General features: G+C 37.2%; 58 protein-coding genes and 1 tRNA gene (1 of these 59 running past the window's edge). 31 read left to right on the top strand and 28 right to left on the bottom strand.

Annotation, left to right across the window (positions count from 1 at the left end; all coding sequences use genetic code 11):
* Together ACMGDK_RS06425 and ACMGDK_RS06420 are read left to right on the top strand one after the other, a co-directional pair.
* Positions 1–1,888 carry the 3' portion of a M13 family metallopeptidase gene (locus ACMGDK_RS06425; RefSeq protein ID WP_436807172.1) on the top strand. The gene continues 170 nt to the left of window position 1, outside the view, so 1,888 of the gene's 2,058 nt are visible here — the last part of the coding sequence; its start codon lies off the left edge, out of view; the stop codon is at positions 1,886–1,888.
* Between the two features lie 314 nt (positions 1,889–2,202).
* Positions 2,203–4,299: a M13 family metallopeptidase gene (locus ACMGDK_RS06420; RefSeq protein ID WP_436807171.1), complete on the top strand. Its 2,097-nt coding sequence runs from the start codon at positions 2,203–2,205 to the stop codon at positions 4,297–4,299.
* Between the two features lie 64 nt (positions 4,300–4,363).
* On the opposite strand, the gene ACMGDK_RS06415 is transcribed toward ACMGDK_RS06420, so the two are convergent.
* Positions 4,364–5,410, bottom strand: coding sequence for a hypothetical protein (locus ACMGDK_RS06415; protein WP_436807170.1), 1,047 nt, complete (start codon positions 5,408–5,410; stop codon positions 4,364–4,366).
* Between the two features lie 356 nt (positions 5,411–5,766).
* On the opposite strand from ACMGDK_RS06415, the gene ACMGDK_RS06410 reads away from it, so the two are divergent.
* The 10 genes from ACMGDK_RS06410 (at position 5,767) to ACMGDK_RS06365 (ending at position 14,226) form a co-directional block, all read left to right on the top strand.
* The gene (locus tag ACMGDK_RS06410; RefSeq protein WP_436807169.1) at positions 5,767–6,213 is read left to right on the top strand and encodes a type VI secretion system contractile sheath small subunit; all 447 of its coding nucleotides are present in this window, start codon (positions 5,767–5,769) and stop codon (positions 6,211–6,213) included.
* 21 nt (positions 6,214–6,234) lie between these two features.
* On the top strand, positions 6,235–7,596 hold the full coding sequence (locus ACMGDK_RS06405) for a DUF5458 family protein (RefSeq protein ID WP_436807168.1): 1,362 nt from the start codon (positions 6,235–6,237) through the stop codon (positions 7,594–7,596).
* Positions 7,556–8,134, top strand: a complete 579-nt coding sequence (locus ACMGDK_RS06400) for a hypothetical protein (protein WP_436807167.1) — start codon at positions 7,556–7,558, stop codon at positions 8,132–8,134. Before ACMGDK_RS06405 ends, ACMGDK_RS06400 begins: the two co-directional genes overlap by 41 nt.
* 194 nt (positions 8,135–8,328) lie before the next feature.
* On the top strand, positions 8,329–9,363 hold the full coding sequence (gene mutY, locus ACMGDK_RS06395; protein ID WP_436807166.1) for an A/G-specific adenine glycosylase: 1,035 nt from the start codon (positions 8,329–8,331) through the stop codon (positions 9,361–9,363).
* A 43-nt stretch (positions 9,364–9,406) separates the two neighbouring features.
* Positions 9,407–9,964: a gliding motility lipoprotein GldD gene (gene gldD / locus ACMGDK_RS06390; RefSeq protein ID WP_436807165.1), complete on the top strand. Its 558-nt coding sequence runs from the start codon at positions 9,407–9,409 to the stop codon at positions 9,962–9,964.
* Between the two features lie 28 nt (positions 9,965–9,992).
* On the top strand, positions 9,993–10,916 hold the full coding sequence (locus tag ACMGDK_RS06385; protein WP_436807164.1) for a PfkB family carbohydrate kinase: 924 nt from the start codon (positions 9,993–9,995) through the stop codon (positions 10,914–10,916).
* Between the two features lie 87 nt (positions 10,917–11,003).
* A complete protein-coding gene (locus ACMGDK_RS06380; RefSeq protein ID WP_436807163.1) occupies positions 11,004–12,368 on the top strand; it encodes a peptidylprolyl isomerase in 1,365 nt (454 codons plus the stop codon).
* 91 nt (positions 12,369–12,459) lie between these two features.
* Positions 12,460–13,449 (top strand): NAD(P)H-dependent flavin oxidoreductase, encoded by a 990-nt coding sequence (locus ACMGDK_RS06375; RefSeq protein ID WP_436807162.1) that lies wholly within the window; start codon positions 12,460–12,462, stop codon positions 13,447–13,449.
* Positions 13,450–13,459: 10 nt separating this feature from the next.
* Complete coding sequence (locus tag ACMGDK_RS06370) at positions 13,460–13,717, top strand: alpha/beta fold hydrolase (protein WP_436807161.1); 258 nt, start codon at positions 13,460–13,462, stop codon at positions 13,715–13,717.
* Positions 13,663–14,226 (top strand): alpha/beta fold hydrolase, encoded by a 564-nt coding sequence (locus ACMGDK_RS06365; RefSeq protein WP_436807160.1) that lies wholly within the window; start codon positions 13,663–13,665, stop codon positions 14,224–14,226. The genes ACMGDK_RS06370 and ACMGDK_RS06365 overlap by 55 nt, the downstream gene beginning before the upstream one ends.
* Positions 14,227–14,827: 601 nt before the next feature.
* On the opposite strand, the gene ACMGDK_RS06360 is transcribed toward ACMGDK_RS06365, so the two are convergent.
* The 3 genes from ACMGDK_RS06360 to ACMGDK_RS06350 all read right to left on the bottom strand — a co-directional run bounded on the left by ACMGDK_RS06360 (position 14,828) and on the right by ACMGDK_RS06350 (position 17,045).
* Complete coding sequence (locus tag ACMGDK_RS06360) at positions 14,828–15,445, bottom strand: HD domain-containing protein (protein WP_436807159.1); 618 nt, start codon at positions 15,443–15,445, stop codon at positions 14,828–14,830.
* Positions 15,446–15,472: 27 nt separating this feature from the next.
* Positions 15,473–15,772 (bottom strand): rhodanese-like domain-containing protein, encoded by a 300-nt coding sequence (locus ACMGDK_RS06355; protein ID WP_436807158.1) that lies wholly within the window; start codon positions 15,770–15,772, stop codon positions 15,473–15,475.
* A gap of 70 nt (positions 15,773–15,842) precedes the next feature.
* Positions 15,843–17,045, bottom strand: coding sequence for a porin family protein (locus ACMGDK_RS06350; protein WP_436807157.1), 1,203 nt, complete (start codon positions 17,043–17,045; stop codon positions 15,843–15,845).
* A gap of 100 nt (positions 17,046–17,145) precedes the next feature.
* Between ACMGDK_RS06350 and queG the strand changes: the two genes are divergently transcribed.
* The 4 genes from queG to ACMGDK_RS06330 all read left to right on the top strand — a co-directional run bounded on the left by queG (position 17,146) and on the right by ACMGDK_RS06330 (position 20,279).
* Positions 17,146–18,099 (top strand): tRNA epoxyqueuosine(34) reductase QueG, encoded by a 954-nt coding sequence (gene queG / locus ACMGDK_RS06345; protein ID WP_436807156.1) that lies wholly within the window; start codon positions 17,146–17,148, stop codon positions 18,097–18,099.
* Positions 18,100–18,457: 358 nt separating this feature from the next.
* The gene (locus tag ACMGDK_RS06340; RefSeq protein ID WP_436807258.1) at positions 18,458–19,135 is read left to right on the top strand and encodes a TIGR02117 family protein; all 678 of its coding nucleotides are present in this window, start codon (positions 18,458–18,460) and stop codon (positions 19,133–19,135) included.
* A gap of 6 nt (positions 19,136–19,141) precedes the next feature.
* Positions 19,142–19,789, top strand: a complete 648-nt coding sequence (locus ACMGDK_RS06335) for a murein L,D-transpeptidase catalytic domain-containing protein (RefSeq protein WP_436807155.1) — start codon at positions 19,142–19,144, stop codon at positions 19,787–19,789.
* A gap of 13 nt (positions 19,790–19,802) precedes the next feature.
* On the top strand, positions 19,803–20,279 hold the full coding sequence (locus ACMGDK_RS06330; protein ID WP_436807154.1) for an SRPBCC family protein: 477 nt from the start codon (positions 19,803–19,805) through the stop codon (positions 20,277–20,279).
* Between the two features lie 66 nt (positions 20,280–20,345).
* Here the strand turns inward: ACMGDK_RS06330 and ACMGDK_RS06325 are convergent, their stop codons facing one another.
* Positions 20,346–20,774, bottom strand: a complete 429-nt coding sequence (locus ACMGDK_RS06325) for a cold-shock protein (protein ID WP_436807153.1) — start codon at positions 20,772–20,774, stop codon at positions 20,346–20,348.
* 669 nt (positions 20,775–21,443) lie between these two features.
* Between ACMGDK_RS06325 and ACMGDK_RS06320 the strand changes: the two genes are divergently transcribed.
* From ACMGDK_RS06320 to ACMGDK_RS06310, 3 genes are all read left to right on the top strand, one after another.
* Positions 21,444–21,827: a DoxX family protein gene (locus ACMGDK_RS06320; protein WP_436807152.1), complete on the top strand. Its 384-nt coding sequence runs from the start codon at positions 21,444–21,446 to the stop codon at positions 21,825–21,827.
* Positions 21,828–21,908: 81 nt separating this feature from the next.
* A complete protein-coding gene (locus tag ACMGDK_RS06315) occupies positions 21,909–22,979 on the top strand; it encodes a sensor histidine kinase (RefSeq protein ID WP_436807151.1) in 1,071 nt (356 codons plus the stop codon).
* Positions 22,960–23,661, top strand: a complete 702-nt coding sequence (locus ACMGDK_RS06310; RefSeq protein ID WP_436807150.1) for a LytR/AlgR family response regulator transcription factor — start codon at positions 22,960–22,962, stop codon at positions 23,659–23,661. Before ACMGDK_RS06315 ends, ACMGDK_RS06310 begins: the two co-directional genes overlap by 20 nt.
* Before the next feature lie 284 nt (positions 23,662–23,945).
* Here the strand turns inward: ACMGDK_RS06310 and lgt are convergent, their stop codons facing one another.
* The 3 genes from lgt to ACMGDK_RS06295 all read right to left on the bottom strand — a co-directional run bounded on the left by lgt (position 23,946) and on the right by ACMGDK_RS06295 (position 26,407).
* Positions 23,946–24,782: a prolipoprotein diacylglyceryl transferase gene (gene lgt, locus ACMGDK_RS06305; RefSeq protein ID WP_436807149.1), complete on the bottom strand. Its 837-nt coding sequence runs from the start codon at positions 24,780–24,782 to the stop codon at positions 23,946–23,948.
* 215 nt (positions 24,783–24,997) lie between these two features.
* A complete protein-coding gene (locus ACMGDK_RS06300) occupies positions 24,998–25,192 on the bottom strand; it encodes a cold-shock protein (protein ID WP_034741125.1) in 195 nt (64 codons plus the stop codon).
* A gap of 90 nt (positions 25,193–25,282) precedes the next feature.
* Positions 25,283–26,407: a DEAD/DEAH box helicase gene (locus tag ACMGDK_RS06295; protein ID WP_436807257.1), complete on the bottom strand. Its 1,125-nt coding sequence runs from the start codon at positions 26,405–26,407 to the stop codon at positions 25,283–25,285.
* Positions 26,408–26,927: 520 nt separating this feature from the next.
* On the opposite strand from ACMGDK_RS06295, the gene ACMGDK_RS06290 reads away from it, so the two are divergent.
* Together ACMGDK_RS06290 and ACMGDK_RS06285 are read left to right on the top strand one after the other, a co-directional pair.
* Entirely contained in the window at positions 26,928–27,875 is a 948-nt protein-coding gene (locus ACMGDK_RS06290) for a beta-1,6-N-acetylglucosaminyltransferase (RefSeq protein WP_436807148.1), read from the top strand.
* Positions 27,876–28,309: 434 nt separating this feature from the next.
* Complete coding sequence (locus tag ACMGDK_RS06285) at positions 28,310–29,566, top strand: hypothetical protein (protein ID WP_436807147.1); 1,257 nt, start codon at positions 28,310–28,312, stop codon at positions 29,564–29,566.
* Between the two features lie 71 nt (positions 29,567–29,637).
* On the opposite strand, the gene ACMGDK_RS06280 is transcribed toward ACMGDK_RS06285, so the two are convergent.
* Together ACMGDK_RS06280 and ACMGDK_RS06275 are read right to left on the bottom strand one after the other, a co-directional pair.
* A tRNA-Leu gene (locus ACMGDK_RS06280) sits at positions 29,638–29,717 on the bottom strand.
* Between the two features lie 68 nt (positions 29,718–29,785).
* The gene (locus ACMGDK_RS06275) at positions 29,786–30,553 is read right to left on the bottom strand and encodes an MBL fold metallo-hydrolase (RefSeq protein ID WP_436807146.1); all 768 of its coding nucleotides are present in this window, start codon (positions 30,551–30,553) and stop codon (positions 29,786–29,788) included.
* 54 nt (positions 30,554–30,607) lie between these two features.
* Between ACMGDK_RS06275 and ACMGDK_RS06270 the strand changes: the two genes are divergently transcribed.
* Together ACMGDK_RS06270 and ACMGDK_RS06265 are read left to right on the top strand one after the other, a co-directional pair.
* Positions 30,608–32,035: a TonB-dependent receptor gene (locus tag ACMGDK_RS06270; RefSeq protein WP_111956088.1), complete on the top strand. Its 1,428-nt coding sequence runs from the start codon at positions 30,608–30,610 to the stop codon at positions 32,033–32,035.
* Between the two features lie 12 nt (positions 32,036–32,047).
* Positions 32,048–32,497 (top strand): GAF domain-containing protein, encoded by a 450-nt coding sequence (locus ACMGDK_RS06265; protein ID WP_436807145.1) that lies wholly within the window; start codon positions 32,048–32,050, stop codon positions 32,495–32,497.
* 338 nt (positions 32,498–32,835) lie between these two features.
* On the opposite strand, the gene ACMGDK_RS06260 is transcribed toward ACMGDK_RS06265, so the two are convergent.
* From ACMGDK_RS06260 to ACMGDK_RS06230, 7 genes are all read right to left on the bottom strand, one after another.
* Positions 32,836–33,573 (bottom strand): ABC transporter substrate-binding protein, encoded by a 738-nt coding sequence (locus ACMGDK_RS06260; RefSeq protein WP_436807144.1) that lies wholly within the window; start codon positions 33,571–33,573, stop codon positions 32,836–32,838.
* A 22-nt stretch (positions 33,574–33,595) separates the two neighbouring features.
* Positions 33,596–34,918 (bottom strand): magnesium transporter, encoded by a 1,323-nt coding sequence (gene mgtE, locus ACMGDK_RS06255; RefSeq protein WP_307210379.1) that lies wholly within the window; start codon positions 34,916–34,918, stop codon positions 33,596–33,598.
* A gap of 172 nt (positions 34,919–35,090) precedes the next feature.
* Positions 35,091–35,255 carry a bacteriocin-like protein gene (locus tag ACMGDK_RS06250; protein ID WP_436807143.1) on the bottom strand — a complete coding sequence of 55 codons (165 nt, stop codon included), beginning with the start codon at positions 35,253–35,255 and terminating at the stop codon, positions 35,091–35,093.
* A 28-nt stretch (positions 35,256–35,283) separates the two neighbouring features.
* Positions 35,284–35,427 (bottom strand): bacteriocin-like protein, encoded by a 144-nt coding sequence (locus ACMGDK_RS06245; RefSeq protein ID WP_157963373.1) that lies wholly within the window; start codon positions 35,425–35,427, stop codon positions 35,284–35,286.
* Between the two features lie 36 nt (positions 35,428–35,463).
* Positions 35,464–35,607, bottom strand: a complete 144-nt coding sequence (locus ACMGDK_RS06240; protein ID WP_436807142.1) for a bacteriocin-like protein — start codon at positions 35,605–35,607, stop codon at positions 35,464–35,466.
* A gap of 37 nt (positions 35,608–35,644) precedes the next feature.
* On the bottom strand, positions 35,645–35,797 hold the full coding sequence (locus ACMGDK_RS06235) for a bacteriocin-like protein (protein WP_436807141.1): 153 nt from the start codon (positions 35,795–35,797) through the stop codon (positions 35,645–35,647).
* Between the two features lie 432 nt (positions 35,798–36,229).
* Positions 36,230–36,781, bottom strand: coding sequence for a pyruvate decarboxylase (locus ACMGDK_RS06230; protein WP_436807140.1), 552 nt, complete (start codon positions 36,779–36,781; stop codon positions 36,230–36,232).
* Between the two features lie 174 nt (positions 36,782–36,955).
* Between ACMGDK_RS06230 and rpsO the strand changes: the two genes are divergently transcribed.
* Entirely contained in the window at positions 36,956–37,225 is a 270-nt protein-coding gene (rpsO, locus tag ACMGDK_RS06225; protein ID WP_034704056.1) for a 30S ribosomal protein S15, read from the top strand.
* A 54-nt stretch (positions 37,226–37,279) separates the two neighbouring features.
* Here rpsO and ACMGDK_RS06220 read toward each other — a convergent pair whose 3' ends face one another.
* Together ACMGDK_RS06220 and ACMGDK_RS06215 are read right to left on the bottom strand one after the other, a co-directional pair.
* Entirely contained in the window at positions 37,280–37,639 is a 360-nt protein-coding gene (locus tag ACMGDK_RS06220) for a DUF4260 domain-containing protein (RefSeq protein WP_436807139.1), read from the bottom strand.
* 138 nt (positions 37,640–37,777) lie between these two features.
* Positions 37,778–39,199 carry a sugar MFS transporter gene (locus ACMGDK_RS06215; protein WP_436807138.1) on the bottom strand — a complete coding sequence of 474 codons (1,422 nt, stop codon included), beginning with the start codon at positions 39,197–39,199 and terminating at the stop codon, positions 37,778–37,780.
* Between the two features lie 450 nt (positions 39,200–39,649).
* Between ACMGDK_RS06215 and ACMGDK_RS06210 the strand changes: the two genes are divergently transcribed.
* On the top strand, positions 39,650–41,929 hold the full coding sequence (locus ACMGDK_RS06210) for a polyribonucleotide nucleotidyltransferase (RefSeq protein WP_436807137.1): 2,280 nt from the start codon (positions 39,650–39,652) through the stop codon (positions 41,927–41,929).
* Between the two features lie 101 nt (positions 41,930–42,030).
* Here ACMGDK_RS06210 and ACMGDK_RS06205 read toward each other — a convergent pair whose 3' ends face one another.
* A complete protein-coding gene (locus ACMGDK_RS06205) occupies positions 42,031–44,445 on the bottom strand; it encodes a TonB-dependent receptor domain-containing protein (RefSeq protein ID WP_436807136.1) in 2,415 nt (804 codons plus the stop codon).
* Between the two features lie 5 nt (positions 44,446–44,450).
* Positions 44,451–44,891 (bottom strand): MarR family winged helix-turn-helix transcriptional regulator, encoded by a 441-nt coding sequence (locus ACMGDK_RS06200; protein ID WP_436807135.1) that lies wholly within the window; start codon positions 44,889–44,891, stop codon positions 44,451–44,453.
* Positions 44,892–45,191: 300 nt separating this feature from the next.
* Between ACMGDK_RS06200 and ACMGDK_RS06195 the strand changes: the two genes are divergently transcribed.
* Positions 45,192–45,536, top strand: a complete 345-nt coding sequence (locus ACMGDK_RS06195; RefSeq protein WP_436807134.1) for a TfoX/Sxy family protein — start codon at positions 45,192–45,194, stop codon at positions 45,534–45,536.
* Positions 45,537–45,604: 68 nt separating this feature from the next.
* Here ACMGDK_RS06195 and ACMGDK_RS06190 read toward each other — a convergent pair whose 3' ends face one another.
* From ACMGDK_RS06190 to ACMGDK_RS06170, 5 genes are all read right to left on the bottom strand, one after another.
* Positions 45,605–46,663 carry a nucleotidyltransferase domain-containing protein gene (locus tag ACMGDK_RS06190; protein ID WP_436807133.1) on the bottom strand — a complete coding sequence of 353 codons (1,059 nt, stop codon included), beginning with the start codon at positions 46,661–46,663 and terminating at the stop codon, positions 45,605–45,607.
* Between the two features lie 69 nt (positions 46,664–46,732).
* Positions 46,733–47,482, bottom strand: coding sequence for a nucleotidyltransferase domain-containing protein (locus tag ACMGDK_RS06185; protein WP_436807132.1), 750 nt, complete (start codon positions 47,480–47,482; stop codon positions 46,733–46,735).
* 160 nt (positions 47,483–47,642) lie between these two features.
* On the bottom strand, positions 47,643–47,777 hold the full coding sequence (locus ACMGDK_RS06180) for a hypothetical protein (protein ID WP_436807131.1): 135 nt from the start codon (positions 47,775–47,777) through the stop codon (positions 47,643–47,645).
* A gap of 239 nt (positions 47,778–48,016) precedes the next feature.
* The gene (locus tag ACMGDK_RS06175) at positions 48,017–49,036 is read right to left on the bottom strand and encodes a helix-turn-helix transcriptional regulator (RefSeq protein ID WP_436807130.1); all 1,020 of its coding nucleotides are present in this window, start codon (positions 49,034–49,036) and stop codon (positions 48,017–48,019) included.
* Between the two features lie 310 nt (positions 49,037–49,346).
* The gene (locus ACMGDK_RS06170) at positions 49,347–49,679 is read right to left on the bottom strand and encodes a HopJ type III effector protein (protein ID WP_436807129.1); all 333 of its coding nucleotides are present in this window, start codon (positions 49,677–49,679) and stop codon (positions 49,347–49,349) included.
* A 143-nt stretch (positions 49,680–49,822) separates the two neighbouring features.
* Between ACMGDK_RS06170 and ACMGDK_RS06165 the strand changes: the two genes are divergently transcribed.
* Positions 49,823–51,205, top strand: coding sequence for an RtcB family protein (locus ACMGDK_RS06165; protein WP_436807128.1), 1,383 nt, complete (start codon positions 49,823–49,825; stop codon positions 51,203–51,205).
* A 107-nt stretch (positions 51,206–51,312) separates the two neighbouring features.
* On the opposite strand, the gene ACMGDK_RS06160 is transcribed toward ACMGDK_RS06165, so the two are convergent.
* On the bottom strand, positions 51,313–52,497 hold the full coding sequence (locus ACMGDK_RS06160; RefSeq protein ID WP_436807127.1) for a DUF1501 domain-containing protein: 1,185 nt from the start codon (positions 52,495–52,497) through the stop codon (positions 51,313–51,315).
* A gap of 147 nt (positions 52,498–52,644) precedes the next feature.
* Entirely contained in the window at positions 52,645–54,024 is a 1,380-nt protein-coding gene (locus tag ACMGDK_RS06155) for a DUF1800 domain-containing protein (RefSeq protein ID WP_436807126.1), read from the bottom strand.
* A gap of 238 nt (positions 54,025–54,262) precedes the next feature.
* On the opposite strand from ACMGDK_RS06155, the gene ACMGDK_RS06150 reads away from it, so the two are divergent.
* The 4 genes from ACMGDK_RS06150 (at position 54,263) to ACMGDK_RS06135 (ending at position 57,408) form a co-directional block, all read left to right on the top strand.
* Positions 54,263–54,826, top strand: a complete 564-nt coding sequence (locus tag ACMGDK_RS06150; protein WP_436807125.1) for a hypothetical protein — start codon at positions 54,263–54,265, stop codon at positions 54,824–54,826.
* Positions 54,827–54,941: 115 nt separating this feature from the next.
* A complete protein-coding gene (locus tag ACMGDK_RS06145) occupies positions 54,942–55,991 on the top strand; it encodes a glucokinase (protein WP_436807124.1) in 1,050 nt (349 codons plus the stop codon).
* A 142-nt stretch (positions 55,992–56,133) separates the two neighbouring features.
* Positions 56,134–56,700 (top strand): YceI family protein, encoded by a 567-nt coding sequence (locus ACMGDK_RS06140; protein ID WP_436807123.1) that lies wholly within the window; start codon positions 56,134–56,136, stop codon positions 56,698–56,700.
* A 78-nt stretch (positions 56,701–56,778) separates the two neighbouring features.
* Complete coding sequence (locus tag ACMGDK_RS06135) at positions 56,779–57,408, top strand: YceI family protein (protein WP_436807122.1); 630 nt, start codon at positions 56,779–56,781, stop codon at positions 57,406–57,408.
* Positions 57,409–57,412 lie beyond the last annotated feature (4 nt).

Here is a 57,412-nt window from a genome sequence, read left to right as displayed (position 1 = left end):
AAGCGGAACTTGGATGAAAACAGCCAAAATTCCGTCTGATAAGCCGACGTGGGGAAGTTTCAACAAACTGGCTGAAGATACGGATAATAACTCGATGACTATTCTGAACTCTCTTCTGAAAGATAAATTTGCAGATGGAAGCGAAGGTAAGAAAATCCAGGATCTGTATGCTACTTACATGAATATGGAGAAGAGGAATGCAGATGGAATCAAACCTATTCAGGCTAACCTGAATAAAATTGACGCAATCAAAAATCTTACTGACCTTCAGAACTATTTGATTTCTGTAACAAAAGACGGAGAAAATACTTTGTACGGATGGGGCGTTGATGCAGATCTTAAAGATTCTAAAATGAATGCCGTGTACTTAGGAAATGCTTCTCTGGGATTAGGAAGAGATTATTATCAGAAAGTAAACGAAAAAAATACTGAAGCTCTTGCTGAATATCAGAAATATGTAGCTTCCATGCTTCAAGAATTAGGCTACAAAAATGCTGATGTAGCGGCAAAAGGAATCGTTGATTACGAAAAAAGTATTGCAAAAACTTATCTTACCAACGAACAGAGCCGTGACAATACCCTGCAGTACAACCCAAAAACAATGGCTGAGCTTTCAACATTGGTAAAAGGAGTTGATATTCCTGCTTACCTTAAAAACGTTGGGGTAAGTACAGATAAAGTAATTATCGGAGAAATCGGATATTACAAAGAATTTGATAAATTGGTGTCTGCTCAGAACCTTCCTGTGATCAAAGATTATTTAAAATTCCACATGATTCACGGAAGCTCAGCTTACTTAAGTGAAAAATTAGGTAATATGAGATTTGACTTCTATGGTAAATACCTGAGAGGCCAGCAGGAACAGAGAGCATTGAACAAGAGGGGCTTCGAGTTGATCAATGGTACGCTTGGTGAAGCCTTCGGAAAATTATACGTTGAAAAATACTTCCCGGCTGAGGCAAAGGCACAGATGGTGGAATTGATCGACTATTTAAAGAAAAGCTTTGCGGTTCATATCAACAATTTAGCGTGGATGTCTTCTACAACGAAGGAAAAAGCAATGAACAAACTGAACAAGTTTACGGTAAAAGTTGCTTATCCTGATAAATGGAAAGACTACTCAAAATTAGATATCGTTTCCGAAGCTAAAGGTGGAAATCTATACAGCAACCTTCAGAATATTACCGAATGGCAGTACAATAAAGATCTAGCAAAAATCGGTAAAGCTGTGGACAAAGCAGAATGGGGTATGACGCCGCAAACGGTCAATGCTTATTACAACCCGGTAAACAACGAGATTGTTTTCCCTGCTGCAATTCTTCAGCCGCCATTCTTCAATCCTAAAGCTGATGCTGCCGTAAATTTCGGAGGTATCGGTGCTGTTATCGGTCACGAAATGAGCCATGGATTTGATGATTCAGGTGCACAGTTTGATGCAGACGGAAACCTTGTAGACTGGTGGACCCCGGAAGATAAAGCGAACTTCGAGAAAGCAACAAAAGCTCTTGCTGCGCAGTATGACAAATACGAGCCGGTAAAAGGAACTTTCGTAAACGGTACTTTCACAAACGGAGAAAATATCGCTGACTTAGGAGGAGTAAATATCGCTTACGATGCCCTTCAGATGTATTTAAAAGATAAAGGAAATCCAGGGAAGATCAGCGGATTCAGCCAGGATCAGAGATTCTTCCTGAGCTGGGCAACCGTTTGGAGAACTTTATCCAGTGAAAAATATATGGTGAACCAGGTAAAAACTGACCCGCACTCTCCGGGATACTTCAGAAGCTTCGGTCCACTCATCAACGTTGATGCTTTCTATAAAGCATTTGATGTGAAAAAAGGAGATAAATTATACAAAACTCCGGAAGACAGAATCAAAATCTGGTAAAAATAACAAACCGCTCATTGTTGAGCGGTTTTTGTTTTTTAGAAGATGCGGAGTAAGATTCCGAAGTACAAGATGCGAGTTGTGAGGTGAGAATTTCCGGGATTGAATTGAAAAATAAATAGTTCTGATTTCACAGATGAATTTCGTTTTATACTCAATTGTATTTAGAGCCTTCCATTCTCAAGCTCCAAGGCTCATATCCCCGAATCACATGCCAACCTGTCAATTCTTCAACATTTATCAATTATCATTAATCACCTATTGTTAAAGTTTGTATATTTGATAAGTTTGTAGACAATCAAAAATTATCTTTAATGAAAAAGCTAAATATTGGAATACTTGCCCTTTCCGGCATTGTATTTTTAAACTCATGCGGTGCGGCTAAAACTGCCGTTACAGAAACCAAAAGTGAAACTACGGTTGCTGTTGCAGAACCTGTGAAAGAAGAAATAAAAGATGAGGGAATCAATTTATCTTATATGGATAAAAGCGTTCGCCCGCAGGATGACTTTTTTAGCTATGTAAATGGGAATTGGGTGAAAACTACCCAGATCCCTTCCGATAAAGCGAGCTGGGGTTCTTTCAATGCATTGAGGGAAAATGTGGATGATGCTTCTCTGGATATTTTGAACAAAATTCTATCCGAAACTTATTCCGAAGGATCCGAAGGGCAGAAGATACAGAATCTGTACGCATCTTTCATGGATGTAAATAAAAGAAATGCTGATGGGCTGGCTCCAATCAAAGGAGATTTAGCAAAAATTGAGGCAATCAAAAATCTTAATGACCTGCAGAAATACCTTCTTGAAGCCACAAAATTGGGCGACAATTCCTTTTATGGCTGGAGAGTAGGCGCAGATATGAAGAATTCTAAAATGAATGCTGTATATCTTGGCGGCCCTGATCTTGGGTTAGGAAGAGATTATTATCAGAAAGTAAATGATGCCAATACTAAAACTTTAACAGAATATCAGGCTTATGTTGGGAAGTTATTCGGAGTTTTAGGAAATAAAAATTCCGCAGAGGCTGCGCAGAATGTGGTGACATTTGAAAAGCAGCTGGCCAACTACCTGTTGACTCTGGAGCAGAACAGAGATGCCAATCTGAGATACAATCCTAAAAATGTAAATGAACTTTCAGGATTGGTTAAAAATGTCAACCTTGCCAAATATCTGAAGGATGCAGGAGTGAATACCGACAAAGTAATTATCGGCGAGCTGAAATATTACCAGAATATGGATCAGTTTGTGACTGAAAAGAATCTCCCTCTGTTAAAAGATTATCTGAAATACCACTTGATTAACGGGAATGCCAGCAATCTTGATGATAACCTTGAGCAGATAAGATTCGATTTTTATTCAAAATATCTTCAGGGCCAGAAAGAACAGCGTCCGATGGACAAAAGAGGGCTTAGTCTTGTGAATGGGGTTCTTGGGGAAGCTTTCGGAAAATTATATGTTGAAAAATATTTTACTCCTGAAGCAAAAGCCCAGATGGAGATGTATATTGATTATATTTTAAAATCATTCAAAACACATATCAATGATATGGACTGGATGTCTCCGGCGACTAAAGTGAAAGCTCAGGAAAAACTCTCTAAATTCACTGTGAAAATTGCTTATCCGGACAAATGGAAAGATTATACCCAGTTAAAGGTGGAATCTCCAAAACAGGGAGCAACACTATACTCCAATCTTCAGAATGTAGCTGCATGGCAATATCAGAGAAGCCTTGATAAAGTAGGAAAACCGGTTGATAAAACAGAATGGGGAATGTCTCCGCAAACTGTGAATGCTTATTACAGCGGATCAAACAATGAGATCGTTTTCCCGGCTGCCATTCTTCAGCCTCCTTTCTATAACCCTAAAGCTGATGCTGCCGTAAATTTTGGAGGCATCGGAGCTGTTATCGGACACGAGATATCTCACGGATTTGATGACAGTGGTTCACGTTTTGACGGAGATGGAAATCTTAACAACTGGTGGACGGATGAAGACCGTAAGAATTTTGATGCGAAAGTAGCACAGCTGGCGGCTCAGTACAGCGCTTACGAACCGGTAAAAGGAAGCTTTGTAAACGGTAAATTTACAAGCGGTGAAAACATTGGCGACCTTGGTGGAGTAGCGGTAGCTTACGATGCCCTCCAGATGTATCTGAAAGACAAAGGAAATCCTGGAAAAATCAGTGGATTTACACAGGACCAGAGATTCTTCATGAGCTGGGCAACCGTATGGAGAACAAAATCTACCGATCAGTATATGATTAACCAGGTGAAGACCGATCCGCATTCTCCGGGAGTGTTCAGAGCATTCGGGCCACTTGTAAATCAGGACGCATTCAACAAAGCATTTGATATAAAACCTGGGGACAAAATGTATAAAGCACCTCAGGACAGAATAAAAATTTGGTAGAATAACCAAAAATTGTTAGAAAAGAAAGGATCCATCCCAATTAAATGTGAGATGGATTCTCTTTTTAATAGGCTTTCTTGTAATTCCGCAGGACAAAATTTATTCCGGTTTCAATAATGTCTCCCATGGTTTTGCAATACTTGAAGTTGACGTCGTAGGTGAGTTTTTGCAAAGCTGTTTTCAGCTCTATAACATTGGCTTCCGGCGCAATATCTTCTTTTTTCATAATAGCAATAAGTTCACTGAACCTGCTTTTGCTGCTGGTCACTCTTTTTACAATTTGTGAACGCACTTCTTTACGATACTGTTCTATAGAATTAGGCTTCAGTTTTTCCAGTACCATATTAACCATTACGCTGTTTTCTTTGAAATACTGGGGAAGATAAACTTTCAAATTCCCTTCATAGCTTTGCTGATCAAAATCGATGGGGCGAATTCTGTAAATAACCTGATCGAAATCGTGAATAGGAATAATAACATAATTATAAGAGCGCATGTCACCCAGCAGCCCGATGAGGCAACGTTCATTGAATTTTACAAATTCTTTGGAAATCTGTGCTTTTTCCATTTCTGTACAGTTGAATAAATGTTTCTGGATAAAAACGTCTCCGGGAATTCCTAGGATATGCTCTTCTATCAAGGTGTTTTTGTAAATCAGAAAGTTAATTCGGTTGGGAGAAAGCAGGTCTTCAATTTCCAGCCCATAGATTCGGGAAGCATCCGCCTGTTTTATATAAAAATTAGTATGATTGTCGTTTAGAATATTCCTCACCCGAATTCGAAAGGGTTTAGAGTTTCCGAAAGTACAAAAGTCAATTGTATCCACTTTAAGATAAGGTAAAGTAGCCTCATCTCCATCGGAATGAAGAAGGGTGTAAATCTTATTTAAATTAGCCTCTATTTCTGTAAATTCATGCTCAGAATACAGTACACCGAGCCACAAAGTATCCTTGCCCTCCTTATCCAGAATATTTACACTGTCGCTGAATCTCAGCAGGTCTTCATATAAAAACTGAATCTTAGTGGTTCTGTTATGTTTTTCCAAATATTGATTTAATGCTTCTGAAACAGGATATATTGGTTTTCTGAATGCGATCTTTACATCTTTCATGACTGTGTTTACTTTGTTTAAATATAAAGAATATTTTTTTCCTCACATTGGAGAAATTCTTATTTTAACACGTTTTTTGATGCTTTTTTATAAATGCAAAGTGCACAAAGATTTTATTTTATCTCTTCATAGCTTATTTTATTTATTTTTCATAGTTTAGTGAATCGTAAAGTCATGATTTTACGTCATATATAAATTATGTTAAATTAAATATTTCAAGAAAAATCTTTACAAAATTTTGTATGTTACAGTTTTTTTTTAAATTTAAACATTGGATTGGTAATTTGTTTGATTCATCGGTAAATTACTCAAAGACAGATCCAAACCAAAATCAGAAATCTCAAAATAATAATAATATGGCAATGTTTAATTATGGTGTTGGCGGCAACGAGGTAAAAGTAGACGCTAATGAAGCTATTCAGGAAATACAGGAAAACAAATCGCTGATAGTGAGCCAGCTTACTACAGAAGAATCTTATACCCCTGAAATCGTAACAGGATTAAAAACCGTGGACGACGTCTTCAGACATTTTCAACCATCCGTAGCTGTACAGCACGAAACGGAAGATGGTGGTGTAGTAGAGGAGGAATTCCGTTTTCAGAATCTTGCAGACTTTACACCCAAAAACCTTACTCAGAAATCAAACTATTTACAGCAGCTTAGTATGGAACAGGAGCAGTACAATAAAATCGTACGCCAGCTGAAGACCAATAAAATTCTGCGTAATATGCTTGAGAATGATCAGACCAGAGCTGCATTCATTGAAGTATTGAAAGATGTGGCACAAGAACTTGAAAAATAATTATTTACACTAAATCAAATCATGGATAGCAAATTACAGGCACAAGAAAGCCAACAGCAGGGTCAGCAGCAACACTCAGGGCAGCCGAAAGGCAACCCGCTTGCAGAGCTTAATAAAATAGGAGGTTTTGGCTTTGTTGAATCCGTTGTAGACGGTATCGCCAATATGAACCCTACAAGAAAAGCCAGGAAAGAAATTTTCCTGACAGACAATAATAAATCAGACGAAAGAAAAGAGCTTCTTCAAAAAATAAACCTTTGGGTAAGTCTTTTAGAAGGAAACGAATCTGCAGACCAAATGGCAGACACCTGCAAAACCAAAGCGCAGGCAGCAGACCAGAATTTAAAGACCAACCTGAAAAATACACTTGACGCAGTACGTTTGTTGGAAACCAACTACAGAACTGTAGCCCAGTTCTATAAAAACACAGAGTTGGATAAAGTGGATAACGTAAGCATCGTCAATGCAAGCCTTGAACAGGTTTCAGATCTGGATAATCCTTTATTCATTGATGCTATTTCCGAAGAATTCAAAAACTATTACGACCGTTTAGATCTTAGAGACAACTATTCTATCCTGGCAATACCCGGATATTTAGGCTCAAATAAAGTCATTGAAAAATGGGCGAAAATCTGTAACGAGAACAAAGTAATGATGGTGACCGACTTCGCCAACCTGGATAAGCCGGATGATGTAGTAGACCTGTTCCACTCTGCAAACCTTACCGGAGGCGAGCTTCACAGAAGTAACGTTATTATGACGTGTAACTGGCTTGTAGGAAGAGGAAGAGCCGAAGAAGTAGGAGAAGAGGACAATGTAGAGCTTCCACCTTCCACTTCATTGGCAGGAAAAATCCACAAAACTTTGATGTCTCAGGTGGCAGCAGGTAAAAAACATGGTAATATCAACGAAGTAGATGCCGTAAAATTCGAATTGAAGAAAAGTGAAATTTCTCAGTTAGAAAAAATGGGTCTTGTTCCAATGGTAAACGAATATGGTAAGATCATGGCATTCTCTGCGAAAACATTGTTTACAGGAGATAACATCGGTCTTCAGACCTATTCAGTAGTACGTGTATTCGACTATGTAACTAAAGTTTTACTTGACTTCCTGAACAGAAGAGCCTTCGAAAACTGGAATGCTAAGAACGAAGACGATTTAAGAAGACAGATCGTGACCTTCCTTGACAATATCAAAGGTCCGGACAAATTGATTGAAAAATTCAAAATTGTTCGTTTCGAGCAGGACAGAGTCAATAAAGACAGAGTATGGCTTGATATCCGTATGACTCCTTATTTCCCTACAAAAAGCTTCGTTATTAAACTGGACGGGCACAAAGGAGATGATGGTAACGAATGGGATGCACAATATACTCAGGAATAACAACAACCCAATTTTAAATAACAAAACCGATGCATTTTACATCGGTTTTTTACTGCCAATTCATATGAAAATTAATGTGATCAAAAAAAGTTTAAGCTTCTTGATGCCTTTGCTCCTGCTGATTGTATTATCAGGATGTGAAAAAAAATACCAGGCTCCCGACCACTACGCGGTAGATCTTTTTAAAGACGAACGGCAGCAGGGAAAAGCCTATATCATGAACGAAGAGGAGTGCTTTGACGGTAGCGAGCTGGTTATCGCAAGCTCAAATGTCAAACTGACTGACAGTTCAAAAGGAAGAGGAAAAACATTCTTTCTTTACAAAGTAAGATCCGGAAAAGTACTGAAAACAATAAGAGATTCAGTGATGGATTATCCGTTCATGTTTCTTTCCGATCAAAAACTGAAGCTTAAGCCAGATTCAATCTACCTTTATCTGAAAAAACTTGAAGGCTACCGGTTTATTGCTGCAGAAAGAAATCTTAAATATCAATGGCTGAAAGCTGCTCCCGTATATTCCGTTAAAAAGGATAAATAATTTTATCTTTGCAGAACGGGAACTGACAGCATTTTAAGCTTTTTAAACGAGGTTGCAAAATATGCTTCGACTCCGCTCAGCATGACAATCTGCAGCTATATGGTATTAGAGGTGTCATGCTGAGCGAAGTCGAAGCATCATAAAATAGTTGCAGTTAAGAATTCCCTCAAATCATTTTAAACAGATAAAGGTTTTTGGAAAAAGATAATAAAAGTTCAGATTTTCTCCATATTGGAAATAAATTACTGAGCTGGTACGGAAAAAATGCAAGAGATCTGCCTTTCAGACAGACAAAAGACCCTTATAAAATCTGGATCTGCGAAATTGTTTTTCAGCAGACAAGAATCAGTCAGGGCCTCAATCATTACAATAATTTCATTAAAAGATTTCCGGATGTAAAGACACTGGCTGACGCGGAAGAAAATGAAGTGCTGCTCTACTGGAAAGGGCTTGGATACTATTCAAGAGCCATTAATATCCATAAGGCCTCACAACAGATCATGAACGATTACCATGGCGTTTTCCCTGCCGATTATGAAGAGATTTTAAAATTAAAAGGAGTCGGAAAATATACTGCTGCGGCAGTATCTAGCATCTGCTTTGGAGGTAAAATGCCGGCTGTTGACGGTAATTTTTACAGAGTTTTAAGCCGTATTTTTGCTGATGACTTCGACATTTCAAATTCAAGAGCCTTTTCCTACTTTTCTCAACTGGCAACATTAGTCATGCCTGAAAATGTAGGCGATTTTAATCAGGCCATGATGGATCTCGGTTCAGAAATCTGTAAGCCTAAAAATCCTCTCTGTGGTGAATGTCCTGTAAATGATGACTGTCTTGCATTTTCCTTACAGAAAACATCAGATTATCCTGTCAAAACAAAAAAGGTGAAAACAGAAGATCTTGCCCTGAAATATTATTTTGTGCACAGAAACGGACAGTTTCTGATCCGGCAGAGAAAAGAGGATTTCATCTGGAAAAAATTATTTGAATTTCCACCGGTAATTTCTGCAGAGCTGGAACCGTTTATCAGAAATGTAAAAACCATCAGTCATAAGCTTACCCATAAGAATCTCACCATTGAAATTTCAAGTGTTGAGGTTCATTCAGAAGCGGTTTGGAACAGTTTTATAGCCGAAAATCAGTACATTATTACAGACTTTGAAGCTTCTCACGATAAATCTTTTCCCAAGCCTTTGGAAAACTACATCCAAAACTCACTGAAAGACTGAAATTTGTCTCCCAAAACTAAAATCTAATTTGTACTTTTGCAAAATGATAAAAAATGTCATTTTTATTTTTGTTTCACTGCTTTTAATTTCATGCGGAAAAGATCATATTCCAAAACCTTACGGGGAACTTCGCCTGGAATATCCGGCACCGAAATATCAGAAGTTTGAGAACAACTGTGCCTATATTTTTGAATACTCAGACTTTGCATCCATTTCTGATGCTAAAAAGCCGTGCTGGTACTATATAAATTATCCAAAAATGAAAGCCAAGGTCTTTGTGACCTATTATCCGATACAGAATGATTTTGCAGACCATATCAAAGAAGCTGAGAAAATGGTTTATGAGCATACCATTAAAGCGAGTTCCATAGATACCAAATCATTCGAATACCCTGATAAAAAAGTGTACGGAAATTTCTATGAGCTTAAGGGGCAGAGTGCTTCCAATCTTCAATTTTACATTACAGACAGCACAAAACATTTCGTGACTGCTTATTTATACTTTAATACAAGGCCGAAACCCGATTCTTTGGCCCCGGCAGTGAACTATATCAAGAATGATATGAAGCACCTGCTGGACACTTTTGAATGGAAAAAATAATTGATTTTTAAAATACATTGAAAAATATATGAAACTTTTAGTTGTAGGAAGCGTTGCATTTGATGCAATCGAAACGCCATTTGGTAAAACTGATAAAATTTTGGGAGGTGCCGCTACTTATATCAGCATCACTTCATCTGTTTTAGGCGTTAAATCTGGTATTGTTTCCGTTGTTGGAGGAGATTTCCCACAGGAGCACCTTGATATGTTCACAGACAGAGAAGTAAATATTGAAGGAATTGAAATCGTAAAAGAAGGGAAAACATTCTTCTGGTCCGGGAAATATCATAATGATCTGAATACCAGAGATACTTTGGCTACAGAAGTAAATGTTTTGGAGAATTTTGATCCGAAAATTCCGGATTCTATGCAAGATGCGGAGATCCTTCTGCTTGGAAACCTGCATCCGGGAGTTCAGCTGTCCGTACTGGAAAAAATGAACAAGCGTCCAAAGCTTGTTATCCTTGATACGATGAACTTCTGGATGGATTCAGCATGGGATATTCTGATGAATATGATTGCTAAAACAGATGTTATTACCATCAATGATGAAGAGGCAAGACAGCTTTCAGGAGAATATTCTTTAGTAAAAGCAGCTAAAAAGATCCACACCATGGGTCCTGACTATGTAATCATTAAAAAAGGAGAGCACGGCGCTTTGCTTTTCCACGACAATAAAGTATTTGCTATTCCTGCACTGCCATTGGAAGAGGTTTTCGATCCAACCGGAGCCGGAGACACTTTTGCAGGAGGTTTTGCAGCTTATCTTGCTAAAAAAGGTAAGTTTGATTTCGAAACAATGAAGTCTGCTTTGATCGTAGGTTCTGCAATGGCTTCCTTCACGGTTGAGAAATTCGGAACAGAAAGAATTCAGGAAGTAAGTGAAGCGGATATGTTCAGCAGATTAAGACAATTCAAAGAATTAACGACATTCGATGTCGAACTGCAATAAATAAGTCTTTTTAAGAAATATTTATAATAAAAAATTTAGACTAATTCGTTAAGTATTCTAAATTTGCAACTTGTTTAAAATAGTAAAATGACAAATAAACTAAAAATCACTTTTCTTCTTGGGATTTTCATGATGATATTCTCTTCAAACATGAATGCTCAGCTAAAACCCGGAGAATTAGTGGATGGTATTGCTGCTGTTATCGGGGATGAAATTGTTTTGGAATCTGATGTGAATGAGCAGATGAACTATGCCAAACAACAGGGAGCCTCTGAGACTGACAAATGTGACTTCCTTGAAAACCTGATCAGCAACAAGCTTCTTGTATACGAAGCTAAAAAAGATACATTAATTGAAAACCGTTCTGCTGCCATTAAAGAGCAGGCCAATGCAAAATACCGTCAATTGCTTTCTCAGTTCCCTGACGAAAAAACTATGCTTGCTGCATATAAGTTCAGAAACGGGTATGAAATGAAAAACGCTATTGAAAAGATAGATGTAGACCAATATTACGGGCAGGCAAAGTATCAGCGTATCACTGAAAAGGCAGACGTAACCCCAAATGAGGTTACAGACTTCTATAACCTGTACAAAATGCAGCTTCCGGAAGTAAAGGATGAAATCTCTTTAGCGCAGATCATGATATATCCTAAACTGACCGATGCACATAAAGAAGACCTTATCAAAAGGTTAAATAAAATCAAGCAGGATATTGCCGCTGGAGAAACTTTTGAAAGCCAGGCAAGAATTTATTCTGAAGATGAAGGATCTGCGGCAAATGGAGGACTTTATAAAAATATATCCAAAGGGCAGATGGTAAAACCGTTTGAAGCGGCTGCACTGAACCTTCAGGAAAATGAGATCTCTGAGCCTATTGAATCTGAATTCGGATACCATATTATACAGCTGATCAGAAAATCAGGGAAAGTATACGATGCAAGACACATCTTGTTGAAGGCGACCCCTACAGACGATGAAATGAAGACAGCAAAGGCAAAACTGGACAGTATCAAAAAACTTGTTCTTGATGGGAAAATAACATTTAAAGATGCTGCTTTTAAATTTTCAGAAGATAAAAAAACGAAATTCAACGCAGGAATTATTTCAGGCGCAGATGGTTCTGATAAAATTGAAAGAGAAAGCATTCCCGGATCTATTACCTATGAACTGGCAGGTCTGAACAAAGGAGATATTACTAGTCCTTTCGAAGATGAAGATAATAAGAGAAAAGTAATAAAGATCATCAAATTGGAAGACGTTATTCCTGCCCATCAGATCACACTGGAAACAGATTATAACAGGATCAAGCAGATGGCGCTCAACAAAAAGCGTAATGAAATGATTGAAAAGTTTGTCAACTCTAAATTACCGACAACCTTTATATCAATTGACGGACGCTATGATAACTGTAAATTCAAAGCCAACTGGAAAAAAGAATCGATCAAAAAATAAAATATAAAACCTTCAGAAATTCTGAAGGTTTTTTTATACCAAAAAGTCAAGATATTTCCTTTAGAACCCACGTTTTTTATTATTTTTACGCATGAGCAATTTTATAGATTTCAATTCAGCAAAAAAACTTCAGGAAATGAAGACGGATCAAAATAGAATTACAGAGCTTTTCAATATACAATATCCTATTATTCAGGCAGGAATGATCTGGCATTCAGGTTGGAGACTGGCTTCGGCAGTTTCCAACTGTGGAGGTTTGGGGATCATAGGAGCGGGAAGCATGTATCCTGATATCCTGAGAGAAAATATTCAGAAATGTAAATTGGCTACAAATAAACCCTTCGGAGTTAATGTGCCTATGCTGTATCCCAACCTTGAAGAGATTATTCAGATTATTCTGGAAGAAGGAGTGAAGATCGTTTTTACATCAGCCGGAAATCCTAAAACCTATACGGAAACCCTTCAAAAAGAAGGAATAAAGGTTGCCCACGTTGTTTCGTCTACTAAATTTGCTGTAAAATGTGAAGAGGCAGGAGTAGATGCTGTAGTGGCCGAAGGTTTTGAAGCAGGAGGTCACAACGGAAGAGACGAGACCACGACGTTCTGTCTAATCCCTAATGTAAAGAAACATATTTCCAAACCATTGATTGCTGCCGGAGGAATTGCGTTGGGTTCTCAGATGAAAGCTGCTATGATCCTGGGCGCAGACGGTGTACAGATTGGCTCCAGATTCGCTGCTACCGTTGAAGCAAGTGCTCACGAAAACTGGAAAAAGAAAATTACAGAACTGAATGAAGGCGATACCCACCTTACTTTGAAAGAACTGGCACCTGTAAGGATGGTGAAAAATAAATTCTTTAGTGAACTGGAAGACATCTACCAGTCAGGAAGAAATAAAGAAGCTTTAATAGCTTCATTGGGACGCGCAAGAGCAAAACGTGGAATGTTCGAAGGAGATATGGAAGATGGTGAGCTGGAGATTGGACAGGTTTCCGCTTTAATTAATGATATATTACCGGTAGAAACCGTTTTCAGTAACTTGTTAAAGGAATTTGAAGCAGCAAAAGTCCCGAGTTTATAGATCCGACTGAATGGAAGAGAGAATAATAGAAGTAAGAGGTCAGAAACTTTATATCACATACAATAATATAGCTGAAGAAAAGCCCGTTATTATTTTTCTTCACGATTCCTTAGGCTGTTCACAGCTTTGGAGAGATATGCCGGAAAAACTGTCTGAAATTACAGGCTGTAATATTCTTATGTACGACAGATTAGGTTATGGAAATCCGGACCTATGCTTACCCATGAAAAGCCGGTTAATTATATGGAACTGGAAGCTGGCTTACTGAATAGCCTGCTGGATGAGCTTGAGCTTAACAATATAATTTTATTCGGACACAGCGACGGAGGAACCATTGCCCTCATTACAGCTTCAAAATATCCCGAAAAAATAAAAGCCGTAATCTGTGAAGCAGGACATATTTTTGTAGATGAGATTACATTAAAAGGCATTTATGATGCCTGGGATGCTTATAAAACGACCAATCTTGCCGAACGCCTTGCCAAATACCACGGAGATAAAGTGGAAGTGCTTTTCAGAGCCTGGACAGAAACCTGGACCCGTGAAGATTACAGAAGCTGGAATATTGAATACCTTTTAAAAGATATTCATTGTCCTTTACTCTTTATTCAAGGAGAGGCAGATGAATATGGTACCCTGGATCAGGTTGAGAAAACAGTCTCACAGGTAAGCGGTGTTGCAGAAAAATATATCATTCCGGGAGTAGGGCATACACCGCATAAAGAGGTTCCGGAGCTGGTTCTTAATAAAGCATCAGATTTTATTAAAAAAATATAGTTGTTTGAAATATAATCAACAGTGTGGGCATCCTAAATTTAGCAGGGGTGCTTTTTTTGTTACTTTTTGATGATTAAATGACCTCTGAAATATAAGTCCAACTTTTACTACCTTTTTATTTAGCCTGATTTGGTTTTATATGTACAAATTGGGAAGATAATCCTTCTATTTGTATGAAATATACACATTATTACAGCCCAATTTTATTTTCAGCTATTCTTTACATTAATTTGGGTAGTTTTTATATTAACGCAGGTGTAAGCTTTGATGAAATAAAAAAAATGAATTATCTATATTCCGGATAAATTTTAAAGCGATTGTTTTAAAATAATTAACCTTTTTTATTTCAGTATATTCTAAGATAATAGGGGCTGAGAATTACACAAAAAACACATATTAAATCACGTTTAAGTGATATTATATTTCTATTTTTGAGACATCAAACAACGATGCAGAAGATTCTAAAAACAAAATTTGATGAAAAAAAATTCTTTCAAGAAATTTCAAAATTCCCCCTTTGTTATTAGTAGTTTAGTTGTGTTTGAATGAATGGTTTCATGTTGGAGATGTGGCTCTGCTGCATCTCTTTTCTCAATTATATTTATAATAATTGAATTTCTGCTGCTATATTTTTTCTTGCCTGCTGCTCATATGTATTCCTGAAATGCTTCGTTTTAAAAATACTTTCCATTTCCAGGAAATGCTTCAAAATCTTTTTCCTTCCAGGCTTATAGAGAAGATCGGGATACAGGGTATATTCCTTTCGGATCTTCCGGGTATAATCAAAATATATTGCTGAGTCTTTTCCCAGAACAGAAAGGTCTGCATCCAGAAGAAAATTTGTATCCTCATCATCTGACTTTTGATGGGATTTTGTAGCCAGGATCTGACTTTCAGTTTTTAAAATTATAGCTTGAGGTAGCCCCATTCTTTGAAGCCGTTCTGCTGCATATGAAGCACTTTTTTCTTCATTGGACTTTGAAGAGGCATCATAGATAACATCGTGGTAAAAAACAGAAAATGAAACAGTATAAAAATCTTCAATATGATTTTTTACACTTTCCAGTTCCATGAACATATTCTCAAGATGAAACAGATCATGATAATGCCTGCCTTTTCCGGAATATTGAGTTTCAATTTCATGCCACAGGTTTTCAATAAGACTTCTGTCTTTCGTAAAATGAAGGCAGAGATCCGTGAAGTTTCCTTTCAGATTCATGATGAATTGATATAAAAAAAGGAACTTTTAAAAAGTTCCCTGATTTGCTTGCAATACTGCTTTAAGATCAGCCCAGCCTCCGCCGTTATAGCCATCCTTCAGGCCCTGGCCATTAAGATATTCCAATGCTTTTCCGCTTCTGTTTCCGCTTCTGCAGAATAAGATCACAGGTTTTTCGATAGACAAAATCTCTTCCTTTCTGTCTTCTACTTCACCAAGAGGAATATTTTTGGCCCCGTCTATATTTCCGTCCATTTCAAGCTCCATTGGCTCACGAACATCAATTAATTCATAATTTCCAGACTGTATAACTTCTATTAAAGACATAACTGTGTAATTTTAGGATTAAAAATAAGAACGAAAATACGCAATTTTTTCGTGAAAAAACTTAAAATTTCTAGAAAAGGGTATAACCTAAAATTATAGATGTTGTGTTATAGTTTGAACTCAGATAACGGTAGCTTTTGAACAGATTTCTTGAAGTTCCTATTCGGAATTCAGCACTGAATTTGTTATTGTACTTAAATCCGGCTCCGAACACAAAATTATTTCCTGATTTTATGTCAAATGCTCTTTGATATTGAATAAAACTTGAACTCATTTTAATATCTACAACATATCCTAAGTTGATAAAAATTTTTGAGTCATTGTTAAGGAAAAAATAATGCCTTATACCAAAAGGTATTTCTATTGATTTGTAATCTATAGTGCTTTTTGTTTTATGGTTGCCTGGATCAACAATTGTTTCTGCTTCACTTTTGTATGATTGATAAGTTGGTTCTACAAAAAGGGCCCACTTATTTTTATTAAAAGGTAAAATAAACTCAGCTTCTAATCCTATTCTAAAAGATATTTTGTTTTCAAAATTTGTTTCATCAGTATCAAAGGTGTCCAAATAGGAGGTACTAAATGAAGTAAAATTAATTCCGGGCCTGATATTCAGATTAAAAACATCTTTTTTCTTTTTTTCCTGCTCATATTTTACAATTTCACCTCCGGAACATTCGTTATAAAGTACAAAAATATCTGTTAAGCTTTTTTCTGTGTATTCTGCTCTTTCAAGCAACTTGCTGTTAATACCGCAGTTCAGATTTTCAGCTATCTGCTTTTTATAATCTTCATTATATGCGATATTATTTTCAGTGATATAATAAGGTTTGTAAATAAGTTGCCGAGGTTCAGAACCGTTTAAAGTATAAAAAATTCTTTTTTTATATTCATTGCAATAGTATAGAAGCCCTGCTTTTCCATCTACAATGTAATTCAGAAATATAGTTTCTTCTTTAAACTCGGGGGCTTTATCGTCAGACATCTCCTTTAGAGCAGTAGAAGACTGATCAATCATTACCGTTTTTCTTATATACCTGCTGTTTCCATCTATGCCAAATTCTTGGATGTTTTTGATGTTTTCTTTTTTTATTTCTTGCTTTTCTTCAAGTTTATATTCAAACTCTACAGGATTATTTTTCCAGTCTAAATTTTTAATAAGGACTTCTGTTCTTTTTCCTTGGTTATCAATTAAGTACCCTTTTTCAAATTTAATCTGGGTATAATAGATACCAGAAAGAAGAAGCCCGGTTAACAGACTGATTTTTTTCATAATTTATGGATTAGTTTTTTAAATAAACAGGCTTAATTTCTATTTATAAAATGATTTTTTTAAAAGTGACAAATTTATAAATTAATCTTAATTTTGCAAGGTGAAAGTTCTAAATTCTGGTGCAGAAAAATATTCCCAACTTATAAAATCTAAAGCTGAACGTTTTGGATTTCAGAGTTGCGGGATCTCAAAGGCGGATTTCTTAGAAGAAGATGCACCGAATCTTGAAAAATGGCTTCAAAATAATTTCCATGGCGAAATGAAGTATATGGAAAATCATTTCGACAAAAGATTGGATCCCAGGCTGCTTGTAGAAGGTTCAAAGTCTGTTATTTCTCTCTCCTACAATTACTTTCCAAAAGAGGAAATCTCTGCGCTGGAAAACTATAAAATTTCAAAATATGCCTACGCAGAAGACTATCACGAGGTTGTAAAAGAAATTCTCCGCGAGATGGTTTCAGAATTGCAGCAGGAGATAGGAGAGTTCGGGTTCCGGGTTTTTGTAGATTCTGCACCTGTTTTGGAAAGAAGCTGGGCCAGGAAGTCTGGAATAGGCTGGGTAGGAAAAAATGCCAATCTCATTACAAAGCAAAATGGTTCCTTCTATTTTTTGGCAGAAATTATCTGCGATCTTGAACTGGTTCCGGACCATGCCACTACAGATCACTGCGGTACCTGTAGGAAGTGTATTGATGCGTGTCCTACCGATGCTATTGTTTCGGAGAAGATCATTGACGGAAGCCGCTGTATCTCTTATGCGACAATAGAGCTCAAGAATGAAATCCCGGATCATTTTAAAGACAGGATGGAAGACTGGATGTTCGGATGTGATATCTGCCAGGATGTATGTCCATGGAACAGGTTTTCTTCACCCAATCTTCAGAGCAGATTTGCCCCGAATGAATCCCTTAAAAATTTCAAAAAAGCAGAATGGAGAGAAATTACCCAGGAAATATTTTCTGAGATCTTCAGAAAATCCCCTGTTAAGAGAACCAAATTTGCTGGTCTGAAGCGGAATATTGAATTTTTAGAACGTTCTTCAGATAAGCTTTAGGATAAATTTTTGGTGACAAATCCTTATCTGGAATATTAAAGTCCCAAAGTTGAGGAGGATAAATGACCATCCCTTAAGCTGTCAGTCTTAAGGAGGTTAAGATTTAATTCAGTAAGAATCTCTGAAAAACTTTTCCTAAAAAGAAAAATTGACTTTCAGGAGACTAATGTCCCACAGAAAATCAACGTTTTTTTTGTACTCTTTTTGGAGCTGTTTTTACCCGTACTTTAAATCTTTTTTGTGATTTTGTATTTTTACGCATATTTGTGAATATTTCGTAACTAAATTTAATCATTTTTTCGATTAAAACAAATACTTTTACAGAAAATTGAAGATTAAATTTTATTAAAACATGAGTATTAAAATTGTACTACTGTATGTTCTGAAAACCTTAGGAATCATTTTGGGTATTGTTGCTCTATATGTTATTCTGGGGCTTTTGCTGCCGCTTATAGAAGTTTCTGCAGATAATGACGGGCAGCCGAAAGATATTCCGATTTATATCTATACCAATGGCGTACATACAGATATCGTAATGCCTGTAAAAAATGATCTTCAGGATTGGGGAGCAAAAGTTCCGTTTTCCAATACAAAATCAAAAAGGACAGATTACAGCTATATAGGAATAGGCTGGGGCGATAAAGGCTTTTATCTGGATACCCCGACATGGGCTGACCTGAAATTTTCCACTGCTTTTAAAGCGGCTTTCTGGCTCAGTGATTCTGCCATGCACTGTTCTTATTACAACAGCATGAAAGAAGGTGAAGACTGCAAAATGATCATGATCAGCAGAGATCAATATAAGAATCTGGTAAAATTTATAGAAGATAAATTCGACAAGGATCAGAACGGAAACTTTATCCTTATTCCTACCGATGCTGTTTATGATGTCAACGATGCTTTTTATGATGCTAAAGGAAAATACAGCTTCCTGAATACCTGCAATACCTGGGCAAATGACGCACTGAAAGCTGCAGGACAGAGAGCTGCGTTATGGACCCCGTCCGATTTTGGTATTTTCCGACATTACAAATAATTTCGAATGAAGATTTTTGCAGTAATTCTTGCCGTATACCTGGTACTTTCATGTACTAATGAATCTAACAGAAATTATCCCGCTGTAACAGATGCTTTTGTTAAAGAAGAAAAAAGACCGGAAGCAGATTTGTCCAAAATTACAGCAAAGGCCGAAGAAGCTCTGAAATTCTGTATTTCAGAAAAACTCAATACAGATTTTTGTATTCTGATCGATATGAGCCTTCATTCAGGAATTAAAAGGTTTTTTGTCTGGGATTTTAAAACGAAATCAGTGACCCAAAAATACCTTGTGGGTCATGGCTGTGGTTCAAATCCATGGAGTGCAGATGGCTCTAAAGATAATCCGCAGTTCAGCAATGAAGACGGAAGCCATCTTTCATCTTTAGGAAAATATAAGCTACAGGAAAGAGGTCACAGTGATTGGGGAATCAATATCAAGTATCTGATGCATGGTCTGGAGGAAACAAACAGTAATGCTTTAAAAAGATATATCGTTTTCCATTCCTGGGACCAGATGAGCAACGACGAAGTTTTTCCAAAAGGTTCACCCGAAGGCTGGGGCTGTCCTACAGTTTCTAACGATGCAATGAAAGAAATAGATCCTATGATTCAAAAGGCAGGAAAACCGGTTCTGATGTGGATCTATCAATAATACACAGAAAATTATGAGGCACCGTCTTATCCGTGAGCAACAGCTCAACTGCAATATAGAAACCGCATGGAAGTTTTTCTCCTCTGCCAGTAATCTTTCCGAGATCACACCGAAAGACATGAATTTTATCGTCCTGACTACAATGGAAAATGATGAAATTTATGAAGGAATGCTCATAGATTATTATGTTTCACCTTTGTTCGGAATAAAAATGAAATGGCAAACAGAGATCATTAAAGTGGATTTTCAGAAAAGCTTTATAGACTTCCAGAAAAAAGGGCCCTATAAACTATGGCATCATCATCATGAATTTATTCCCAATGAAAGAGGTGTGCTTATGAAAGATACCATTGATTACGAATTGCCAATGGGTTTTTTGGGTGAAATAGCGCACCCACTCTTTGTTAAAAAGAAACTGGAACATATTTTCGACTACCGCTATCAAGTACTGGAGAAAATGTTCAATAAAGATAAATTTAAGATACAATAAAAGCCACTCATAGAGCGGCTTTCTTTATTTTCTTACAAATCTGCCGTTGTGTAGCAGATCTGTTAATTATTTGATTAACTGTATATTAACAGCAGAGAATCCTTTTGGAGATTTTTCTTTCTCGAAAGATACTTTGTTCCCCTTTTTTACAGGATGTGCACAGCTGTTGTTGTGAAAGAAAACATTTTCTTTGCTGTTGTCTTCAGTAATGAAGCCATAGCCTTTCTCACTGTGGAAAGTGATGATCCCTGTCTTTCTGATGTCCTCCTCAATAATTGGAGCTGCACCAAGCTGGATCTCATCAATGTTTACCTCTTGTCTTTCTCTGCCTTCAGGAGGTGTAGAAGTAAGTCTGCCGAATTCATCTACATACATGAAAACATCTTCTGCTCCTTTGTTGTTATTCGTTTTACGATCTTCGCGTCTCAGCGCTTTTTCTTTTTGCTTTTGAATTTTTTTCTTGAAATTTTCTTTTTTAGAAAAAGAGTCTGCCATAAATTATTCTAGTATTTAATTTTATATTGTAATTTGTTATACCTGATCTGCCAAGTTTTGTAAAGCTGCAGTCATCCGTCTGTTCTTCTTTATGAAACGAACGTCGAAAGCAGTTTGTTTGGGCGTTCATCAGTAAAAGAAGTGATTTTTAAAAAATGAGGCGTCTGAAAAAGCGAGAACTGAAAAGAAAGAATTTCTATACTGTAACAGAGGGCAAAGGCAGCGGCCTATTAATTAATATACAAATATACGACAATTAACTGAATAAACCTATTTTAAATCATTGATTATCAAAAATGTATTTTCTCCTTTAAGGAGAGTACTCATTTCAAGAATTTAAATGTCAATAAAAAAATCCCCAGCATGCTGAGGATTGTGGAAAATAATATATTATAAAAATGAAGTGGTGTATAATATGACTCATACAGCATCAAATGTTATGCCTAAAAGTCACATGTTTTGGATTTTTTCATGCAAAAGTTCAATTTTAGAACAGTTTCAGAACGTATGCGGTTGGTATGTAATGTGATATATTCTTTATATAAATAAATATTTTTTTTAATAATTAATGGAATTCGCAATCATTACACTTCCTTTCTTTTATATACATTTTTAAGCTGTTGATATCTCCTGTTCATCATTTTTTTTATGTTTTTTTAATTTAGATTCATGAAAAGCAACTTCTATATCCGTGCAGCTCTTTCGGTTATTTTACTGATGCACAGTGTGGTATCCATTTTCAGCGGCGATATCAAAAATTTTGGCCGTCTTTACCTTGATACCATAGGTTTTAGTCCTTTTGGGATCTATATAGCCTGGGCTGTAAAACTGATTCATCTTTTCTCAGTATTTCTGATCTGGTCGGACAGGTTTTTAAAGGTAGTTTCTATCTGTAATATGATTATCCTGATTTTTGGAATTTATTTTGTCCACTGGCAAAATGGGTGGTATGTTGTAGGTGGTGGAATTAATGGAATTGAATTTAATATTCTTTTAATCTGCTGCTTTTTGCAGTTTATTTTTACCGGGAAGGAAGAAATCTGCAGTTCATAGACAATTCTGGGGATTAAAATGCTTGAATTTTTATTTTCCACTGAAAGATGGTATTTTGCATAGTAAATCCTATTACACTCAATGCCAGGCAGAAAATCAAAATTATATATCCATCTGCTCTTTTGGATACTGTATTATATTCTGGAAGTTTATCTGGACTTTTACTGGTCGAGGTATCAGTTTCCTGATGCAGAATGGCAGCTGAGGCTACAGAATACTGTTATTCTGGAACTTGGGTATCTTTTGGTTAAAATCCCATTGGCCTATGCCCTCCTGTATGTTTACGAAAGAACTGATATCAAACGACTTCTTACCTGTCTTCTCTCTGTTATTATTTTTATTGCTGCGGTCCTTGCTCACAGATTTTTTACCCATTATATCATTTATCCATATATTTATGGAGTTGTTGAAACATTGGATGCAAAACAGCCTTCAGGATTTATCAACGGGCTTGTGGCTTTCAACTCCTTTATGGATCTGATCTTTATGGCAGGTCTTATCTTTGGCGTTGAAATTACCAGACAGAAAAACGTGCTGAAAGAACAGATTTCAAAGCTGAAATCAGAAAAGCTGGATCAGGAACTTACTATGTTGAAAGCCCAGATCAATCCCCATTTTTTATTCAATACACTGAATAATATTTACGGAATGGCTCTTAAAAAAGCCGATGAAACCCCTGATGTCATCTTACAGCTTTCCAAAGTGATGCGGTATAATATTTATGAGGCAGCCGAACGGTATATTTCTATAGATAAAGATGTAGAGAATATCAAGGATTTCCTTCAGATCCAAAAGATCCGGCATCATGACCTTGTGATTCGCTTTAATGAGAATATCGATAATCCTTCCCAGGAGATTTCCCCGCTTATTTTGATCCAGTTTGTGGAAAATGCTTTTAAACATGGTGTTTCAGAAACCTTTGGAAAAAGCTTTATTCATATTGATATTCAGCTGAACAACGGTGTTCTTCATTATCATATTGAAAATTCAAAAGAAGAAAAGCCTCACGGAAATTCTACAAAAATAGGACTGAAAAATATCCGGAGACAGCTTGAGCTGCTTTACCCAAAGCACATTCTCACCGTTGAAAGTACTAGTGAACGCTTTATTGTAACCTTAATTATTGACCTTAATGATACATTCCGCTTCTAAAAAATACAGCTGCCTCATCGTGGAGGATGAACCGATAGCTGCAGAGATCCTGGAAAATTTTGTTTCAAGAGATGAAGATCTTCATCTGGTGGCAAAATGTTCCGATGCTGTTTATGCCGGAAGTCTTTTAAACAGATATGATATTGATCTGATGTTTCTGGACCTTCACCTTCCGGTGGTAAAAGGCTTTGATTTCCTGAAAAAACTAAAAAATCCGCCTCTTGTTATCGTGACTACGGCCTATCACCAATATGCGGTAGAAGGTTATGAGCTTGATATCGTAGATTATCTGATGAAGCCTATTCCCTACGACAGGTTTACCAAAGCAGTTGAAAAATTTAAATACCTGATGAATGCAGAGGAAGCTTTATTGGAGGCAGCAGACCGCGAGCATATTTTTATCAGCAGCGGAAAAAAGCAAATTAAAATTGTTCTTCATGACATTTTTTTTATTGAAAGCTTACGGGAATATATTCACATTCACACCAAAGGTGGAACGATCACGGTGAAAATGCCAATCAGCAGGATAGAGGAAAGCCTGGATCCTAAAATATTCGTGAGAATTCACAAATCTTACATTATTTCCAAGCCTAAAATTGAAGTACGCTCTGCCAGCATGATACAGGTGATGGGAAAAAAACTTCCGATTGGCAGGACCTATAAGCCTTCCATTGAGTTGTAAGCCTTTATAGACTTAAAGCTTTATTTGATAGCTGTTTCTTTTATTCTTCTTCAATTTTGACCAATTTTGAACTGTTAAACAAATCACAGGAACTTACTACAGTAGTAATAAAGATTAAAGAAAACAATGACCGATTGCAGTAATTAGAATATATGTGGATGTTAGTATTCTGAGGAATACGGATTGGCTTAATCATCTTAAGCCAATTTTTATTTGATATAATCCGACAAAAAACCTCCGGTACCAAAATTGTGATACCGGAGGTTTTAGTTATATTTTAAGGATTATGAAACTTTCATTTCTTTTTTGTCCCGGATACTTTTAATAATAAAGAACAGTCCGAGGAAAAGAAACGGAATGCTTAAGATTTGCCCCATATTCAGGCTCATTCCTTTTTCAAAATCGACCTGATCCACTTTTATAAATTCTACAAAGAACCTCACAATAAAGATCAGTAGAGTAGTGATGCCGAAGTAAAAACCTTTCCCAACCCTAAAGATGTTTTTGGTATAAATAAAATACACCGTAAGGAAGATTATTAGGTAGCAGATCGCCTCATACAGCTGGGCAGGATGTCTCGGAATATTGTCTATCTGCCTGAATATAAAAGCCCATGGCGCATTAGAAGGCGTTCCTATAATTTCGGAATTCATGAGATTGCCCAACCTGATAAATGCTCCGGCCAGAGGAGTGGCAATAGCAATCACATCCAGAACAGTCATAAACTTAATGGAAAACTTTCTGGCATACACCAGAAGCATGATAATAAGTCCAATTCCGCCGCCGTGGCTTGCCAGTCCTGCGTATCCTGAAAAATGATAGGCTCCGTCGGCACCTTTTTGAATGGGTAAGAATATCTCGATTGGATGCTGAGAATAATAATCGAAATCGTAAAAAAGGCAGTGCCCCAATCTTGCCCCTACTAAAATCCCTATGAAGGCATAAGAAAAAAGGGCTTCATGTGCCTGCTGGCTTAAATTTTCTTTTTTATAGATGGTCTTTAGGATTGTATAGCACAGAACAAGTCCGGCCAAAAACAGTAAGCCATAATATTTAAGAGGGAATCCGGAAATATTGAAGATTTCAGGACTTACATCCCAGTTAACGTATAATACATTCATTGATGGTGGTTGTGGAATTATTTTTAAAGGACAAATATAGCAGATATAGCCGTTTTTAAGGAACATAAGCTAAACTTTAGGATATTTTGGGGGAATATATCATGTTTTTATCCCAATACAAAAAACCTCTCACATCAAGTAAGAGGTTTTGAACGGACATCGAATGAAGGGTATTGCTACTTATCAGTCAATGTTCGTTTAAACGTATATTCAAATTATGCTAACTTAACGTTAACTGCATTTAAACCTTTGTCGCTTTTTTGTACTTCGAAAACTACTTTGTCGTTTTCACGGATAGATCTTGTATCTAATCCTGAAGAGTGTACAAAAATGTCTTTACCTCCGTCTGCTGGAGAAATAAATCCGAAGCCTTTTGCTTCATTGAAAAATTTTACGGTGCCTTCTTGCATTGTAATAGTATTAAAAATTGTTGTATTAATTATCTTGCGGACTATTTTCTAAAACTTATCAGAAAAGTTGTCCATTTATTTTGTTGTGATTTAATGAATATATTGGAGTTTTTCCACGGGCATTATAAACCCTATCAGCTTCTGAATATTAGTTAAGTCAGAACGTTCCCCTTCATCACAGAAAGAAACGGCGGTTCCCTTAATTCCTGCTCTTCCGGTTTTTCCGATGCGGTGAACATAAATTTCAGGTACATTCGGAAGTTCGTAATTAACTACATAAGGAAACTCCTCAATGTCAATTCCCCTGGCGGCAATATCAGTGGCGACCAGAACACGGATTTTACTGTTTCTGAAATCTTCCACGGCCTGCTGTCTTGCCATCTGAGATTTGTTCCCATGGATGGCTGCTGCAAAAATTCCTGTACGTTCCAATTGTTTCACCAGTTTGTCTGCACCCTGTTTTGTACGTGTAAAAACCAGTGAACGTAAAATAGATACATCCTGCAGTATATTGATAAGCAGATCAGTTTTCTGAGTCTTTTCAACAAAGTAAACGGACTGATTAATGGTATGCATTGATGATGGAGCCGGATTTACCGTAATTTCCACAGGGTTCTTCAACATGGCATCTGCAAATTTTTGAACGTCTGGCGGCAGGGTTGCGGAAAAGAATAAAGTCTGTCTTTTTTGTGAAACCAGCTTCAGGATCTTTTTCACATCGTCTGCAAATCCCATATCAAGCATTCTGTCTGCTTCATCCAGGACCAGTATTTCAATTTTAGAGAGATCAATATGTCTTTGGCTTACCAAATCCAGCAGTCTTTCGGGAGTTGCAATGAGGATATCCACTCTTTTTCTCAGAGCAGCCAGCTGGCTTCCTGATAATACACCTCCAAAGATGGAAAGCTGTGACAGTGGTAAATATTTGCTGTAAACCTTAAAACTTTCTTCCAGCTGCAGGACCAATTCCCGGGTTGGAGTTAATATTAAAGTCCGTATTTCTTTATGATCTGGTGTATTTCTTTTTAATAACTGAAGAATAGGCATGGCAAATGCTGCCGTTTTTCCAGTGCCGGAGTGGGCATATCCTATAATATCCCTTCCTGCTAAAATATGGGGAACAGCAGTGTACTGTATCTCTGTAGGTTTGGAATATCCGGCTTCTGTAACGGCACGGACTATAGGATTTATTAAATTTAAATTTTTAAAACTCATCATATTCTACCGGAACATCCGGTTCTGAGTGGCCAAATCGGTTAAGATCTGAATTGTTGTCTTGTATTAAAATAATGAATATCAATTCTGATAAGCATTATCTTTAATTATTATTTTACTTTGCATTAACTTTGACAATAAATTCAGTTGGGAATATATTTGCTGAGCTTTGCAATATCATATCGTTCTTATTCTCAGGGACAGGATTTTATAAATCCGTACCGTTCTGAGCTTTATAACTACTTCAACCTGAAAACTTAGGAAGCAGTATTAAAAATTATTTAAAAAATAAGTTTTAATTGGGCAGCTGAAAAAGCAAAACTGAAAGAGAAAAATGAAGATTTTAAACTATTACAGAATAGCAAAAGGCAGAGACCTGTTTTTATAAATGCTTTGCAAAGCTACAATAAAGAAACTGAATATTGATTAGTTTAAATAATTGATTATCAAAAAATTATTCGTAGCTTTCGCACGTTAACTGAATTGTTTGCAACCAGCGGATGATTTTAAATCCGTACTTATGCAGACTTCTGTTCCTAAAACCAGCCCCCAACCCCAAATCTTAGAATCTCACTCAGACCAGCATGTGAGAATTGCGTACTTCATTATGGTACACCACAAGCCGGAAGTGTTCAAAGTGATGTTTCAGAAGATCTATACCAGAGATCAGTTTTATCTTATTCATATCGACCGGAAAGCTAAAGAAGAGATAACCGATGAGATTCAGATGTTTCTTGTGAAGTTTCCGAATGTTTATATTCTGGAAAGCATCAATATTGTTTCCGGAGGATTCAGTATGATTCAGGCTGAGCTTGATGCCATGGAATTTCTGCTTAATGTCAGCCAGGAATGGGATTATTTTGTTAATCTGAGCGGTGAAGATTATCCTTTGAAATCGCAGAATATCATTAGGAAATTCCTTACAGCCAACAAAGGAAGGAATTATCTTTTCTATTATGATCAGAAGTTTTACCGTCCGGATACTCTCCAGAGAATACAGAATCATTTTACAGAACTGTCTTACAAGATTTCTTCTCTTATGTACAAAAGAGAATTTATGAAAGGTGTTACGCCCTACATAGGTGGAAAATGGGTTATTTTTACCAGAGATACCTGCGCTTTTCTCGCTAACAATAAAAGAGTGATGAATTTTGAGGATTATTACCTCCATACATTCCTGCCTGCGGAATCCTTCTTCCAGACTGTTCTTATGAATACTTCTTTTAACGATCTTATTGTAAATGATGATAAAAGAGCGGTCATCGAAAAACCGATATTCGGTAAGAAGCAGACATCAGATGAGCTTATTCTTTTTCTGAAAACTACTAATCACCTTTTCATCAGGAAAATAAATGAGAAAACCGAAGAAGAAGTTCTGAAATACATTGCAGAAAGCTATGATCTTCCTTTACCGAACGTAGATGAAGTAGAAAGAGAGCTGAAGATTGATAGACGGCAGGATAATTAATTTTTTTATTTCCTTAAAAATATTACCAAACATTCTTATCAATGATTTTAATTAAAACCTCCTGTGATTAACAAGAGGTCAATGAACATATAACTTATTTCAACTTAAATGTTCGTTAATAAGAAATCAAGATATCAGCATTGTGTTTTTTTAAGCTCTATTTCTATATTAAATATAAGTGATTTAAAATAAATAATAGCATAAAATATCATTTATTTTCAATGGATTAGCATTTGGTTTAAATAAGCTTTCTTTGTTGGGATAATATTTCCTGGCAGTGATAAAGTACCCAAAAGTGTAATTGACTTATTTTGTTTTTATCACCAGTTTTACTATAAAATTGATAAGCGATAAAGTATACTAACGGTATTTCTGCCGGAACTCTACTGTAGATTAGATTTATAATAATTACTGCTAATAAAAAATAAAATACCATGAAAACATTACATTTAAACAGTTTGAAAATTGTTGTGAGCTTTTTCCTGCTCGTTCTGTTTACCAGTCTCTATTCGCAGCCTCCGGCACCGGTTGGCCGTATTTATGACCAGGTACATCAGCAGAGCTTCGTTTTGTATAGTGACGGAATGATGGTACAGGATGGGAACCCCATGAATAAAGGATTGGTGTATCGTGATCCGTCGGGAATGATGTATTTAAGGCTGCCGGCTGCCAATCCGCACCAAAAAGCTTTTTTCCTGGATTACAACAGGAACGTTATTGAGATTGATTATATCCAGGGGGCCAGGATTATTGGTTATTCAGACATTCAGCCGCCACCAAATCCTATGATTAATTACGTTCCGCCGGTATACAACCCTAATGTTGGTATTCAGACAGCGGACGGTTTCCAGCCTTTACCGGAGCAGATTGTAGACGTGAACAATCCGTATGGTAATCTGATGATCACAAACGAGCAGAACGCTAAAAACTGTTACGACCGGTCAATAGGTTTTAATGGTACACTGGACAAACAGAAATTTGGTGACTGCATGATTGAAAATATGGCCGGAAAAAAAGAGAATGAAATTTATAACTGTGTTAAAAATGCTTCAACACCTGAAGAGCAGGCCTTATGTCTGGTCGGAATTATGGGAGGCACTAATGAAAGAAGAATATCTTCATCTCTGCTGAAATGTTATAAGCAGTATGGAAATGATTATAGTAAATATCCGTTATGCCTGGCAGGTGAATCCTCGGATCCTGAGCTTCAAAAGCTTCTTTCCTGTGTGCAGCAGCAGGGTAGTTTTGGACAGGTAAACTTTATGAATACAGCCATGTGCTATGGAGCAAGCAGACTTAATATGAATACAGAAGCTCAGATCGTAGTGCAGTGTGCTGTGACGTCAGGCGGCCAACCTTATGTTTTTGCCGGTTGTGCCGGTGGGCAGCTGATGTCAAGAGAGCTGGATAAATGCCTTACCAATGGTGTGGGAGGTGATTCCGGTTGTTTTGGTAAAAATAATGACATTGTAAAAGGTTTGAATAAAATCGGTTCTGAGTTGCAGAATCAGTTTGGTCCTAACAATGACATCGTGAAAACATGGAATAATACAATTCACGACATTCAGTACGGCCCGGGTAAAAACCATGAAGCGGTAAAGGTATTTACCAATGTTGGAAACGAGCTGGGAAAAGCAGGAAATAATATCGCAAAAGAAATAAAAAAAGTACTGCCGAAAATAAAGTGGTAACAGCTGAAAGAGTTTATTATTAAAACTTAATAAAAAACCTCTGAGAATCAAATGATTTCAGAGGTTTTTTGTACCCAGGACCGGGATCGAACCGGTACTCCTAAGAACTGGTGTTTGAGACCAGCGCGTCTACCAATTCCGCCACCTGGGCAAGTGTTAAATTGGTGTGCAAATATAGAAACTTTTTTTAATGTTCAAAAGCTTTTTAAAAGAAAAATTTTAAAATTCTATCTCCAAACCATCATAGGCCAGATGCATTCCCTCCGGAAGATCCTTATCTTCAATATCATGCAGGCCAAGATGATGGCTGATGTGGGTTAAAAATAATTTTTTAGGCTTAAGCTCCTTAAACAGGGCAATGACGTCAGGAAGGATAAAATGAGCTGGATGCGGATCGAATTTTCTGATGCAGTTTAAAACCAGTACATCCAGATTCTGCAGTTTCTCCTTTTCTATATCCGAAATAAAATTGGCATCCGTAATGTAGGCAAGGTTTTTAAATTTATATCCGAAGACCGTAATTTCATAATGGATCACTTCAACAGGAGTGATTTCGGTATCTAAAACGTAGAAAGGTTTATTTTCAATTTCGTGAAGATCAAAAGCTGGTGCTCCCGGATATCTTACATCGGCGAAAGCATAAGGAAAACGGTTTTTGATCTCATGTCCAACCCTTTGGTAACAGTAGATAGGCATATTTTTTCCGCTTTTAAAGATCAGCGGACGCATATCATCAAGCCCAATCACATGGTCATTATGTTCATGGGTAAGAAGGGCAATATCTACAATGTTTTCATGGTTGAGAAGCATCTGTTCCCTGAAATCCGGCCCGCAGTCGATGAGTATTTTTTTACTTTCCTCAGTAGTAATCATTACTGAGGAGCGGAAACGCCTGTCTTTGGGATTTTCGGAAGTACATACTTCGCATGTACAGCCTATAACGGGCACACCCTGGGAAGTACCGGTTCCTAAAAATTTCAACTTCATTTTCTTTTGAGGTTGGTTTAATTTTGGTAAATTTACGAAAAATTTTACGTCCTAATGTATCAGAAACTAACTCCTAAACAAAAAGCATTAACAATTAATCTAGATCCTACTATTTATGGTACTTTCGCAGAAATTGGAGCAGGGCAGGAGACTGTTCGTCACTTTTTTAGAGCAGGAGGGGCTTCCGGTACAATTGCTAAGGCGATGTCTGCTTATGACAAAGATTTTAGTGATGCCATTTACGGAAAAGAAGCAAAAAACAGGTATGTTACTCAGAACAGACTTCGTAAAATGCTCCGTTATGAAGTTGCGTTAATTGAAGAAAGAATTTCAAGGGAAAATAATCCCAATAGAAAATTTTTCTCTTATGCGAACACGGTAACTACCATTAATTTCGACAAAACGCTTAAAGGCCACGGATGGGTAGGAATCCGATTCCAGACAAAGGAAAACGAAGATTACAATGAGATCGTGATCCACGTAAAATTTAAGGAAAATGATGCTACGTTACAACAGGAAACCTTAGGAAATCTTGGGGTAAACCTTATCTTCGGAGCTTTCCATTACTATGACAATCCCAGAAATTTAATTGAATCTTTATACGACGACATTGCAAAAGACGGTCTTGAAATTGATATGATCGATTTCAGCGGTCCTGCTTTTGACTATGTTGACAACCGACTGATGTCGCTACAGCTTGTGAAGCACGGAATGACAGATGCGGTGATCTTCAATTCCCAGGGAAGCAATATGCTGCCTGCCGATGTTTTATACAAGAAAAATATATTCGCGGTAAGAGGAAGTTTCAGGCCTGTAACGAAGGTGAATATCGATATGCTTAAAAACGGCCTTGAGATGTTCCAGAAAGATGCAACCTGTACCCATGAAGAAACAGAAGTGCTTATTGAGATCACTATTTCAAACCTTAGGGCGGATGGAGATATTGATGAGAGGGATTTTATGGACAGGGTGGATATTCTTGGTAAATTAGGATATACCGTTATTATTTCCAATTTCTCGGAATACTACAGGCTGATCGATTATTTTGCTTCCTATACGAGCGGGGATATTGGTGTTGCAATGGGCGTAAATAATCTTCTGATGGTATTTGACGAGAAATATTACAAAGACCTTTCGGGTGGAATTCTTGAAGCATTCGGGAAGTTCTTCAGAAACGGGATGAGGGTGTACCTTTATCCTTACAAAGACCCTGAAACTCATGAATTGCTGGATTCTTCAAATCTTAAAGTAGAAGAAAACTTAAAAGAGCTGTACAAATATTTCAAACACAACAACCGTATTGTAGATATTACCAATCATAATCCGGAGTTCCTGGAAATTTATTCCAGAGAAATATTAAGAAAAATTGCATGCTGCGTTAAAGGCTGGGAAAACCAGGTTCCTGAAGGTGTGGCAGAAATGATAAAAGAACGTGGAATGTTCGGCTATAAAGAAGAGCTTTCCTTCAAACAATTCTCCTAAAAACAAAATAAAATGTCAGAAATAAAGAAAAGACTTTCTTCCATTCTTGAAAGTCCAAAACATAATACAGAAGAAAAGCTTCAGAAGGTATGTCATCTGCTGGATCAGGAAATTTCTTACTTCAACTGGACAGGATTCTACTTTAAAAACGGAGATAAAGATGAGTTGAAGCTGGGGCCTTACGTAGGAGCACCAACTGATCACACCATCATTCCTTACGGAAAAGGAATCTGCGGACAGGTTGCTGTTTCCAATGAAACATTTGTAGTTCCGGATGTTCATCAGGAAAGTAATTATCTAAGCTGCTCAATTGATACAAAAGCTGAGATCGTAGTTCCGATTTTCAAAGACGGTCAGAATGTGGGTCAGATTGATATCGATTCCCACACTGTAGATCCTTTTACAGCTGAGGACCGTGAACTTTTGGAATGGCTTTGTAATGAAGTATCCAAGATTCTGTAATTGAAATTTCAATTCGAAATATAAATATAAGCTCCGGTGTAAATCGGGGCTTTTTTGTTGCATTTACATTCAATTGGTGACTGGGGTTCTCAAAGCCACCAATTGGTTGGTTCAGGAGATTGCTGAGAAATATGGAAGATTCTTTTTTAACCACCCCGTCAAAAATTCTCTAAATTTTCGCCATCCCCTCCGCGAGAGGGAATTCTGAGCCCTCAGACGAATTTTTCCCAGATGAAAATCAAAGATTTTCGGAGAACTTATGTGCTCTTTTATGCAGTTTTTATTACAGCTTATAGGACTTAAATGTTTAAAATTTTCTTCTTTTGTGGTTAAAAATATTAACGTTGCATCGCATGAATTTCAGCTAATAATTCTTTAAAATAATCCCCGCATTTTGCAATATGCGTTCCATACCATGAAAAGGCTTCTCCATCCACAATCATGATCTTTTTGTCAGGATAAAAAGCCTTCATTTCCTCAATATGTTTTTCTTTGAAAGGGAAGGGCTCAGAAGAAAGCATAATGACTTCCGCTTCAGCAAGATCTTCCATTTGAATCTCAGGATAACGGGTTCTGTTTTTAAAAATATTTTCAAAACCAATCTCTGACAGAATTCTGTGGATAAAAGTATCCGAACCGATGGTCATATAAGGATTTTTCCAGATGAGATAAGCTGCTTTTACTGTTGAATCGAGTTTTGCTGGCTCTAAAACCTCATAGATTTTGAGATTGAACTGTTGTGCTCTTTCTTCTTTATTAAAGAGATTTCCGAGTGTTTTAAGAAGGTAATAATTGTCTTCAATGGTCTCTACATTAGTAACGATGACTTTAAAATCAGCCATCAGTGCTTCTACCTGTTCTTTGACATTTTCCTCTTTATTGGCCAGAATGAGATCCGGCTTCAATGCCCTGATCTTATCAATATTGATATTTTTTGTTCCGCCGATAACCGGAACATTCTTTACTTTGTTTTCAGGGTGGATACAGAATTTTGTCCTGCCGATAACTTCATTTTCAGTAAGACCAAGATCAAATAAAGCCTCTGTAATAGAGGGGACTAAAGAAACAACTTTCATATTCAGACTTTGTCTGCCTAAATTACAAAAGTTTTCCTGTCAGGAAAAGTCCGGCGACAGAAAAATAAATAATAAGTCCGGTAACATCCACCAAAGTTGCCACGAAAGGCGCGGAAGAAGTAGCAGGGTCGAGGTTCAGTTTTTTCAGGATAAAAGGAACCATTGATCCTGAGAGTGTGCCCCAAAGAACGATCATCACAAGAGAAACCCCTACGCTTAAGCCTACGTATGGCCAGTACATTCCATAATTGAAAAATCCTGCTTCATGCCATACCATAATCCTTAAAAAGCCAATAACACCGAGAATACTACCCAGAGCGAGCCCGGTAAAGATCTCTTTTTTCATTACATACCACCAGTCTTTCAGGCCGATTTCCTGAAGAGCCATAGCCCGGATAATAAGGGTTGCTGCCTGAGAACCGGAATTTCCTCCACTGGAAATAATTAATGGTACAAATAAAGCAAGTACAACAGCTTTCTGAATTTCATCTTCAAAATAGCCCATCGCAGAAGCGGTCAGCATTTCCGAAAAGAAAAGAATAATCAGCCACGTGCCCCTCTTTTTGATCATTTCCATCAGTGAAGTCTGTGTATAAGGATCATCTAATGCTTCAAGACCTCCGAATTTCTGAATATCTTCCGTATTCTGCTGTTCTATCTGGTCAAGAATATCATCAATAGTTACAATACCTACAAGGACACCGGCTTCTGTAATGATGGGAAGGGCAGTCCGGTCATATTTTTCAAAATAAGTTACTGCATCCTCCTTTGAAGTGGTTGTCATGATTGCTACGAAATGATTGTCCGTCATATCCGAGATCAAAGTATCCTCTTCTGCTAGCAGTAGACTTCCTAAAGCAATATCATCAATCAGGCGGTTCCTTTCATCCACTACATAAAGATGGTTCATGGTTTCTACCCTTTTTCCGACTTTTTTGATCTGCTGAAGGCATCTTTTTACCGTCCATTCTTTACGGATCTGAATGTAGTAAGGCGTCATCAGACGGGCAATGGAATCTGAGTTGTAGCCAAGAAGCTTCAGGGCAATCCTTCTTTCCTGGGGATTAAGGTGATTGATGGAATACTTGATAAGCTCATCCGGAAAGTCCTCAAAAAGAGAGGTCCTGTCATCCGGAGTCATTCCGTTCAGGATTTCGGAAACTTCTTCGCTTCCGATACTTCTGATCGTTTCTTCCTGGAAATCAGGATCAAGATGGGAAAAAACCTCCGCTTTATATTCTTTCGGAACTTTTAAAAATGCCAAAAGCCTCTCATCAGCAGGAAGGTTGCTAAGAGTTTCGGCTATATCGGCAGGATTAAAGATAAGTTCGTCTCTGGAATTCAAAACGTGAATTTTTTGGATATGCAAAAATAATTCAAAAATTTAAGACTATGAAGGAAAGACGCAAAATTAAGATTAATAAAACATTAAAATGGAGCAGACCATCTTTTTGGAAATAAAAAACACCCGCCGGAGCGGATGTTCAAAAATTAAATTTAATTCATAAATACCTATATTATTCAAGAATAGGTCCGCATAAAGGGTATGGAGAAGGCATACACATGCCTCCGTCACAGCATTCCCCAAATTCACATTGGGTATGGTCCTGACATTTTCTGATCAATTGACCACCGTTGATCTGCTGCTGCTGTTTTCTGGTGAGCTTTTTTAATTTTTTCATGGATATTTTGTATTAAGTAAAAACTGATTTATTCTTCGATACAGTCATATTCCATACACACTCCCCGGCAGCAGAAACCAATAAAACATGGTCTGGTTGCGCTGCATCTTTCAATAGCTCCTCCGTTGATTTTTCTTTGCTGTTCTCTGTTGAGTTTCTTTAAATTTTTCATGATAAATATTTTTTAGTTCGATAAAAGATAAGACTCTTAGAATTCAATACATGCTTGTGGGCTACATACTCCATCACAACACCGTCCAACGGTGCATGGTCTGGTTAAGCTGCATCTTGCGATAGTCCCGCCATTGATCTGGCTTTGCTGCTCTCTGTTCAATTTCTTTAGATTTTTCATATCAATAGATTAATCATTAAGATAAAAGATCTAATACTTAAAGCTCAGGATCAATACATGCATAAGGTGAGCATACTCCGTTGCAGCACCATCCTATAGAGCAGGGTCTGTTGATATTGTTACATCTGTTAATAGCACCTCCATTAATTTGTTTTTGTTGCTCTCTGTTAAGCTTCTTTAAATTTTTCATATTATATAAGTTTTAATTTGTAAAACTAAAATAGTAAAAAATATTTAATTATTCATCTATTGGTGAAAATATTTATCTAGTAATCAGTTTGTTCTGGATGTTTCTCAGTTTTTATTAAAAATGTAAATAGAAAAAAATACTGGGGAAGTGAATTGTGAATGGTGAGTTTTGCTACGCAAGTGAATCGTTAGTTCTGAAATTAATTATGTGCTAAAAATTGATAGCGGAGCAAATTGACCAATGACCATTAGAGATATAGTTTGTGAATTGTGAATTCTCAATGGTGAAATTCACTGCTTAGCTTATCCATTAACAATTGACTTGCGTAGCAAAATGGCCCATTCACATAAGGAATTGTGAATTGTCAATGGGTGGATTTTTTGATCGTAATAATTGACAATTGACTTGCGTAGCAAAATTGACCATTCACTCTTATAACTCTGCTCCGGTTGAAGACTTAAGTTTTCTGAGTTTTTTCAAAATCCCCTTGATCGCCCCGTCAGTTCCTATTTTAATAGAATTTTCGGTGGAACCTAAAAGACGCATATTTTTCCGGTAAGTATCATAATCGGTTTCCGTTACCAGATTTCCTCCTGCATCAAAAAGCTTCATGCTTACTACAACCTGGTTGGAAAACACATATTTACCGATGCCTACTTTGAAATACCTTACTTTGGGAACAATGGCGAAATCAGCGTCGTTATTGACACAGTAATCGGTGATGGTTTGTTTTTCAACGCTGTCGAAAGGGATCTGCACCTCGGCTCTGAGTATTTTATTCTTTCTTCCGCTGAAATTATCAGAAACGGCACTGAAAAAAGCGAGATTTGTAGGCTCTTTGATCTCCTCAATGTCAGGTTCTACCTCGGGATTGAAGTATAGGATCTTTTTTGTCTTGTTGTCGGCATTTTTCTGCGCTTTTACCGAAATAAAACCGACCAGTAAAAAAGTTCCAACAGCTGTAAAAAATATAAATTTTCTCATTGTGTAATTCGTATGCAAAATTACTGCCTTTTCACCGGATGACATACAATTTATTAAGAAATTTTTAACATTTTTTTCTATCAAAATCAATAAATGAAATCGATAATGTTTGCAGAATCAAAAAATAGTCGTAATTTTGCACCCGTTACATAATAATCATTAAACAATATTGGAATGTACTTAACAACAGAAAAAAAAGCAGAAATTTTCGCAAAACATGGAAAATCTGCACAGGACACAGGAAGTGCTGAAGGACAAGTAGCTCTTTTCACTTTCAGAATCAACCACTTATCTCAGCATTTAAAGGCTAACCGTCATGATTTCAACACAGAGAGATCTCTAGTGAAATTGGTAGGTAAGAGAAAAAGCTTATTGGATTATCTTAAGAAAAAAGATATTACAAGATACAGAGCTATCATCGCTGAACTAGGTTTAAGAAAATAATCTACAGAGATTTTCAAATAAAAGCAACTTCGAAAGAGGTTGCTTTTTTTGTTCCTATTGTTTTTCTTTTCCAATTTTCCCCAAATGTGTATTCTGAAAACTGTCCGGATATTTTAATCCATAACCTAGTATCCTGTCAAATGCCGAATGTACAAAAAGTATTGCTCCCGCCATCTGGAGATAGGAAAGAGAAAGGGCAGTTCCGGCAAGGTATATGATGACAGCCAAACCAAGATGATGAAATAAGTTATAGAAAAATGCTCCTGTTTTATTATTGAAAACATACCCTAGCATGGAAATGTCCGGAGCCAGGAATAGCCCGGCAAACCACCACCAGGAAAGCCCTGTCTGGCTAAAAGCAAATATACCCAGTAATAAAAAAGCAAAATATTCCAGCTGTAATTGAATTTTCATAACAAAAAGTATTGATTATGTGATAGGTGTCTGACTCAATGTAAAAGTTACAGTTTAAATTGGATTTAAAAACAAAAGTGAGACGTTTTTAAACATCCCACTTTAAATTATTAATTAAATTCTGTGTAAAAATATTTCCTAGTGTCCGGATTTTGCTTCAGCGCTTTCCACATGCCCTAAATACTTACTGCAATACGCTCCAAAGATAAGAATCACAAGATAACAGAATACAGGAATAATAAAAGAATGCTGTACTCCCAGCTGATCGGCAAGGTAACCCTGGAAAATAGGTACAATAGCACCACCCAATATGGCCATTACCACCAAAGAAGATCCCTGGCTGGTATATTTACCCAAACCTGAAATAGCAAGAGTATAAATATTGGAAAACATAATTGAATTAAAGATTCCGATTCCTAAAATGCTGTACATCGCCAGCTCACCGTGATTCACCATTGCAGAAATAAGAAGAACGACATTGATGGCTGCAAAAATAGATAATGTTCTTGCCGGAGCAGCTTTACCAATAAAGAAAGCTACAAAATTAAGTGCAATAAATACAAGGAAAAAGCTAATCTGGGCAAAGCTTAGGTCTACAATACTGAAAATAACCAGGAAAACAGCAGCAGCTGCACCCAACATATAGACTGCTTTTTTACTCTGACTCAATGACTGGTTTAAAGAAATTGCCCCGAGAAAACGTCCGATCATCGCTCCGCCCCAATAAAGAGAAAGATAATTTTTGCTGATGATCTCATTAAGGCCCATGATCTGAGGCTGTTCAAGAAAGCTGATGATAAAGCTTCCCACCGCTACTTCTCCGCCTACATAGCAGAACATGGCAAAAACACCAAATTTCAGATGACTGAACTGAAGAGCTCCCCATCCTTTTACGATTTCTTCTTCCTGGGTCTGGAAAGAAGGCAGCCTTACCCTCGAAATTAATAACGCAACCAATAACAGGATACCTGCAAAAATCAGGTAAGGAATTCTGGTAGCGACTGCACTGAACGATCCGTCCGGAGCTGAGAAGAATTCAAAGATGAGATGGCCCCCAAGTACCGGCGCGATCGTTGTTCCGAAAGCATTGAAAGCCTGGGTCATATTCAGTCGGCTGGAAGCAGATTCTTCGCTGCCGAGTAATGAAACATAGGCATTGGCCGTAATCTGAAGTACTGTAAAGCCTAGTCCCAGGATAAACAAAGCTCCCAGGAATAGTGGATAATAAGAAAAAGTTGCTGCCGGATAAAATAAGACACACCCAAAGGCAGCCAGAAAAATACCGAACATGATCCCTTTCTTGTAGCCTGCTTTATTGATAGGATCTCCTTTTGAAATCGAGATCAGAAAATAGATCAGGGAACCGATAAAATAAGCCCCGAAAAAACAGAACTGTACCAGCATCGATTCGAAAAAGGTGAGTTTGAAAAGCTGTTTCAGATAAGGGATCAGAATATCATTCATACAGGTAATGAATCCCCACATAAAAAAGAGCAGGGTGATTGTGATTAAAGGAACTGTGTAATTCCTGCTCTGTGTTTTTACTTCTTTATTGATCATAAACATTTATTTATTTGAAAAAGAACGATTAAGCTCTTTTCAGTTGTTTCGTCTGCTGCATACATATTTTGAGAAGCTTGGCAAATATAAGGCAGTGATCTATTTGTCTGCAACATTTCAGATGACTTTTCTTTAGGCGAAACGTATCTGAATGTTGTAGAAATATTATTTACACTTTTTGAGACAATAATACGAAAACAACAGGATTTAATAATCAATTTTCTTTTAAAAAAACTTTTTTTATCATTCTGAATAATGAATAGGTTAAATATCCCGACAGTAATTTTTACATCTTTGACAAAAAAAGAGGGTAAATCTTACGATTATGAGTTGTATTTCTGAGACTGAAAATTTAATATCTCATTATTATATGGTATATTTGCACACGAAAATTTAGACGAAATATCAATAATTAAAGCACTCAATACGGAGTGCAACACAAAACAATTTATGAGTATACCTCAAGCAATTACAGAAACGATTATTCTTGCAGACGGCAGAGAAATCACAATTGAAACAGGAAAATTAGCAAAACAGGCTGATGGTTCTGTAGTCGTAAAAATGGGCGGAACAATGCTTTTAGCAACTGTTGTAGCCAGTAAAGAAGCAAAAGACGGAGTAGATTTTCTACCCTTAACTGTAGATTACAGAGAAAAATTTTACGCAGGAGGAAAAATTCCTGGAAACTTTTTTAGAAGAGAAGCTAGACCGTCCGATCAGGAGATCCTGACAATGCGTTTGGTAGACAGAGTTCTTAGACCATTATTCCCTGAAGATTTCCATGCTGAAGTTCAGGTAATGATTTCATTAATTTCTTATGACGGACAGTCAATTCCTGACGATTTAGCAGGTCTTGCAGCATCTGCAGCAATTGCTATTACAGATATCCCTTTCAACGGGCCGATGTCTGAAGTAAGAGTCGTAAGAATCAACGGTGAGCTTTCTATCAACCCTAAATTTGAAGATCTTAAAATTGCTGACCTTGACATCATGGTGGGAGCAACTAAAGATTCTATCGTAATGGTAGAAGGGGAGATGAAAGAAATCTCTGAGCAGGAAATGCTTGAAGCTATCCAATTCGCTCATGTAGAAATCAAAAAACAGGTTGAAGCTCAGGAAAGATTAGCTGAAAAGGTAGGTAAATCATTCCCAAAAAGAGAATACAGCCACGAAAATCACGATGAAGCTATCCGTGAGAAAGTGTGGAAAGAAACATATGATAAAGTATATGAAGTAGCGAAAACTCCTTCAGGAAAAGAAGAAAGAGGTGAAAAATTCAAAGCTGTTCTGGATGAATTTTTAGCTCAATATGTTGATAATGCTGAAGAATTAGAAAGAGTAACCCCTTTCGCTAAAGTATATTACCACGATGTGGAAAAAGAAGCGATGCGTCAGATGATTTTGAATGATAAAATCCGTCTTGATGGTCGTGATCCTGAAACCATTCGTCCAATCTGGAGCGAAATTGATTATTTACCGGGAGCTCACGGTTCTGCAATCTTCACAAGAGGTGAAACTCAGTCTTTAACAGCGGTAACGCTAGGTTCAGTGAAAGATGCGAACATGGTAGACAGTGTGATGGTAAACTATGACGAAAGATTTTTCTTACATTATAACTTCCCGCCGTTCTCAACAGGTGAAGCAAGACCTTTAAGAGGAACTTCAAGAAGAGAAGTAGGACATGGAAACCTGGCTCAGAGAGCTTTGGCAAACATGATTCCTGAAGAAAATCCTTACACGATCCGTATCGTTTCTGATATTTTAGAATCAAACGGTTCATCTTCTATGGCCACTGTTTGTGCCGGAACTTTAGCATTGATGGATGCTGGTATTCAGATTGCAAAACCTGTTTCTGGTATTGCAATGGGATTGGTAACAGACGTTAAAACCGGAAAATTCACTGTTCTTTCTGATATCTTAGGAGATGAAGATCACCTGGGAGACATGGACTTTAAAGTAACGGGAACTGCAGACGGTATCACTGCTTGTCAGATGGATATCAAAATCCAGGGGCTTTCTATGGATATCATGGAAAAAGCTCTTCTACAGGCAAGAAACGGAAGACTTCATATCTTAGATAAATTAAATGAAACTATTTCTGCTCCAAGAGAAGATGTGAAACCACACGCTCCGAAAATGGTAATGCTTGAGATCTCTAAAGATTTCATTGGTGCTGTGATAGGACCTGGTGGAAAAATCATTCAGCAACTTCAAAAAGATACAGATACTGTTATTGCTATTGAAGAAGTAGGAGAAATCGGAAGAATTGAGATTTCTGGTGTAAGCAGAGAGAAAATCAATGCAGCGATCGCCAGAATCAACGAGATTACATTTGTTCCTGTAGTAGGTGAAGTGTACCAAGGAAAAGTGGTGAAAGTAATGGATTTCGGAGCTTTCGTAGCGATTGCAAAAGGGACTGAAGGACTTCTTCACATTTCTGAAATTGAGTGGGCTCGTTTAGATAAAGTACCTTATAACGAAGGTGATGAAGTAGAAGTGAAGTTCATGGGTTACGATGACCGTAAGAAAATGAAACTTTCAAGAAAAGTTCTTTTGCCAAGACCTGCAAAACCTGAATCTAAACCAAGACCAGAAGGCCAGGACAGACCACAAGGTGACAGAAGACCGGAAGGCCAGGGTAGACCAGACAGACCGGCAAGAAGAGAAGAGAATACAAGACCGGAAGAGGAAAGACCTGCCGGAGATCAAAACCCTTCTACTGAAGCTTAAGATTAATCTTTAGATATAAATAAAATCCCTCATTTTTGAGGGATTTTTTTGTTATCATAAAAAGTAGTAATGATAAGATATCTTTAGCAGTTATAATTTCATCAGGCTCCGATTCTCTGCTTCAGATCATCCGCACCGCCCGTTTTTCTTGGCTGTCCGTTTTTAGATGAGCCAAAATTATAAGTATAGGAAATTGTTGCCACACGCGAATCTCTTTTTACCACAAAGTTTTCTACATAATTAGTAAAGGTGGTCTGTGCTTTCGGATTGCTTGTAAAGAACATATCATTGAAGGAAAATTTCAATACGCTGTTATTTTTGAATTTCTTCTGAGCCCCGATGTTCACATACCAGTTCGGCTTTACATCCATATAAGCATAAACTTCTCTTGCCCTGTAATTTCCGGTAAGCTCAGCGGTGAAACCATTCCCAAGTTTAAATGAATTGATACTGTTGAGATTGAAAGTAAAATTTCCTTTGTTATTGATCTGCGTTCCCGAAACATTTCCGGTATAAGATCCGTAGTAGAAATTGGCGCTGTTATTCATATCCCACCATTTGGTCACTTTCACAGGTGCAATTAAATAAAGCCCGAAATAGGACGCTGAACTTAAATTTTCATTGGTCTGGACGGTAATATTTTCTCCGTTTTCAAATACAGGTTTGATGACATCCGTAATGTTGTTATCTGTTTTACTATAGCTTAATGTAGCAAAATACTTACTGTTCAGGCTGTAAGTCAGCTCATAGTTCATCGTGGTTTGCGGATTCAGTTCCGGGTTTCCGGCTTTGTAAGTAGTAGGATCAAGATAGAATTTAAAAGGATTTAACTGATTATAGCTGGGCCTTGTAATCCTACGGCTGAAATTGATTTCCAGGTTACTTTTATCACTTACATCATAGGAAAAAACGGCACTTGGAAACAGCTGAGTATAATTCTTTTTGTTTACCTGATTGGTCGTAAGCTGAGTTCCTGTTACGTTGGTATTTTCAACTCTCAAGCCGAATGTGGCACTGTATTTTTCCCATTTTTTGGAAACATTTCCATACGCAGCATTAATATTTTCTTCGTAGATAAAATGATTCGTCTTGTTGATATCCAGTTCCGGAACTCCCGAGCTTGCATTGAAGAATTTCAGGTCATTATCGGCTTTTACGAAGCTTGTTTTGATACCGGTTTCCAATTTCCAGCTCTTTTTCAGGTTTTTAGTCAGGTCAGATTTTAAAGAATAGATATTCAGATTCCCATCAATATCGCCTTGCAGAATGTCAAGATTATCCAGGCTTCCGGATTTTGCGTACCTTCTCGTTTCAAAATTCTGCAGGGAAGTATTTGAATAATTGATAAAGTCAAAATCTGTGGTGATCTCTGAGCCCAATGAATCAATAGTGTATTTATGGTTCAGGTTGAACGAAATATTTTTCCAGTGGTCATGAGAGCGGTTCTGTGTCGTGAAGCTTCCGTTAGGCAGATGGTCATTGCCCAGTATTAAACTTGAATTGTCCCCTTTCGGATCAAATCTATTGCTCACAAAACCTACAGAGAATCCCAGGACATTTTTATCATTCATATAATAATCCATTCCTGTCTTGGCGATGTGGTTCCTGAAGTTGAATTTCAAAAAATTATCCTGAATATAGGCCTTATCAAAAGTGCTGTTGGTATAAAAATTCCTGTCCAGCACCAGGTGGTTGTAAAATTCCCTGTAGGCAAAGCTGTAATTGGCAAAAATATTTACCTTTTTATTCCGGTGGTTAATGCTGAAGCTGTTGTTGTTTTTGATGAACTTTCCAGTTCCCAGAGCGGTTGAAATGCTTCCGTTTGTCCCTTTTCGCTGGTCTTTCTTCAATTTGATATTGATGATGGAAGTTCCCGCCGCATCATACTTTGAAGAAGGATTGGTAATGAATTCTATCTTCTCTACCGTTGATGATGGAATTCCACGCAGATAAGCCGCCAGATCCGCCCCTGTCATCGGTGTATTTTTACCGTCAATCTGTACCAGAAGATTTCCCTTTCCTCTGAGGCTGATGTTGTCATTGCTGTCCACATTCACTCCCGGAGCTTTTTCCAGGACCTCAAAAGCAGAATTGCCGGTGCTGGCGATACTGTTTTCAACGTTAAGGATCATTTTTCCGTCCTGACGTTCGATATAAGGCTTTGTTTTGGTGATCGTCACCCCTTCGATGGATTTTATATTCAGATCAATAGGAGCGAGTGTCTTATTTTCCGCTATCTGGATATTATCAGACTGATAGATCTCACTGCCGTTCTTGTTGATCTTTAACCGGTAATTTCCTGTTTTAAGATCATTAAAGCTGAATTTTCCGCCTGGATCTGCAATTTCTGTTTTAACCAATGCATTTCCGGAATCAAAAAGGTTGATTTCCATTTGCTCGGTTTTCTCTCCGTTGATATTTCCCGATAATGAAAAATTTTGCACAGTCTGTGCTGAAAGCAGGTTGCTGAAGAAAGTCAGCATCCATGCCAATAGAAGTAAAAATAGTCTGGCCATTGTGTTTATTTTTTAGGATTGATACAGTTTTCTGATATTTTGAGCAGGGCTTTATTCATGATTTCCAGCTCTTCTTTAGTCACGTTGTTTAAGGCTTTTTTTCTGTTGTCTTCTACAATTTTTTGTACATCTCTGATGATCTTTATTCCGGATTCTGTTACCTCAAGATTTGTTTTCCTGCGGTCTTCAGTATGGATATGGCGAATCACATATTCCGACTTTACCATAAGATCAATAATTCTTGTCACCGAGGCATTATCCTTAAAGACCAGATCCCCGATTTCGTTCTGTGTAATGCCCGGATTTTCCAGAACTGCTTTGATGATCAGCCATTGGTCAATGGTAATTGTAAATCCATTAGACTTAAGCTGGCGCTGTGCATAGTTTCTGTATGATCTGATCGCTTTATCTATATTGTAGAAGATGATTGAATTTAATTTTTCCATGTTTTCATTATTTAAATAAATGACTAATCAATTATTGATATATCAATTAATTTGTTATGAAACTTTTTATTTTGTTACAGAGCTTTAAAAATATTTTTCAAAAGGCAAAAAAAGGCTGTAACTAGTTTCTAGAAATTGAATAGGGTTTGCCGCCATAACGGTGAATTGGAAACGATAAATTACGACAATAAAAAGGGCAGAAAGACTCAATATTTATGAGTTTAATGGCGATTGGAAATGAAAAAAAATGCTTTGCTTAAGGTGTTTTTTTGTCTAAATTTAAACTATAAAATTATTTTTATGGCTTACAGTATTGAACTTGCAGACAGAGTTCGTGAACGACTTTCAGAGTTCCCGGATCTTAAGATCAGGGAGAAGAAAATGTTCAGCGGATTATCATTTTTGGTGAATGGTAAAATGTGCATTAATGTAAGCCATGATAATCTGATGTGCCGTTATCATCCTGATCTGGAAGAGGAAGTTTCGGAAAGAACCGGCTTTCTTCCGATGATCATGAAAGGAAAGCAGCTTAAAGGATATTGTTACGTGGAACCTGCAGGTTTTCAAAAGCCTGATGATTTTGAATACTGGATTAAAATATGTCTGGATTATAATTCTACAGCCAAAGCTTCAAAGAAAAAATAATCTTAATATTCCTGACATTTTAAAATTCATTCATTAAGATAAAGTTTAGTTGTTAAGAATATTAAGATTTACCCGTATAAGTTTTCGCGTATCTCTATTAAGATTTTCTCCGTCTTTTTTACATCCGGATACTCGGGGAGGATAGAAGCTGCATGATAGCGTTCTATAGACTTTATAAGATCTTCTGCTTTTTGCATGACCGCTTCATAGGACCAGTTTCCGGCTTTGATATCAAGTAATTCCTCTCTGTTGTCTACGCGGATAAGTAACGAGTTTGTTTTGAATATATGCTCGCAGGACTGTAATAATCGGATGGTGTGCATCATATTCTTACTGTCATAATTCTGTCCGTGTTCCTGATTAACGTTATAACGGTCTTCATTGCGTTCAGAAACCCATTTCCAGTATTCCTTATAATCTTTGCAGTACGTGGAGTAGGCGTCCAGATTACAGAAGAGATAGGCTCTTGGTTTTTCGTCTTTCGGAACGGATGATACAGAAACCTGGTTGGCTTCTTCATGCCGGATAATCCCTTTATACCCTGAAGTTTCTGATTCATCATAAAACAGGGCAAACATGCCTTTTGTATGATCAATACTTACCAATCCACATTTTTCCTGTACTTTTCCGTGATCTGAAAGCCATCTTTTCAATGAAACAGAAGCATGATTCTGAAGAATATAGCAGAAATCAAGAACCGATTTTCTTTCCTTTTCTACAGGGTTAAGTATTTTTTTATTCAGTCCTTTTGCCTTTTTGATCTGTGAAATGGCATACCCTGCAAAGGTGTCTTTACATAATTTGGACAAAAAATATTCCGGACGGAGAAGATCCATCAGCGGGTGCTTTTGCAGAATACAGTCTTCCGGACTTGCCAGCACTTCCAGAATATTGGGGTTGTTTTTCTGTAATAGCTCTACAAACCTCCTGATCTCATAATAAGTAATATCATTCGTCTCATTAGAAATCTGCGGAATATAATTCAGTCCGTAAAATTCTTCTTTCGGCAGATAATATACTCCCCGGATATCTGTATCCGAATTTTCTGTGGCGAGTCCGAAAGAGCGGCTTCCGGAGATGACTTCCAGGAGGATGAGGTTTTTGTTTTTTAGAAATTCAATAGTCATGATTTGTTTTTTTTCTTTGGATACATGAAGTTTCTTCCTTTTCTTTAAAGTTAAATATTGTATTAGTTTCTAGGCCTTTAATATCTCCCTAAAAACCCTTTCCATCTCATTTTTATCAGATTTTCCTCCTATCAGATTTTTAGATCTTTCCTCATTCTCCTTAACCGTCTTCTCCAAAAATCCAAAAAGCTCCCAGTCATTCGGGTGGTAATAGGATTCTCCCTTCGTAGCCTTTAAAGCAACAAGATCTTCTATTTTGGTTCTCGTATAATCATCGACCAAAACTAACAATTCGCTGAATAAAACCGGAGGAACTGTTCCTTTTTCTATGATCCATTTTCCTGTCAGTGCTGTTCTTAAGCAGTAGAAATAGCTTTTCAATTTTACTTCATCACTTCTGCAGGCTTCCAGGTACTTTTTGCTCATGCTCAGATAATGATAAGAAACTGCTATTGGAGAAAAACAGGCATCAGCCAGAGGCCTGAACAGTTCCACAAACTTGTCGTCCTTTTTGTAAACGATAGGAGAATAAAACCAGCTTAGTAAAGCTGCATTCGACTTCAATAACAAATGAAACGTTTTCCGAAGATCCCATCCCGAACCGTCCAGATCATCCTCAGTCATGAATTCTATGGTTTCGTCTTTATCCCAGGGAGAAAGATACCAGTCTTTTTCATGGCGGTAGATAAAACGTATGTCATAGTCGCTGTCCGGAGATGCAAACCCCCAAGCTCTGCTTCCGGATTCTACAGCTAAAAGGACTTCTACATTACGCGTTTCCTCTATTTCTTTTATTTTTTCCAGTATTTTTGGTGTCATTATGTTCAATTTTAAGGCAAAGTAAAAGCTATAGTGCGCAGTGTTTTTGCGTAGATTTTTCGTTGGAAGCTTTATTTTGAAGCTGTTGAACAAAAAAAGAGACTGTACATATTAATGACAGTCTCTTTTCAATAAAATTAAATTCTAACTACTTCTACGTTTAAGCAGTAATCTGCTTAGGTCCTTTTCCTTTATCTTCTTTTTTATCTAATTTCTCAGATATCTTTTTTACGACATATTCTATCACAATGGGTGCTAATATTGCAATTAATGCTTTAAATATTCTTGATTTCATAGTAAGATTTTTTAATGTATAAATTAATACAATTTCTAAGCCATTTTGAAAATGTTTGGATTGATCAGTATTGTAGAGGATATGGAGTGATTATTTACCACCCCATCAAATCTTGAATTTGCCACCTCTCCAAGGAGGGAAATTCTGATCCGACGAATTTTTAGTCGTCATACAATTTTATACAGGCTTTCATAAAACTTATCACTTAAATAAAATTTTGCACTTTTTATGGTTAAAGATCAGTTTTCATCCGGAACAATTAAATTTTCATAGTTTTTTAATCCTGCTTTAAACTTATCCTGCAGCTTCAGTCTCAGTTTTTTAGGTTTATGGACAATCAGACATTCTCCAAAACCCAGCAGGAGCCTTTCAAGCTCAAAATTAATTTGTACACAGATCTTAAATAATGTGCCATCTTCCGTTTCGTTTATAATTTCCTGACTTCTATGAAGCGGTTTGGTTTTTACATAAGGCGCATTTGAGGAATCTACAAAGAAAATAACATTTTTGGGAGCCATCGTTTCAGAAACAGTAACCCCCACAATATCTTTAAAATATTCATCACCATCCAGATTTTTATCTATATACTCAGTATTTTCCTCCACATCAATCTTTTCCATTCTGTCCAGGGCTAAATTGTACATTTTACCTTTATATTGACAGATCAGGAACCATCTGTTGTTAAATTCCTTCAGAAGCTGCGGGTGCACCACATAATTGCTGGATTCCCTGGCAGTAAAGCTGCGGTAGAGAATATTCAGTACCTTTTTGTTGGATATGCCTTCATAAAGAATGTCAATATGTTCAAGCCCTTTCAGCTGTTCATTTTTATCCAGATGAATGATGGATTTCTGCCCGGTAGAATGGATGGAATCCTCCAGCTTCTGAATGACTCCGTTCATCTCCTTGAACATAGAGAAATCCTTGAACTGTTTCAGGATCTGAACCGCATTATTCATAGCTTTCAGATCACTTTCATTCACAGAAATGTTGTGGATGCTGTATTCAGGATCGTTGTAGCGGTAGTATTTTCTGTCGTATACTTCAATAGGTGCTTCATACCCGAATTTTTCACTTCGCATATTCTGCAGATCCAGCTGGACGGTACGTCTGCTTACATAAGATTCCTTTCCTTCAAACTCGAACAGGGCATCAGAACATGCATCAATAAGGTCTTCCAGGGTATACTTGCGGTACTTGTTCTTAAGGCACTTATCTAATGTTTTGTAACGGATCAGGGCATTTTTATTGGATGACATTTTTTGTGATTTTTTGTTGAAAAAAGGGAAATGTGAATCGTGAAATGTTAATGGTGAATTTTGCTTCGCAAGTCAATTTTTTAATAATAATTTCCAGAATTAACTATTCACTTGCGAAGCAAAATTCACCATTGACCTATATAAACAAAGCCGTTTCACTTATTGGTAGGCAATATAGGGTATAAATTAGTCTTACTTTGCTAAATGAAATGCCCTTGTTTTCCTTATTAACATGCCAAATAATCTACTTTGTCTGCCTTCGATATAGTGTTTTCGGGTATTTTCTTATCGCGAACTAAGGTTATTTAAATTATTTCCCTTTTAATGCTTCTTCTTCAAACGAAATCCCTTCCCATCCGTATTCCATAAAGTTTCTGATGTTCTGGTGATCTGTTCCTTCCGGATTTTTTAAGACATCTTCCCTGTAAAATTCACCAAAAAGAGGAAGTGTCTGCTCTTTTGACAATCCCTGAAGTTTTGCAAAACTGAAAACTTTACACGAACCGTTATTCTGACCGGCTTCATTGACGGTATTTCCGTTTTTAAAAGAAGTCGGTGTAAAATCGTAATTTTCATCAATATAAGCAATAACCTCTTTGAATTGAATGGTTTCAGGGTTGTTTTTTAATTGTTCCGGTAACATATTTTTTTAATTTTAAATCGTTGGCTTGCAAATAGCAATTAAGCTTTCTCCACATTTTTACAAAAATAATTAAAATATTTTTATCTGCGCAGAAATATTGCGCACTTGTGTTATTACTTTGCACTATCAAAATGAAAAGACAAATGGAATTTAACGGAAATCACTTAATTGAATTAGGATATAGACCAGCCAAATGGTTTAAAGATGCCATTACACATATCAACGAAAACAATCTGGATGAAGTCCAGATCAGAGAATATCTGGATCAGTTCAAACAGCCGGATATTATTCCGCTCCATGATATAGCGAAAGATTTTATCATCAATATCAGAGCGGAGCATGAAAGTGAAGCTGATAACGTAGAAAAGGTAATCAATACAATGAAAGTACTGATGAAGACACCTACACTGACTGCCGGTGCATTGATGCCGGATGCCTGTCCTACAGGGCCGGAAGGACTGATTCCGGTAGGAGGAGTGGTGGTTGCTAAAAACGCAATTCATCCCGGATTTCATAGCGCAGATATCTGCTGTTCTGTAATGCTGACTGATTTTGGAGATGCTGATCCTAAAGAAGTACTGGATGCAGCCCATTCAGTGACGCATTTCGGATACGGAGGAAGACCGAGAGGTGAGCAGATGCCAATGTCTCAGGAGCTGATGGATGCATTCAGGGAAAACTACTTCTTAAATGATGAAAAGCTGATCAGCATCGCCCGCTCTCATATGGGAACTCAGGGAGACGGAAACCATTTCCTGTTTGTCGGAAAATCCAAAAATACAGGAAATACCATGCTGGTTACCCATCACGGATCAAGAGCTCCGGGCGCTGCTCTTTATGATAAAGGAATGAAGGTGGCCAACCGTTTCAGGCAGGATATTTCTCCTGAAACACTGAGAGAAAATGCATGGATTCCTTTCGATACAGAAGAAGGGCAGGCCTATTGGGAAGCTCTACAGTTGATCAGAACATGGACGAAGGAAAATCATACGAATATTCATGATGCAGTTTTAAACAAACTGGGTACTGAAAAACAAGATAGATACTGGAACGAACATAATTTCGTTTTCAGAGACGGTGATCTGTTTTATCATGCCAAAGGAGCTACTCCGCTGGATGATAAATTTATGCCGGATATCACAGGGCCAAGACTGATTCCGCTGAATATGTCAGAGCCCGTTTTGATTGTTCAGGGAAAAACTAACGAGAGAAATCTGGGTTTTGCCCCTCACGGAGCCGGAAGAAATTTCAGCAGAACACAGCATAAAAGATCATTGGCCCATAAAACGGTTGAAGAAATCTTCGATGAGGAAACTCAAGGATTAGATATCCGTTTTTTCTCCAATGAAATTGATATTTCTGAACTGCCAAGCGCTTATAAAAGTGCTAAAAACGTAAGAGCACAGATTGAAGAATACGGGCTTTGCGAAGTCCTGGATGAGGTGATGCCTTACGGATGTATCATGGCAGGTGATGTAGGAAAAAATGCGCCGTGGAAGAAAAAGAAAAAGTATAGAAAAGCATAATTCGGTAAAAACGGACGATGTCATATTGAAATATCTAAACCTCACAGGCTTCAAAACCTATGAGGTTTATTTTATAATATGAATTGACAGCCTTTTTGATTCTTAAATCAAATAAAATCATAAACTCCGTTTTTCCAGCCCAATACTTTGGAAGAATCTGCCTTGAGCCAGTTTTTCAGAATCGTTGCATAGACTTTTCTGAAATCTTCCGTATAGATTAAATCACCTTCGTTCAGCTTTTGCAGATCAGGAAGTGCATTCAGAAGTCCTTTCTTTTTAAGGCCTCCGCTGATAAAAAACATTTGGTTGGCTGTTCCGTGATCCGTTCCATTGCTGGCATTTTGAGCCACCCGTCGCCCAAATTCTGAAAACGTCATTAACAGCACATTTTCAAAAATTCTATTGCTTTTAAGATCGGTTACAAAAGATTTTACCGCTTCATTAATGTCGCTGAAGAGCTTTTTCTGCCTGTCATTCTGATTGACGTGCGTATCAAAGCTTCCTACCGAAAGATAATAAACCTGTGTATTGATGTCAGATTTGATCAGGGAAGCCACTGTTTTAAAATCCTTCCCAAGTTGTGAATTCGGATAGGTCTGATCTGTTTTTTTTGACTTACTTTTCTCAAAAATATAATCTGCATTATTAATAGTGGAGCCAAGCGTCTGGTATAGATAGGAAACCGTTTCGTCATCGTGATGATGATCATACAAAGACTTGAAATACTTCTCCTGACTGGTCTGATAAAGTCTTTTGGGATCTTTAAAGGCAAACGCCTTATTATTTTCTCCTTTCAGTGCCAGGCTCAGCATATCATCAACTTCCAGGGCCTGTGTGGGATGTTCGCAACGATAGCATTCTTCATCCAGAAAACGACCCAGCCATCCTGTTTCCAGGAATTCGTCGCTGCGGCTGGCAGAATGCCAGATATCCATACTTCTGAAATGTGATTTATCAGGATCCGGATATCCTACATTATTCATCACCGAAAGCTCACCGTTATCGAAAAGTTCCTTAAAATAGGAAAGTGCCGGATTGATTCCCGTTTCATCATTAAGCGGTAAGGAATCTTTGATGGCAATACTGTTTCTTTCTTTAAAATAAATATCGTTTTTTGTAGGAATGATCGTATTCAGTCCATCATTTCCGCCTGTAAACTGCAGCACGACAAGAATCTTCTGAGTAGGCTCCAAGGCTTCATCCAATGTCATTGCTTTCAGAAAATTGGGCATCATAAGCGATGCGGTAGCTAATGAACTTATTTTGAGGAATTCTCTTCTCTTGATTAACATAATTTTGTTTTTAGGTTAAAGGTTGCAGGACAGGCTACATTTTATTTATGGCATTTTTATTAATATGCTGTTCTGACAATGAAATCAAAGGCTGTAAGGCTAAACAGCAACAAATATTACTGCTACCTGCAACCTAGAATCTACTGCCTAACTTAACTGGTATTCCGGGGTAGACATCAGATTGATGATATTCATTTTTATACTTTTATCAGAAAAGTTTTTCACAGAATCCATATCCAGTGTTTTGGTATTCTGGATCAGATAATCTTCACATTTTTTATCAGCAAATACTTTTTCCAGTCTGTTCCAGTCTATGGTAATGTTGGGGTTCTTAAATGATTTGTTTAGAGCGGTTTCACGGGATTTCATGCCCATGTCGATATCGTCATCCTGGCGCGGACTGTATTCCAAAGGGCGAAGTCCGGACCATATCTGTGGAATCTGCAATCTCAACATCAGGGTAGAGCTGTCTATCCATGATCTTCCGCTGGGCCATCCGGCTACGTTGGGTGGGTAAAGCAGCATTTGTCCCAGTAATTTCTGATAAACGATGAGGTTTTCCGGATTCTGAATATTCATGGGAAGTATTCGCATCATTCCGGCCATTAATTCGATGGGAGACTTTATCCTGTTCCCGATATTCTTTTCAGCATAAAACCACGAGCTTGAAAAAATTTCGATCATAAGCTTTTTGGTATCATACCCGGAATTGTAAAAGCCAGTGCTTAATTGGTCCACAATATGGCTGTCTACATTTTCATTAACGAAGAACTTATATATTTTTGTGGTAATAAACCTGGCTGTGGCTTTCTGTTCGAGGATAATATCTAAAATGTCAGTTCCTGTGAAATTTCCGGTTTTCCCTAAAAATATTTTAGAACCTTCATCATGCAGATTCTTTCTCTCCTTAAAGTAGCCTTCTTTATCATAACCCCATCCTGTAAATGCTCTTGCACCTTCTCTGATGTCTTTTTCAGTATAATTTCCCCTTCCCATGGTAAATAATTCCATCACCTCGCGGGCAAAGTTTTCATTCGGATGCCCTTTTTTATTTTGCTGATTGTTGAGAAAACTCAGCATTGCCGGCGACTGGCTCACTTCGAAGAGAAGATCTTTAAAGTTGCCCAGAGCATTTTTCCTGATCGTATTGAGGAGCTGTTTATTAAATTTTGAATTATTGATTCTTGTTGCAAAATGTCCGTGCCAGAAAAATGCCATCTTTTCTCTCAGCTGATCCTTGCTATTCACCATTCTGTCCAGGAAGTTCAGGTTCAGTTCATTATTTTGCTGCCTGGTGATGCGTTGCATTTCTTTCCTTTGTTCTGCAGGGGTTTTGCTGGCCATCATATCTTCCTGAATAAAAGTGTCGGGGGTATCGTAGCTAATTTCTGTAAAACTCTCTTCTTTAAGTAAATCATTAGCCAATATCTTTATGCTTTTGTTTTTCAGGTCAGAGATCTGGTTGATTCCGGCCCCGAAACCGGCACGCCAGAGAAGATGTTTATTGTGTAATAATGAATCAGCCATGTTGAGGGAATTTAATTTTTTGATGGAATAGAACGAAAAAGGTTAAAATAATAACGTTTAACAATTCTTAATATTATTTTTTTAAAGATTAATTTAAACAATCATTTGAATTTTATTATAATTTAACATATTGAAAATCATTGAATTGTGGCTGTATTGAGTGTTAAAACCCCTAAAAAAGACTCCCTTGGCACGATTTTTACAGCTTATTGGAATAGTAAAATTAAAAATTAGAGTTATGAAAATGTTAAAACAAGCAATAGTACTGGCTGGAATCTTAACAGCAGGTATCGCAAGCGCACAGAACTCACAGATGAATAATATGATTAAAGTAGGTGCGAATGTTGGTTTAGCAGTGCCTGCGGATAATCTTTCTGCAGCAGCAGGTGTAGATGTATCTTATCAGAATTTGATCACTCCTGGATTTGGATTAGGTATTGCCACAGGATATACTCATTATTTCGGAAAAAGCAATAACGGATATGATAACAATGATGTAGGGGTAGTTCCTGTAGGGGCTTTAATAAGAATCTATCCTAAACAGACCGGTTTCTATTTTGGAACAGACTTAGGATACGGTTTTCTTGTAGGAGATGATAAAGTTGCTGCCAACAGTTCTGCTGACAGACCGGACGGAGGATTCTACATCAAGCCGGAGATCGGATACCACAACAGAGACTGGAATTTCTTCGTACAGTATCAGAAAGTTTTTGTAGGAGATAAAGGAGATATTGCAGGACAGGACTATAATGTGGGGAATATCGGAGTAGGATTCGGATACAATATTCCATTAGGAAAGTAGTTAGATTTATATATAAACAATTATTAGCCAAAACCTTTTTATGAAAATGAAAAGGTTTTTTGCTTCCCTGCAAGATTTACAAAAACTATTATTATATTTGATAAAATTTGAGGTTATGATTTTGAATCCAAAATTTCCGCTTTATTTACCAGGAGTAGAGAACAGTAATAATGATAATGTCACTATCATTGGAGCAAGTCTCCGTGAAGATATAACGATCTTAGGCTATTTTGTTTCCAGTAACGGAGGTCTTGAGATAAAAATTCAGAATGAATATAGTACTAAGGACTATGCTTCATTTTCTGACATATTAAGAAAATTTATACAGGACAATCAGCTGGACAATGTGAAGCGTCTTGCCCTGGCGGTGCCAGGACCTGTAATTAATGGAAAAAGCAGTCCTGCACGATTAGGCTGGGACTTGGATATTGAAGAATATACCAGAGACTTCGGATTCGAAAAAGCAGATATGCTGAATGACCTTGAAGCATCAGCCTATGGAATGGGGCTTCTTGAGGACAGCGATCTGGATCCTATTTATACCAGCGGACATCTTGAAAAAGGAAATGTAGCCATCCTTGCTCCCGGAAACGGGCTGGGTGAGGCCGGATACTTCTTTGATGGGAAATACCTCAGACCTTTTGCAACAGAGGGAGGACACTCAGAATTCTCACCAAGAACAAATGTTGAGGTAGAATTTTACCAGTTCTTAAATAATATCTATGGTATTGTAAGCTGGGAGAATGTACTCTCTAAAACAGGCCTTTTCAATATCTACAGATTCTTGAGAGACGTAAAAAGACATCCGGAACCGGAATGGCTTGCAGAACGTCTTTCCGGAGGAAACTTTGTGGAGGAAATCTACAAAGCTGCGGTAGAAGATGATGTGCTGATCTGTAAAATTGCTTTGGATACTTTCCTGGAATTCCTTGCGAGAGAGGCCAATAACCTTGTCCTGAAGCTTAAGGCTACCGGAGGACTGTTGATCTCAGGAGATATTCCGCAGGCAATAAGAGAATATATTGACAAAGGAAAATTCTATGATAAGTTCAAAATAAGTGATAAGATGGAAGGATTACTGAAAAGCACTCCGCTGTACCTGATTAAACAGAATCACACAGCATTAAAAGGTGCCGCACTGTATACCGCTTATTATCAAAATTAATATATAAAACTCCGAAGCTTCGGAGTTTTTTTATGAAATGATATTATTCATAAAAATAATTAATTTAATTGATATACATCAATGAAATCTATCAGATAAGTGGCTACATTTGCATCATTAAACAAGTAAATAACTTATTCAAATGAAAAAAATATTCTTATTAGTGGTTTTAGCTGGTGGCCTTGCATTCGGACAGTCAAAAAAAGTAGTAGCATCTGATGTTCACTGGTGGGGATACAAAGTAGCAAAATCTGAGGCAAGCTCTCATGACGGTACTGTAAAAGTAAAATCAGGAGACATGGTCATGAAAGGAAATAATCTGGTAGGTGGAAGCTTTGTACTGGATATGACCTCTATCAATGCAACTGACCTTAAGGGAGAATATCAGCAGAAATTAAACGGGCACCTTAAGAACGGTGACTTCTTTGAAGTTGAAAAATTCCCTACTGCTTCTTTTAAAATCATCTCTGTAAAGAAAAACAGCGATAAGATTTACAATTCATTAGTGACAGGAAACCTTACCGTTAAAGGAAAAACAAACGCAATTACTTTTCCTGCCAAGATTGCTTACAGCAAAGGAGTGGTAAGTTTGGTTTCAGAAAAATTCTCTTTCGACAGACAGAAATTTGATGTTGCTTACAAGTCTACTATGCAGGATGTTTTTGTGAAAGATGACATCGAAATGCTTGTAAAGGTAACTGCTAAATAATTTAATCAAAAAAAGATTATTAAAAGTGTAGAAGTTCTACACTTTTTTTTATTTTTGTTGAATTGTAAATAAAAAAGAATGAAAAGATTACTATTGTTTGCTATGATGTGTGCGAGCATATCATTTGTTTCTGCACAGAAGAAGTTTGATAAGGTTTCAAAAGTGACTTCATCAGAGATCAGGTGGTGGGGATATAAAGTTGTAAAAACTGAAGCTTCTTCGCATTCAGGGACGGTAAAGCTGAAAAGCGGGAAATTCAATTTCGATAAAACAGTTCTTGTAGACGGAGAATTTATTATAGATATGAGAAGCATAATGGCGGGAGATGTTTCAGATGAAGATCAGATCAAGCTTACCAATGATCTGAAAAGCACCAATTTCTTTGAAGTTAAAAAATTCCCGATCGCAAAGTTTCACTTGACTAAAATCATTCCTTTAGCAAACAGTGAGTACAATTCAACGGTTTACGGTGATGTTACCATCAAAGGCGTAAGAAAAACAATCACTTTCCCTGCCAATGTATACGTAACCCAGTTTACAGTAGTCGTAGAATCTGCTAAGTTCTCTCTGAACAGAAGAGACTTTAAAGTATTCTACCAGTCTTCACTGAAAGATTATTTCATCAAGAACGAAATGGATATCCAGTTCAGAGTTTCTACGGAAAAGCTGGATAACGACAACAGAGTTCCTGTAAAGAAAAAGAAATAAATAA

Origin of the sequence: Chryseobacterium hilariae, from assembly GCF_051400735.1 — a bacterium.
Classification (GTDB): domain Bacteria; phylum Bacteroidota; class Bacteroidia; order Flavobacteriales; family Weeksellaceae; genus Chryseobacterium.
This window is presented reverse-complemented; position numbering and strand designations above follow the sequence as displayed.

Bases quoted from the DNA above. Each gene is read 5' to 3' on its own strand.
- ACMGDK_RS06205 (WP_436807136.1), bottom strand. From the start codon at position 44,445: ATGGCCAGACTATTTTTACTTCTATTGGCATGGATGCTGACTTTCTTC.
- ACMGDK_RS06200 (WP_436807135.1), bottom strand. From the start codon at position 44,891: ATGGAAAAATTAAATTCAATCATCTTCTACAATATAGATAAAGCGATC.
- ACMGDK_RS06190 (WP_436807133.1), bottom strand. From the start codon at position 46,663: ATGACTATTGAATTTCTAAAAAACAAAAACCTCATCCTCCTGGAAGTC.
- ACMGDK_RS06320 (WP_436807152.1), top strand. From the start codon at position 21,444: ATGAAAAGCAACTTCTATATCCGTGCAGCTCTTTCGGTTATTTTACTG.
- ACMGDK_RS06325 (WP_436807153.1), bottom strand. From the start codon at position 20,774: ATGGCAGACTCTTTTTCTAAAAAAGAAAATTTCAAGAAAAAAATTCAA.
- ACMGDK_RS06215 (WP_436807138.1), bottom strand. From the start codon at position 39,199: ATGATCAATAAAGAAGTAAAAACACAGAGCAGGAATTACACAGTTCCT.
- lgt (WP_436807149.1), bottom strand. From the start codon at position 24,782: ATGAATGTATTATACGTTAACTGGGATGTAAGTCCTGAAATCTTCAAT.
- ACMGDK_RS06370 (WP_436807161.1), top strand. From the start codon at position 13,460: ATGGAAGAGAGAATAATAGAAGTAAGAGGTCAGAAACTTTATATCACA.
- ACMGDK_RS06420 (WP_436807171.1), top strand. From the start codon at position 2,203: ATGAAAAAGCTAAATATTGGAATACTTGCCCTTTCCGGCATTGTATTT.
- ACMGDK_RS06350 (WP_436807157.1), bottom strand. From the start codon at position 17,045: ATGAAAAAAATCAGTCTGTTAACCGGGCTTCTTCTTTCTGGTATCTAT.
- ACMGDK_RS06220 (WP_436807139.1), bottom strand. From the start codon at position 37,639: ATGAAAATTCAATTACAGCTGGAATATTTTGCTTTTTTATTACTGGGT.
- ACMGDK_RS06185 (WP_436807132.1), bottom strand. From the start codon at position 47,482: ATGACACCAAAAATACTGGAAAAAATAAAAGAAATAGAGGAAACGCGT.
- ACMGDK_RS06365 (WP_436807160.1), top strand. From the start codon at position 13,663: ATGCTTACCCATGAAAAGCCGGTTAATTATATGGAACTGGAAGCTGGC.
- ACMGDK_RS06180 (WP_436807131.1), bottom strand. From the start codon at position 47,777: ATGAAATCAAGAATATTTAAAGCATTAATTGCAATATTAGCACCCATT.
- ACMGDK_RS06140 (WP_436807123.1), top strand. From the start codon at position 56,134: ATGAAAAAAATATTCTTATTAGTGGTTTTAGCTGGTGGCCTTGCATTC.
- ACMGDK_RS06245 (WP_157963373.1), bottom strand. From the start codon at position 35,427: ATGAAAAATTTAAAGAAACTCAACAGAGAACAGCAAAGAAAAATCAAC.
- ACMGDK_RS06235 (WP_436807141.1), bottom strand. From the start codon at position 35,797: ATGAAAAATTTAAAGAAGCTTAACAGAGAGCAACAAAAACAAATTAAT.
- ACMGDK_RS06385 (WP_436807164.1), top strand. From the start codon at position 9,993: ATGAAACTTTTAGTTGTAGGAAGCGTTGCATTTGATGCAATCGAAACG.
- ACMGDK_RS06405 (WP_436807168.1), top strand. From the start codon at position 6,235: ATGGATAGCAAATTACAGGCACAAGAAAGCCAACAGCAGGGTCAGCAG.
- ACMGDK_RS06335 (WP_436807155.1), top strand. From the start codon at position 19,142: ATGAAGATTTTTGCAGTAATTCTTGCCGTATACCTGGTACTTTCATGT.
- ACMGDK_RS06355 (WP_436807158.1), bottom strand. From the start codon at position 15,772: ATGTCTTTAATAGAAGTTATACAGTCTGGAAATTATGAATTAATTGAT.
- ACMGDK_RS06330 (WP_436807154.1), top strand. From the start codon at position 19,803: ATGAGGCACCGTCTTATCCGTGAGCAACAGCTCAACTGCAATATAGAA.
- ACMGDK_RS06290 (WP_436807148.1), top strand. From the start codon at position 26,928: ATGCAGACTTCTGTTCCTAAAACCAGCCCCCAACCCCAAATCTTAGAA.
- ACMGDK_RS06260 (WP_436807144.1), bottom strand. From the start codon at position 33,573: ATGAAAGTTGTTTCTTTAGTCCCCTCTATTACAGAGGCTTTATTTGAT.
- ACMGDK_RS06315 (WP_436807151.1), top strand. From the start codon at position 21,909: ATGCCAGGCAGAAAATCAAAATTATATATCCATCTGCTCTTTTGGATA.
- gldD (WP_436807165.1), top strand. From the start codon at position 9,407: ATGATAAAAAATGTCATTTTTATTTTTGTTTCACTGCTTTTAATTTCA.
- ACMGDK_RS06155 (WP_436807126.1), bottom strand. From the start codon at position 54,024: ATGGCTGATTCATTATTACACAATAAACATCTTCTCTGGCGTGCCGGT.
- ACMGDK_RS06210 (WP_436807137.1), top strand. From the start codon at position 39,650: ATGAGTATACCTCAAGCAATTACAGAAACGATTATTCTTGCAGACGGC.
- ACMGDK_RS06250 (WP_436807143.1), bottom strand. From the start codon at position 35,255: ATGAAAAAATTAAAAAAGCTCACCAGAAAACAGCAGCAGCAGATCAAC.
- rpsO (WP_034704056.1), top strand. From the start codon at position 36,956: ATGTACTTAACAACAGAAAAAAAAGCAGAAATTTTCGCAAAACATGGA.
- ACMGDK_RS06135 (WP_436807122.1), top strand. From the start codon at position 56,779: ATGAAAAGATTACTATTGTTTGCTATGATGTGTGCGAGCATATCATTT.
- ACMGDK_RS06175 (WP_436807130.1), bottom strand. From the start codon at position 49,036: ATGTCATCCAATAAAAATGCCCTGATCCGTTACAAAACATTAGATAAG.
- ACMGDK_RS06150 (WP_436807125.1), top strand. From the start codon at position 54,263: ATGAAAATGTTAAAACAAGCAATAGTACTGGCTGGAATCTTAACAGCA.
- ACMGDK_RS06415 (WP_436807170.1), bottom strand. From the start codon at position 5,410: ATGAAAGATGTAAAGATCGCATTCAGAAAACCAATATATCCTGTTTCA.
- ACMGDK_RS06400 (WP_436807167.1), top strand. From the start codon at position 7,556: ATGATGGTAACGAATGGGATGCACAATATACTCAGGAATAACAACAAC.
- ACMGDK_RS06195 (WP_436807134.1), top strand. From the start codon at position 45,192: ATGGCTTACAGTATTGAACTTGCAGACAGAGTTCGTGAACGACTTTCA.
- ACMGDK_RS06230 (WP_436807140.1), bottom strand. From the start codon at position 36,781: ATGAGAAAATTTATATTTTTTACAGCTGTTGGAACTTTTTTACTGGTC.
- ACMGDK_RS06265 (WP_436807145.1), top strand. From the start codon at position 32,048: ATGTCAGAAATAAAGAAAAGACTTTCTTCCATTCTTGAAAGTCCAAAA.
- ACMGDK_RS06240 (WP_436807142.1), bottom strand. From the start codon at position 35,607: ATGAAAAATCTAAAGAAATTGAACAGAGAGCAGCAAAGCCAGATCAAT.
- ACMGDK_RS06275 (WP_436807146.1), bottom strand. From the start codon at position 30,553: ATGAAGTTGAAATTTTTAGGAACCGGTACTTCCCAGGGTGTGCCCGTT.
- ACMGDK_RS06270 (WP_111956088.1), top strand. From the start codon at position 30,608: ATGTATCAGAAACTAACTCCTAAACAAAAAGCATTAACAATTAATCTA.
- ACMGDK_RS06295 (WP_436807257.1), bottom strand. From the start codon at position 26,407: ATGAGTTTTAAAAATTTAAATTTAATAAATCCTATAGTCCGTGCCGTT.
- ACMGDK_RS06165 (WP_436807128.1), top strand. From the start codon at position 49,823: ATGGAATTTAACGGAAATCACTTAATTGAATTAGGATATAGACCAGCC.
- ACMGDK_RS06170 (WP_436807129.1), bottom strand. From the start codon at position 49,679: ATGTTACCGGAACAATTAAAAAACAACCCTGAAACCATTCAATTCAAA.
- ACMGDK_RS06410 (WP_436807169.1), top strand. From the start codon at position 5,767: ATGGCAATGTTTAATTATGGTGTTGGCGGCAACGAGGTAAAAGTAGAC.
- ACMGDK_RS06300 (WP_034741125.1), bottom strand. From the start codon at position 25,192: ATGCAAGAAGGCACCGTAAAATTTTTCAATGAAGCAAAAGGCTTCGGA.
- ACMGDK_RS06380 (WP_436807163.1), top strand. From the start codon at position 11,004: ATGACAAATAAACTAAAAATCACTTTTCTTCTTGGGATTTTCATGATG.
- ACMGDK_RS06360 (WP_436807159.1), bottom strand. From the start codon at position 15,445: ATGAATCTGAAAGGAAACTTCACGGATCTCTGCCTTCATTTTACGAAA.
- ACMGDK_RS06160 (WP_436807127.1), bottom strand. From the start codon at position 52,497: ATGTTAATCAAGAGAAGAGAATTCCTCAAAATAAGTTCATTAGCTACC.
- ACMGDK_RS06310 (WP_436807150.1), top strand. From the start codon at position 22,960: ATGATACATTCCGCTTCTAAAAAATACAGCTGCCTCATCGTGGAGGAT.
- ACMGDK_RS06285 (WP_436807147.1), top strand. From the start codon at position 28,310: ATGAAAACATTACATTTAAACAGTTTGAAAATTGTTGTGAGCTTTTTC.
- ACMGDK_RS06145 (WP_436807124.1), top strand. From the start codon at position 54,942: ATGATTTTGAATCCAAAATTTCCGCTTTATTTACCAGGAGTAGAGAAC.
- ACMGDK_RS06375 (WP_436807162.1), top strand. From the start codon at position 12,460: ATGAGCAATTTTATAGATTTCAATTCAGCAAAAAAACTTCAGGAAATG.